Genomic DNA, 55471 nt, shown 5'->3' with positions numbered 1-55471 from the left:
CTCCTCAAGCTTCGGCGCGGTGCCGCGAGGACGGCGGGCGACGGCGTTGTGGGACTTCGTCAACCACCGCCGGTTCGCCTTGCGGTTATCCAGCGTCTGGCCATTGATGTGGTCGACGACGTGCGCGCACAGAAACGTCTCGGACAGTCTCGGCTCGTCCTTGATCGAAAGTTCGCGATGCATACGCAACGTGGCGCGCGATGGCCCGACATTGCGCTTGGCGTAGAGCATCCAGCTGTCGTGCCGATTCCTACCGGCATGCCAGACGTTCCACTGCCATTGCATCAACCAGGGCATGTCTTCGACGTCGACCAGCGTCCAGATCGGCTCGCGCGACGACAGCCAGATCCGCGCCCATGGCGTGCCGGCCAGATCTGGCAAGCCCGAGACGTCGAAAGCGACCTCGCGCGCATCGGTGATAGCGACCGGGACCTGCATCATCACAGCATGCCCAGCGCTTGCATGTAGGTTTCGAGGATGGTCTCGAACGCCTGACGCTCTATCGGGTCCTGCTGACGCATCTTGATGATCGCCTTGAGGGCCCGGGCGTCGTAGCCGTTGCCTTTGGCTTCGGCATAGACGTCGCGGACATCATCGGAGATGGCTTTCTTCTCCTCGAGCAGCCGCTCGATGCGCTCGATGATCGACTTGAGCTGATCCTTCGCGATCTGCTCGGCGCGCTTCGCGGCGATGTCGGTGACCTTGCTCACGAGGCGCCCCCGCTTCGCGATCCGCCGGCCGCCTCGAGCAGCCCCTCGTCGGCGCGATACGGGCGCTCCTGCCCGTAAGCGAGCACGGCGTCAGCGTCCCAGCCGAGCGGCACCGGCATCGGCAGAAACGGATCGCCGTCGTAAAGGATGACCTTCGGCGGATCGTCGGCAATGACGACGCGGACGGCGCAGACGATCATGCGCCGGTCGAGCCCAAACAGGATGGCGCGAGCGGCCTTCATTGACGTTTCACCCAACGAAAGCCGAAGCCGCGGTCGACACGGTGCAGGAAAGGCTGCGCGCCGGCCGCGACGGCCAAGCCAGCGCCGACCACCAGGATGGCGGCGAACATCACCAGGAAGTGCAGGTCGTCGGGATCTGCGACGCGAGCAGCAAGGTCGGTCACGGCTCGATCCCCCTTTCGGCATCGGCAAGACGACGCTGCGCCGCCTCGACCTCGGCGCGCGCGGCGGCCAGGTTTTCGATACGGCGATGGCGCTTGACCCAGGTCTGCCCGGACCCGCTGGTCAGCGCGCGAATGACAAGATCGCCATGGGCTGACGCGATCATGCGGGCGAGCGCCGCACCGCTCGGCGCCCGGCTCCCGTCGAGCCACAGCTCGGCGGGGCGGACGTCGCGGAGACCCGCAATGTCAGCCAAAACCTCGGCGGTCTTCTTCGGGAAGTTCTGTCGGAATGTCAGCGCGATAGGCAGAAACCAACGATCAGGTGATCGGTCTTTGCCGATCGGTTGATCGGGGCGCTGCTTTGACTGTTGCCGGCGGATGGGGCTCATGAGACCACCCGCTCGGGACGCGCGACGCCCTCCGGCCAAACCGCGCCCTCGGGCCAGTTCTCGGAGAACCAGCCCATGACCTGGTCGTACTTCCGCGCCGTGAAGGTCTTCGAGCCATCCAGCAGATGATCGAAGAATCGCCAGTCTCCGGCAGCCAGCCGCCCCAATGTGCGCAGGGTCAACGGCCGGCCGGCTCTGAACGCCCCTGCGACCACAATCAAATTGCGACTCAGCTCCTGCTCCATGCGTCGAGCGTTAGTCGGAAATTTCCGATTCGTCGACAATCAATCGTCGGAAACATCCCATTCGCCTTTGGACAAGGCGCGTCGGATATTTCCGCAATGGAAAAGAATGAACTTCGTCAACGGATTAAGGCGCGCCTTGCTGAGTTGGGCGTTAGTCCCATCGAGGCAGCAAAGGCTATTCCCGGCCTTGAGCGGAATTACATTCGGGACTTTCTGGAGGGAAAAAAGCAGTCCTTCAGTGCAGGAAAGCAGCCTTTGGTCGCCGCCGCCCTGCAGTGGACTATTCCCGACCTCATAGGCCCCCCACCCCGACGCAGCAGTCACGGTGCTCCGAAGCTTGCGATGGTGCCCTTGCTGGATCGCATCACGGCAGGACGCCTGCGGAGTCCCGCGAGCCAAATACCTTTAGACGACGTCCCTCTGCTAGCTTTTGCAGATCTTGGCCGCGGCGAGTTCTTTGCGCTGACTGTTGAAGGCGACTCCATGGATCGATACTCGCCCGAGGGGTCGATTATCGTAGTCAATAAGGCCGAGCGATCCCTGGTCAACGGGCGCTGTTATGTCTTTTCAATCAAGGGAGAGACGACTTACAAGATGTGGCAAGGGGGCTCTAACCCCCATCTGGCGCCATTCTCAACGAACCCTCTCAACAAGCCGGTGTTTTTCCGGACGCGGGACCTGGAAGTCATAGGCAGGGTCAAGCGGACAATTTTGGACCTCTAAAGCAATAAAGTCGGAAAAATCCAATCTTACGCATTGACCGTCGGAAATTTCCGACGCTATTGTTTCCCGTGAAACACTCTACGGGAGACACGCTGTGTCGCGTTGCATTTCGCCCGCTACTGACCTGACCGCCTCCGAGTTCGCCGCTCAGCTGCGGCTGCACGGCTTCTTTCGACTGCCAGCCGAGGGGCAATTTGCCGACGTGCGCTCGAAGGGGTGCCCCCGTACGGCGCCCGTGATGCTTGGGAAGCGGATCAACCGCCAGGCCACCCTGAATGCCCTGCTCGCGGCCCGTAAGGCCCGCCAGGACGCCGCCGCGGCTCAGGAGGCCGCCCAGGCCGAGCGCGAGCGTGTGGCCGGCCTAATCGCCCCCCAGGCTATGCCCGGAGCCAGGGCCGGACTTCAGGGACCGGCAGCGATAGCCCAGCTCGCCGACGACTTCATCACGATCACCACCCGCAACGAAGGCGCGGCTTTGCCAGACCTGATACGGATGGGATGGCGCAAGTCGCAGATCTTCGAGCATGCGGACGCGGCGCGCACGCTGGCCTATTCCCGGCAAAACGGAGTGGCTGCGTGAGCGAATTGGGGCGGCCGCTTCCGGCACATCTGTACAGGCACATAAGCCTGCTCAAACTCAGCCCCTTTGAGCAGGCGACGCGCGGCGGCTGGCGGTTCGGAACGCGGCGGATCGGCGATGGCGTCGTCGCCCGCCTAATCGCCAGCGGCCGCGCGGAGATTGTAGGCGGGCGGCTGCAGCTGAAGCAGAGGCCGACCTCATGACAGAAAAGCGGTGCCTCACGAAGCAGGAAGCGGCCGACTACTGCTGCTGTAAAACCCTCGCCGCATTCGATCGATGGCGAGCGAAGGGCATCGTCCCGGGCCCGATCCCAGGCACCACCCGGTGGGACCGGAAAGCGCTTGATCGTGCGCTGGACTGTTCTTCCGGTCTTGTGACAGAGTCGGAGGCCGAGCTTACCCCCTATCAGCGCTGGAAGGCGCAGCATGCGCGGAAGACCGAGGCTGCCTAATAAGCCCCTTAAGTTGAAGGGCATCCATCGCGTCAAGAAGCGTCAGGCGGACGGATCTATCAAGGTCTATCTCTACCATCGCGCGACCGGCCTTCCGCTCGATGAAGCAAGGCTTGCTGAGACCTATGCAGATGCCGAAAGGAAGATGCGCACGAGGGGCGAAGGCACCTTCCTGCAGCTCATTCGGCACTTCGATCGGTCCGCTTATTTCGACGGGCTCAGCGAGGAAAGCCGGAAGCAGTATATCTGGAAGCTAAAGCGGCTCGAGGTGCGCTGGGGCACCTGCCCTGTTGCGGCATTCAATGATGCCGACGACGCGCTCGAGTTTCGCAAGGACGCGCTCGCCTGGCATAACGAGCTCGGGAAGGCGTCGCCGCGTTCGGCGGACAACCTGGTCGCGGCGCTTGCTCGTGTGCTTTCATTTGCGAAAGAGAAAGCCGTCATCAAGTTCAATCCGCTCGATACGTTCGCGCGGCTCTACAAGAGCCACAGGTCGGAGCTGACGTGGCCGGAAGAGCTGCAGCAGCAATTCATGCGCACCGCGCGGGCGGCGATGGTGACCGCCATGGTGTTAGTTCGAAACACTGCGATGCGTGCCAGCGATGTTCGCAAGTTTTCTTGGACGCGCTATGATGGAAGCCGCGTACAGATCCGGTCGACCAAAACGGGGAAGCTGCTCTGGATTCCGGCGACGCGCGAGCTGAAGGCGCATCTGGACGCGCTGAAGGAAACAAAGGTCGGCGCGCTCGTGATGCTGACGGCAACGGGAAAGGCCTATAGCAAGCGGTATTTCAACGAGCAGTGGCGCGAAGATTGTGACAAGCTCGATGCGATCAACGCAGCCAAGAGTAACGATTTCGTCCGGACCGCTGACCTCAATTTCCACGACAACCGCGGCACTGCAGCGACACTGCTAGCCGAAGCCGGCGCGACGGCACCGGAGATTGCCGAGGCGCTCTGCTGGAGCGTCGACAGAGCGCAGAAAATGATCGACGTCTATCTTGCACGACGTGGCATACTCGCCGCGAACGCGATTGCAAAGCTCGAGCTGTTTCGAGATCGCAGAGACGGGACACAAGAGCAACGATAAGAAGACAGCTTTGCTTATGCCAATATTGATGAATTCGACTTGATGAGCGGTATCAGCAATGGTCGACGACGCAGCACTGAAGCAGCTCGCGTACTACTGGTTTCGCGCGCGTCTAATGCACGACTTGCTGCACAGCATAAAAGATTACCATCAGGGCAACACACAAGCCATCTGGGATGCGGAAGAAGGTTGGGAGTTCGACACCTTCCTCTGCCACTGGCTTTCAGCTCTCTTCGCAGTCGTAGAGGGCTTTCACAAGCTCAAGCTCAAAGACAAGCGAGTTCAGAGGCTATTCAACGAACACATGGCGTACCTAAAGGCGATGCGCCACGCCACGTACCATTTCATGGTGAAGGAGGGGCCTGAGATTTCGAAGATGATCAAGTCGTTGAATTGGGCAGAGGATCTCCACGATGCAATCGGCGAATTCATTAAAGAGCTTGTAGACGAACGAGCGGCCACTGAGTTGGCCGAGAAGAAGCCTAAGAGGCGAAGAAGGATTAGCTCCCGGACACCCTAATCGGGCCGCGGCGGCTGCGCGCCTCCGGAAACAACCCAAATCCCACCCGCGTCCAGCTCTTCCGTTTCCGTGATGACTTTTGCCTCTATTTTACCAGGCCGAAGCACGAGCTGCTGGATTAACAAAGGGCCCCTTAGGATCATACTCGGACGATTTGGATTTTGTGCTGCCTGTAAGGATGCGAGAGGCACTTCGACTTGAGACGGTACAGAGCCCGGAGGAGAAACTCTGAGAGTAACGCTCTTGAACGGTTTGGCCTTGGGCGTCTCCACGGTGAAGTAAAACACAAGCTGCTGAACCATCAGAAGTTCACCAGGGATCATTATGTCGGTGGTGTAGACGCCGTTTAGGAAGGCCTTTCCAGTCAGCCCAAACAGTGCGTCATCGCAAACAATGACCGAGGCAGTTCTTGAGTCCATGATTACGCAGCCGACGCAAAGGGGCCAGGAACGTTGTAAACGCCAGCGTTAGAACTGCTGGCTGAAGCCGTCGATATAACCGGAGTATTAGGACCGCTGCCGTGGAGATCGGGATGGTTTGCTCCTGCAACGTGAATTGCGTCCTCAATTGAGAAGCGCGGTTGTCGCCCCAGCGCCCAAGCGAGCTCGCCCACTCTGCCGAGCGTGATGTCCTTGAACCCCTTTAGCTCCCGGTTGATGACTGACCGATTGACCTTCAAGAGACGGGCGATTTCCGCTTGGGAAAGGCCGCGCTTTCGCTGTTCTTCCTCCAGCGCCTTTTGCAATGCTCTCCGGACTTGCTGCACAAATCTCGCAGCCGCCCTTCTATTGGGCTCAACGGCAATTCGAAACGACGGCATGGGGGTCTTCTCCAGAAACAAACTTAGGCTCGTTAAGGTCTAAGGCGTCACGAAAGCGCACGACTTCCCCCACCAAACCCAAATAAAGGTCGTGAAACTTCACTCGGTAGGCATCATGCGCGACGACGCCCACAAAATGATCTTTCTTCGGAAACCATCCGAATATCCTCACGTCACCGGTCTTTAACTCCCACACACCGCGGTCGATGGGTCGCAGTGCATGAAACTGCGTGCCAGCGTCGAGCTCTTCACCCGCACAGAACATTTCAACCAACTCAGCCACCTGCTCCTGGCAACTCAGCTCGGTCGCCCAGGTCGCTTGAAGCGCGGGCAGATCATTCTCCATCCAAGACTTGAGCTTCTGAGACAGATAGATGCATCGAAACGCCTGCTGATTGGCGTCCAACGCATCCAGTCGGTAGAGAGGTCCAGCATCATTGGATAACTCTAGTAGCGTTGCCATTTAAGTCAACAAACCATGACGAACAATTAATGATGAGGCGAAAATTTGATTTCATCTACTTTACCGCGAGAATCGGCCTGCGCCAGCGCTCGATTGAGAACGCTGCAGGAACACAAATTGTAAACTGCATGTAAACGGGCGGCCTGTTGTAAACCGACCGCCCTGACACAGCTTTGAAAATGTTTAAGATTTTGGTCGGAGCGAGAGGATTTGAACCTCCGACCCCTAGTCTCCCAGACTAGTGCGCTAACCGGGCTGCGCCACGCTCCGAACGTCGTTCCATTAGCTAGGATCGCTGCTTTGCGCAAGGCGAGGCCGCAGCATTTTGGCGTCCCGGCCTCAAGTCCCCGGAACTGCCCGCAGGGCCCCCGAAAAGGCCCTACCCGTCCTTCAGCGCCTGATCCAGCATCTCGCGGCAGGCGACGAGGTCGGCGAGGACACGCCCTAGCCGTTCCCGGTCGATGGCGCTGGGGCCGGCGGGCGCGGCAGTCGTGCCGCCCTTGCGGAAGGTGGTGAGGATTTCCTCGTCGTCGACCTCGGTGAAGCGGAAGTCGATGCCTTCCTCTTCGTCACCCTGGTAGTCGTCATCGTCGGTGTCGGCGACGCCCTTGATCGGCGCCTCCTCGTCGTCGGGCTCCATCAGGCTGGCGCCGATGGCGTCCTCGATGGCGCCGAACGAGACCGCGGCGGCACTGTCGGCGAGACCCTGCACCGATTTGACGCCGTGCTCCTTCAGGATCCGCTGCACCCCGCGGATGGTGTAGCCCTCCCCGTAGAGCAGACGGCGGATGCCCTTGAGCAGGTCGACGTCGTCGGGGCGGTAATAGCGGCGGCCGCCGCTGCGCTTCATCGGCTTGATCTGGGAGAAGCGGGTCTCCCAGAACCGCAGCACGTGCTGCGGAATGTCGAGTTCCTGCGCTACTTCGCTGATGGTTCGGAACGCATCCGGCGCCTTGTCCAAATGCCAAATCCTTTGCGAGAGGCGTTACGCCTCTTGTGGAGCCTTGCTGGCGTCACCGTTGGCGCGGTGCTGGCCGTTGATCCGCTGCTTGAGGATCGCCGACGGCTTGAACACCATGACCCGGCGCGGCGAGATCGGCACCTCGGTGCCGGTCTTCGGATTGCGGCCGATGCGCTGACCCTTTTTGCGGACCATGAAGGACCCGAACGAGGACAGCTTCACCGTCTCGCCCTTCTCCAGGCAGTCGGTGATCTCCTTCAGCACGAGTTCCACGAAGGCGGACGATTCCGTGCGCGACAGGCCCACCTTCTGGTAGACGGCTTCGCAGAGATCGACACGCGTTACGGTTTTACTTTGATCGGTCATCGCCCTGCCCCACATCACGGCGAACAATTGTTGTCTGAAATTATGAGGTTACGATACGGCGGTCAACAGCGCTCATCAATGCAGACGCATCGATCTTGCGGCCAAATCCGGCAAAATTTTATCGACTGTTGCTCTACCAGCGCACGAGCGCGGAGCCCCAGGTGAAGCCGCCGCCCATGGCCTCCAGCAGGACCATGTCGCCCTTCTTGATGCGGCCGTCCTTGCGGGCCACCGACAGCGCCAGCGGAATCGAGGCGGCTGAGGTGTTGCCGTGACGGTCCACGGTCAGCACCACCTTCTCCGGCGCGATGTGGAGCTTGTGGGCGGAGGCGTCGATGATTCGCTTGTTGGCCTGGTGCGGCACGAACCAGTCGATGGTCTCGGCATTGAGCCCGGTCGCCTGGAAGGCATCGACGATGACGTCGGTGATCATGCCGACCGCATGCTTGAAGACCTCGCGGCCCTCCATGCGCAGATGGCCGACGGTCTGGGTCGAGGACGGTCCGCCGTCGACGAACAGCTTTGCCTTGTGGCGGCCGTCGGAGCGCAGATGCGTGGTGACGATGCCGCGGTCGGTCGCCGCCTTGCCCGGCTGCTCCTGCGCCTCCAGCACCACCGCGCCGGCGCCGTCGCCGAACAGCACGCAGGTGCCGCGGTCGTTCCAGTCGAGGATGCGCGAGAAGGTCTCCGCGCCGATCACCAGCGCGCGCTTGAAGGCGCCGGTGCGGAGGAAATTGTCGGCGGTGGCGAGCGCGAACACGAAGCCGGAGCATACCGCCTGGAGGTCGAAGGCCGCGCCGTGGGTGATACCGAGCCCGTGCTGCACGGCGACCGCCGTCGCCGGGAAGGTGTTGTCCGGCGTCGAGGTCGCGAGCACGATCAGGTCGATCGACTGCGCGTCCATGCCGGCGTCGGTCAGCGCAGCCTGCGCCGCCCTGATCGCCAGATGCGAGGTGAACTCGCCCTCGGCCGCGATGTGCCGCTCGCGAATGCCGGTGCGCTGCACGATCCACTCATCGGACGTATCAATGCGCGCCGCCAGCTGGGCGTTGGTCACCACCCGCTCCGGCAAATAAGAGCCGCAGCCCAGCACGACCGAACGAATCTGAGTCACGAAACAGCCTCCTGCGCGGCCTGCACGGAATTGAGTGCACCACCTTCGCGGTTGAGCATCTGATTGATCTTGTTCAGGAGATCGAATTTGACCATCTCATAGCCAACATCGATCGCTGAGGCAAAGCCTTCGGCGCTGATTCCGCCGTGGCTCTTGACCACTAATCCGTTCAAACCCAGGAACACGCCGCCATTGGACTTGTTCGGGTCCATCTTGTTGCGCAGCGCCTGGAAGGCGTCGCGGGCGAAGAGGTAGCCGAGCCTGGACATCCAGCTCCGCTGCATCCCTTCGCGCAACAATTCCGCCATCTGCCGCGCGGTTCCCTCGGCAGCCTTGAGCGCGATATTGCCGCTGTAACCTTCGGTCACGATGACGTCGGCGTGCCCCTTGCCGATGCCGTCGCCCTCGACGAAACCGATATAGTCGAGTTCCGGCAGGTTCCTCGCGCGCAGGATTTCCCCGGCTTCGCGGATCTCCTCGTGCCCCTTGATCTCCTCGACCCCGATATTGAGCAGCCCGACCGTGGGGCGCTTCTTGTCGAACAGCACGCTTGCCATCGCCGCGCCCATCACCGCGAGCGACACCAGATGGTGCGCGTCGCCGCCGATGGTTGCGCCGAGGTCGAGCACGATGGAATCGCCGCGCTTGGTCGGCCAAACGCCCGTGATCGCCGGGCGGTCGATCCCCGGCAACGTGCGCAGATGGAAGCGCGACATCGCCATCAGCGCGCCGGTATTGCCGGCGGAAACCGCGACATCCGCCTCGCCCTTCTTCACGGCATCGATGGCAAGCCACATCGAGGAGGTCTTGCGGCCGCGCCGCAGCGCCTGGCTCGGCTTGTCCGAGCCGCTGACGGCCACGTCGGTGTGGATGATTTTCGAAGCGGCCTTGAGAGCCGGATGCTTCTCAAGCTCGGGCTCGATTCTGGCGCGGTCCCCGACCAGCAGGAACTCGGTCCCGCGATGCCTCTGAAGCGAGATGGCGGCGCCGGGAATGACCACGGCGGCGCCGGCGTCGCCCCCCATGGCGTCCAGCGCGATGCGAACCTTGCTTGGCATAAAAGTCCTGGAAACCTGGTCTGGTGCGGTCTTGGATCAGCGGGACCGCAAAATGAGTTCGCCACGGACATGGCGGCTGGCCAAGCGCCACGCCGCACCCGGGCCGGGGCGCGACAATAGCGTTTTGTTACCCCGAAACAACCTCTTGCCCCCAGCCTTTTGCTTCCAGGGCGATCCGGCGGCCAAACCGCAAATTCACAGGAAGCACATCGAAATCAAGTAGATAAATCAGCCTTTCAAACCATCCACGCAAGCACCTCGCGTCCCGTAGCAAAGCGGTGTTCCCGGGAATGCTCAGCTATTTGCCCTTCTTCTTGTCTTGCAGCGCCTTCAGGGCTGCGAATGGATGGTCCTCCGGATCGGGGGCGGTGACCTCCGCCTCGAACACGACCCCCTCCTTGCGCGGATAGGGATCGACCGCCAGGAACAGGGCGTCGGTGGCGAGCCGGCCGAGGTCGATGATGCCGCCCACGATCGGCTCCGGCGGGTCGGCGACCTCCGGCGGCTCCTTGTCGTCCTGCCCCTCTGCGATCAGGTCGGCGAGACGCCGCGCCTCAGCCTCGGGGGCGAACACCAGGTCCACCTCCTCCTCGATCTCGCTTTCGATCGGATCGAGCGTGACCACGCAGGTCTGGCCGATTCGGGCCCGGACGCTGCCGGTCACCTGGACCCGGCCGCCGCTCCGGGGCACCACGTCGAAGTCGGCCTCGGCCGACAGGACTTCGCGGAGGCCCGCAAGCTCGGCCATCGCCTGCCGCTCGGCGGCCGAGGCCTCGAGCTTGCGATGCAGGCCGGTGTCGGGGATTTGCGCGACGATGACGGGGGCCCGCCAGGGATCGGGCTCGGATCCGGTATTGGGTCGGCTCATGGCGTGTCGCCCTCGGGAAGCGCTGGAGGAAACCTGAAGGAGGCGCGCAGCAGCGCAGCCTCGTCGGCCCGGCCGAGATCGGCCTCGGTGGCCCGCGCATAGGCCGCCAGCCGCTTCGCCTGGTCCAGGTCGGTCCCGTTCAAGATATTCTTGCGGATCGCCTCTGCCAGGGCCTCGCCGCCGGCCTCGATGGCCTGGTCATAGGCCTGCACGCGGCCGTAAAACGCCTCGCCGAAGGCTCGCATCCGCTTCGGCACGGTCTGGTCGCCGACCCCCATCTCGCGCAGATTGTCGTCCATGTCCTCGCAGAACCGGTCGAACAGCGCCTGCGACAGCTCCGAGGCTCCTGCGGTGGCGCCCTGGACCGCGCGCAGGCGCCGCAGCAGCAGCCACAGATGCAGCAGCAACAGGTCGAAACGCCCGTTAACCGTATCGGGCACGCCCAAGTCGCGGTAAAATATGGGTTCTCGCGCCTGCGTCACGATCATGCCATAGATGGCTTCAATGGTGCCCGACGGGGTTAGCCGGGGTTTCCTGAAGTGATTGAACGGCCAAAGCATTGTGGTTTCCGCAAGGGGGCGCGCGCGAGTTGCATTCAGACGCCCAGCCCGGTACTTCAGCGCCTCGCGCGACGCAAGGGGACGGAATCAGTTCCGCTATGACGACAACGAACCAGATCAGCCTGCGCGCGGACAAGCGGCGCGGCCTTCATGCACGCTGGCGCGGCTTGCGCATGCTCGCCGCCGTCGCCCTGGTCGGCGCCGCGCTCACGGGCTGCACCGGCGAGCAATTCCAGAAGGGTTACATCCTGCCGCCCGGCGCGCTGGAGCAGATTCCGATCGGCGCGAGCCAGGACCAGGTGCTGATCGTGATGGGCACGCCCTCCACGGTCGCGACCCTCGACGGCGAAGTGTTCTACTACATCTCGCAGCGCTCGGAGCGCATGGTCGCCTTCATGAACCAGAAGGTGGTCGACCAGCGCGTCATCGCGATCTATTTCGACAAGAACCGGCGCGTGCGGCGCCTCGCGAATTACGGCCTGCAGGACGGCAAGATCTTCGACTTCATCAGTCGCACCACGCCGACGTCGGGCCAGGAGATGAACTACCTCACGCCGCTGTTCAAGCTGCTCAGCTTTAACTGAGTCCCCGGAGCGTTTTCGGGCGAAGCCGGTGACCGGCTCGCATCAGGAAAATGCTTCAAGACAAGCATCCAAAACGCCTTCCAATTCCGCCGGAAGGTATATGGCCCTCGCCTGCGGCGTCGTGCCGCCCTCCGCGCGGCACTGACCGCCGCGCGCGACTTGCCGTCGCATCTGCGGTTTCCTACCCTCCCTGCAAAGAAAGAAGCAGGGAGTGGATTCGTGCCTAAGACTTTGTCCCGACGTCGCGTGCTCACCGGAATGGCCGGCCTTTCGGCCGCAGCGATCCTGCCGCGATCGAGCCTTGCCGACTGGAAGCCGACCGAAAACGTCCGCCTCGTCGTGCCGGCTGCGGCCGGCGGCTCGACCGACGTGTTGGGCCGGCTCCTGGCTGCGCATCTGCAAACCGCCTGGGGCCAGTCGGCTGTCGTGGAAAACCGCTCGGGCGGCGGCGGCACCATCGGCACCGCCGAGGTGGTTCGTGCCAAGCCCGATGGCCACACCATCCTGGTCGGCAATCCCGGTCCGAACGCGATCGCCTACAGCATCTTCAAGAATCTGACCTACAAGCCGGACCAGCTCCAGCCGGTCTCCAACATGATCCGGATCCCGAACATCGTGTCGGCGCATCCGAAGACCGGCATCAAATCGGTCGCCGAGCTGATCGCCTATCTCAAGGCCAATCCGGACAAGCTCAGCTACGCCTCCTCCGGCGTCGGCCAGAGCCCTCACCTCACCGGCGCCTGGTTCCTCCAGCTCACCGGCCTCAAGATGACGCACATCCCGTTCCGCGGCGCGGGCCCCGCGCTCCAGGCCGCGCTGGCCGGCGACATCCAGATCCTGTTCGACAATCTCTATCCGAGCCTGCCGCAGGTGCAGAACGGCACGCTCAACGGTCTGTGCGTCACCACCACCGAGCGCAGCGACCTCGCGAAAGACCTGCCGACCATGCGCGAGAGCGCACCGGAGCTGGCGAATTTCGACGTCTCGTCGTGGTTCTCGGTCTTCCTGCCGAAGGGCGTCTCGCCCGAGGTGTTGAGCGCGCTCAATCTCCAGGTCAAGGCGATGCTGGAGCGCGACGACATCAAGAAGCAGATCGCCGCCATGGGCGCCCGCGCCGACTACGGCACGCCGGAGCAGTTCGCCGCCTTCGTGGATTCCGAGACGAAGAAGTTCGCCGGCATCATCCAGAAGGAAGGGCTGCAGATGGACGTGCAGTAGGACTCGTGTCCCGGACGCGGTGCAGCGTGTAACGCTGCTCCGCTGAGCCGGGACCCAGCCGCGCGAACGTGGACCCCGGATCTGCAGCGCACCACTTCGTGCTGCGCGGCGTCCGGGGAACGCGGATAGAGCGAAGCCTCATAAACAAAAACCCCGCGGCTCGCACCGCGGGGTTTTGTCTTGTCTCGTCTTCGCCGCTCAGTGCGCCAGGATCGCCAGCAGCAGCAAGGCCACGATGTTGGTGATCTTGATCATCGGGTTCACTGCGGGACCCGCCGTGTCCTTGTAGGGATCGCCGACGGTATCGCCGGTCACCGCCGACTTGTGGGCGTCAGAGCCCTTGCCGCCGAAATGACCGTCCTCGATGTACTTCTTGGCGTTGTCCCAGGCGCCGCCGCCCGAGGTCATGGAGATCGCGACGAACAGGCCCGTCACGATGACGCCGAGCAGCATAGCACCGACGGCGGAGAACGCCGCCGACTTGCCGGCCACGCCGCCGCCCGCGATCGCGTAGATCAGGAAGTAGACGACGATCGGCGACAGCACCGGGAGCAGCGAGGGGATGATCATCTCCTTGATCGCCGCCCGGGTCAGCAGGTCGACCGCCTTGCCGTAATCAGGCTTGTCGGTGCCCTGCATGATGCCCGGCTTCTCGCGGAACTGACGCCGGACCTCCTCGACGATCGCACCGGCGGCACGGCCCACCGCGGTCATGCCCATCGCGCCGAACAGGTACGGCAGCAGGCCGCCGAACAGCAGGCCCACCACCACATACGGGTTGTTGAGCGAGAAGTCCGGATTGACGCCGGCGAAGTAGGGATGGCGCGCGGAGTCTGCAACGAAGAACTTGAGGTCCTGGTTGTAGGCCGCAAACAGCACGAGGGCACCGAGACCGGCCGAGCCGATCGCGTAGCCCTTGGTGACCGCCTTGGTGGTGTTGCCGACCGCGTCGAGCGCATCGGTCGACTTGCGCACCTCCTTCGGCAGGCCCGCCATCTCGGCGATGCCGCCCGCGTTGTCCGTCACCGGGCCGAACGCGTCGAGCGCGACGACCATGCCGGCCAGCGCCAGCATGGTGGCGGTCGCGATCGCGATGCCGAACAGGCCGGCGAGGCTATAGGTGACCAGGATGCCGGCGATGATCACGATCGCGGGGAGCGCGGTCGCTTCCATCGAGACGGCAAGGCCCTGGATCACGTTGGTGCCGTGGCCGGTCACCGAGGCCTGGGCGATCGACTTCACCGGCCGATAGTCGGTGCCGGTGTAGTATTCGGTGATCCAGATGATCAGCGCGGTGACGATGAGGCCGACCACGCCGCATTGGAACAGCGCCATGCCGGTATAGTCGACGCCATCAAGCTTGCCGAAGCCGATCAGGCTGTAGATCACGCCGGCGATGCCGATCAGCGACAGGATGCCGGTCGCAATCAGGCCCTTGTAGAGCGCGCCCATGATCGACTGGCTCGGCCCGAGCTTCACGAAGAAGGTGCCGATGATCGAGGTGATGATGCAGATGCCGCCGATCGCGAGCGGCAGCGTCATCATGTTGGCGAGGATCGGCGTCTTGGCGAAGAAGATCGCGGCGAGCACCATGGTGGCGACCGCGGTCACCGCATAGGTCTCGAACAAGTCCGCGGCCATGCCGGCGCAGTCGCCGACATTGTCGCCGACGTTGTCGGCAATGGTGGCCGGATTGCGCGGATCGTCCTCGGGAATGCCGGCCTCGACCTTGCCGACGAGGTCGCCGCCGACGTCCGCACCCTTGGTGAAGATGCCGCCGCCGAGACGGGCGAAGATCGAGATCAGCGAGGCGCCGAAGCCGAGTGCCACCATGGCGTCGATGACGGTACGGCTGTCCGGCGCAAGCTTCAGCGAATGCACCAGGAAGCCGAAATAGAGCGTCACTCCGAGCAATGCGAGACCTGCCACCAGCATGCCGGTGATCGCGCCTGCCTTGAAGGCGAGCTCGAGGCCGCCGGCGAGCGAGGTGGTCGCCGCCTGGGCGGTCCGCACATTGGCGCGGACCGAGACATTCATGCCGATGAAGCCGGCCGCCCCCGACAGGACGGCGCCGATCAGGAAGCCGATGGCGACGTAGATTCCGAGGAAATAGACAAGCAAGAGGAAGATGACCACGCCGACGATGCCGATCGTCGTGTACTGGCGCCGCAGATACGCCTGTGCACCCTCAGCGACCGCTCCCGCGATCTCCTGCATGCGCGGCGACCCCGCATCCGCGCTTAACACCGAAGACGTCGCCCAAATCGCGTAGACGACGGAAAGCACTCCGCAGAGCACTATCAACCATAATGCTGTCATGTGATTTTTGCCTCAGATCCTTGATGTACCCCCGGCGCCTTTTGTTGTCCGTCGAGCGGTGCGGCGCCTTGATTTCGAACAAAGCCGCCCCTTGCCCAAAAGGGGCGGCCTTAGTCGGTAGCAAGCTTGCCAAAATCAAATTGAGGGTGCAACGCCGGATAAGGCCGAAAACGCCGATCTCGGCAGGTATTTAGGCCAAGTGCAGCGAACTAAGATGCCGGTTTGGAGCAATTCCTAGAAGTGGCTGTAGGACAGCCGCCTCAAGACCAATTCCTGGCCCTGCCCGTCCAGGAAACGCGGCCCCTGCTTGCCCGCGACGATCGTGCCGATCGCGGTGACGGCAAGGCCGGCCGCCCGCCCCGCGGCCATCAGCGCATCGACCTGCGCCGGCGGGACGGTGCACAGCACCTCGTAATCGTCGCCCCCCGCAAGCAGCGTCTCGACGCAAGTGACATTGCGAGCGACCAGGCTTGCTGCCGCGGCCGAGAACGGCACGCTGGTTACGTCGACCGTGGCGGAGACCCCGGATGCTGCGCAGAGTTTGGTCAAATCGCCGGCGAGCCCGTCGGAGACGTCCATTGCCGCGGTCGCGTGATCGCGCACGGCCCGTGCCAGCGGGTTGCGCGGCTGCGGCACGCGATAGCGGGAGACCAGGGCTTCCCTTGCAGCGGGATCGGTCGCGAGCGCTGCGGCAGCGGCACCGCCCGTGAGCACGTCGAGGCCGAGCGCGGCGTCGCCGATCGTGCCGGTCACCAGGATGCGATCGCCTGGCCTCGCGCCGGTACGGCCGACCATCCGCCCCTGCGGCACGTGGCCGAAGGCGGTGATCGAGATCATCTGCGGGCCCGGCGTCGAGACCGTGTCGCCGCCGAGCAGCGGACAAGCGAATTCCTTTGCGTCTTCGCCCAGCGCGTCCGCAAAGGGCCGGAGCCAGGCATCCTCCTTGCTCCGAAGCGCCAGTGTCAGCACGAATCCCGCCGGCGTCGCGCCCTTGGCGGCGAGATCGGACAGATTCACCCGCAGCGCCTTGCGCGCGATGGTGTCAGGGGGATCGGTGGCAAGATAGTGCACGCCTTCGACGACGGCGTCGGTGGTAACGACGATTTCGTCGCCGGACGACGACAGCACCGCAGCGTCATCGACCAGACCGAACGCACCGGGATCGGTCGCCAGCGGCTTGAAATAGCGCGCGATGAGGGAGTCTTCGGGGGAGGGCTGTGTTCGGTCCTGTGTCACGATAGCAGACCCGTCATCCCTGCGCGATGGCGAAGCCATCGTCGCTGGAGGTGCAAGCCCTTGCGAGCCTCGAAGGATGTACGGCCGAGGTGCACCTTCAGTGCCACGCCGTCGTCCTTCGAGGCCTCCGCTTCGCTACGGCACCTCAGGATGATGGCTACTGCAGGGGCCATCGACTGTTCCTACCCCCGCCCGAACTCATCGCCGCGAAACTGGCGGCCGATCTGGTCGAGCACGGCGTTGACCATGCCGGTCTCCTCGCGGTCGACGAAGGCGTTGGCGACATCGACATATTCGGAGACGACGACGCGGCCCGGCACGTCCTTGCGGTGCTCCAGCTCATAGGCCCCTGCCCGCAGCACCGCGCGCAGGATCGCTTCGATCCGCTTCAAGGGCCAGCCCTTCGACAGCGCCTCGTCGATCAGGGGATCTAGCTTCTTCTGGTCGCGCACGACGCCCGAGACGACGTCGCGGAAGAAGGCGGCTTCGGCCGGCAGGTAAGTGTCGCCCTCGACCTCGTTGCCGAGCCAATGGCTCTCGAACTCGGCAAAGATGTCGTTGATGCCGGCGCCGGCGATATCCATCTGGTACAGTGCCTGCACCGCCGCGAGCCGCGCCGCGCCGCGCCGGTTCGCCTTCTTCTCGTTAAGTCCTGCCGGCTTCTTGGTGGGATCAGCCATGGCTTCAGGCCCGTGCCATGCGGCGTTTGATGCGCAGCATCGCAAGCGCCGCACGTGCGGCATCGCCGCCCTTGTTGAGCTCGCTGGCCCGCGCCCGCGCCCAGGCCTGCGCCTCGGTGTTGACGGTGAGGATGCCGTTGCCGAGCGGCAGCTTTCGCGCCACGGCAAGATCCATCAGCGCGCGCGAGGATTCCTGCGACACGATCTCGAAATGGATGGTGTCGCCGCGGATTACGCAGCCGAGCGCGATCACCGCGTCATAGGGCTTGTCGTTCGCCGCCGCCGCGTCGATCGCGATGGCGACCGCCGCGGGGATCTCCAGCGCGCCGGGAACCGTGATGACGTCATGCGTCAGGCCGGCCGCCTTCAGCTCGGCGATGGCGCCGTCCAGAAGCGCGTCCTGGAGATCGTCATAGAACCGCGCCTCGACAATCAGCGCCCGTGCGCCGGAAATGTCGGTCTGGTCCTTCAGGGGTGCGCGCCGCGCGTCAGCCATCGTTTAAGATCCGTTCTAGAGGTTGGCGCGTTATGTAGTCGCCGCAGGCACGTAAGCCAAGTTCAAAGACTGTCATTCCGGGGCGCGAAGCGAACCGGGAATCTCGAGATTCCGGGTCTGGTCCTGCGGACCATTCCGGAATGACGGCTCTGCCGTCACTTCATTTCCGTCAGCCGCGCCGCGTAGCGGGCCATCAGGTCGACCTCGATATTGACCTCGTCCCCCGCCTTCCAGCCACCGATCGTCGTGACCGAGAGCGTGTGCGGGATGATCAGCACCGAAAAGGTCACGTCCCTGACCGTATTGACCGTGAGCGAGACGCCGTCGAGCGTGATCGAGCCCTTGGTGGCGATGAAGCGCGCCAGCTCCCGCGTGGTCGAGAGCTCGAACCGCGCCATGTCGGGCAGATCCTCGCGGCTGACGAGGGTCGCAATACCGTCGGCATGGCCGGCGACGATGTGGCCGCCGAGCTCGTCGCCGATCTTGAGCGCGCGCTCGAGGTTGAGCCTGGTGCCGACCTTCCAGTGCTTGGCCGTCGTGAGTGCCAGCGTCTCCGCCGCAGCATCGACGTCATACCAGGTCCTTTGCTTGGAGTCCTTGCCACCTGAGACGCCGGAAGCAACCACAGTCAGGCACACGCCGTTGCTGGCGATCGAGGCACCGTCGGCGATGGTGGTCTGATCGTAGCGGCAGGCGATGCGCAGCCGGTGCAGCTGGCCCTGCGCCACGGGCGTGAAGCTGACGATCTCGCCGATATCGGTGACAATGCCGGTGAACATTACGCGCGCCCGTAGATGGTGAGAGTATCCTTGTCGAATGTTTCGCTAGCATGAACCTTGTAGGCCTGCGACTGCGTGATTTTCGACAGGGGCAATGCATCGAGCGCATCGACGCCGCCACTGCCTACCGCTTCCGCGCCGCGGAACAGCCAGACCTCATCGGCGAGGTCGGCCGCGACGAACGAAGCCGCAACGCGGCTGCCGCCCTCGACCATCAGGCGGGTGATGCCCTTCCCAGCCAGCGCATGCAGCGCGGCCGGCAAATCGAGCCCGGAGGCGCTTGCCGGCGGGATGCGGATCACTTGCGCGCCGGTCGCGCCGAGGCGTGTTGCTGCCGCGGCTTCCGCAAGGTCGGAGCCCATCACCCAGAGCGGCGTCTCGCGCGCGGAGCCTATGAGCTTGCTCCCCCCGGGAATGCGCAGGCTCTGATCGAGCACCACGCGCACTGGCGAGCGCGCCGCCATACCCGGCAGGCGGCAGGTGAGAAGCGGGTCGTCCGCCAGCACCGTTCCGATGCCGACCAGGATGGCATCGCTCTGCGCGCGCAGGAGATGCACGCGATTGCGCGCCGCCTCCCCCGTGATCGCGACCGGCTTGCCGCCGGCGGCGCCGATCTTGCCGTCGGGCGAGACCGCCAGCTTCAGGATCACATGCGGGCGCTTGTCCCGGATGCGACGGAAATGCCCGGCATGGTCGAATGCGGCTTCAGCCGCGCACAGGCCCACATCCACATTGATGCCGGCGGCGCGCAGGCGCGCATGGCCCTGGCCGGCCACTTCCGGATTGGGATCCTCGATCGCCGCCACCACCCGCTTGATGCCAGCGGCGATCACCGCGTCGGCGCAAGGCGGCGACTTGCCGAAATGCGAGCAGGGTTCGAGCGTGACGTAGAGCGTGGCGCCGCGTGCGGCTTCGCCTGCCCGCCGCAGGGCTTCGGGCTCGGCATGCGGGCGTCCGCCTGCCTGGGTCCAGCCGCGGCCGACGATGACACCGTCCTTGACGACGACGGCGCCCACGGCCGGGTTCGGCCAGGTGCGTCCCTGCCCGCGGCGTCCGAGCGCCAGCGCAAGCTGCATGAAACGAAGATCGGCGTCCTTGGCCTCGCGGGCCTTCTGCGCGAACTGATCCTCCAGGATACGGAAGATCATTTGCGGATCGCGGCGAGCCGCGCTTCCTCCTCACCGGAGAGCTCGCCGAGCACGTCGGCAAAATCCTTGGCCTCGCGAAAATTGCGGTAGACTGAGGCGAAGCGCACGTAGGCGACGTCGTCGAGCGTGCGCAGATGCTCCATCACGGTCTCGCCGATCACCTCGGAGGAGATCTCGGCCTCGCCCCCGGTCTCGAGCTCGCGCACGATGGTGGAGACCATCTTCTCCACCCGCTCCGGCTCGACCTGCCGCTTGCGCAAAGAAATCTGCACCGAGCGCATCAGCTTGTCACGGTCGAACGGCACGCGGCGGCCGTTGCGCTTGATCACCGTGAGCTCGCGCAACTGCACGCGCTCGAAGGTGGTGAAGCGGAAATTGCAGGCGACGCACACGCGCCGCCTGCGGATCACGGAAGAGTCCTCGGTCGGACGCGAGTCCTTTACCTGCGTATCGAGACTGTTGCAGTTCGGACAGCGCATCCGCGTGACCCAGCCTTACTGATAGATCGGGAACCGATCGGTGAGCGCCTTGACCCGTTCCTTGATCGCGGCCTCGACCAGCGGCGCCTTGCCGTCGTCCGACTGCGCGATCGCGTTGAGGACCTCGGCAATCATGCCGCCGACCTGCTGGAATTCGGCGACGCCAAAGCCGCGGGTGGTCGCCGCCGGCGTACCCAGACGAATACCGGAGGTGACGAACGGCGACTCGGGGTCGAACGGAATGCCGTTCTTGTTGCAGGTGATGGCGGCACGAACCAGCGCTTTCTCCGAGGCGTTGCCCTTCAGGCCCTTCGGCCTGAGATCGACCAGCATCAGATGGTTGTCGGTACCGCCGGAGACAATGTCGAAGCCGTGGCTCTTCATCGCCTCGGCCAGCGCCTTGGCGTTCTCGACGACGTTCTTGGCGTAGACCTTGAAGTCCGGACGCAGCGCCTCGCCGAAGGCAACCGCCTTGGCCGCGATCACGTGCATCAGGGGGCCGCCCTGCAGCCCCGGGAAGATCGCCGAGTTGAACTTCTTGGTCAGCGTCTCGTCATTCCACAGCATCAGGCCGCCGCGCGGACCGCGCAGCGATTTGTGCGTCGTCGTCGTGGTGATGTGGGCATGCGGCACGGGCGAGGCATGCACGCCGCCGGCGACGAGGCCCGCGAAGTGTGCCATGTCGACCAGGAGGTACGCGCCGACGCTGTCCGCGATCTCGCGGAAGCGCTTGAAGTCCCAGGCGCGCGAATAGGCCGAGCCGCCGGCGACGATCAGCTTCGGCTTGACCTGTTCGGCCTGCTTGGCGACCGCATCCATGTCGATGATCTGGTCCTCGCGGCGCACGGTGTAGTGCGCGGCCTTGAACCACTTGCCGCTCATGTTGACGGGCGAGCCGTGGGTGAGATGGCCGCCGGCCGCGAGGTCGAGACCCATGAAGGTATCGCCGGGCTGCAGCAGCGCCAGGAACACCGCCTGGTTCATCTGGCTGCCGGAGTTCGGCTGCACGTTGGCGAATTTGGCGCCGAACAGCTTCTTGGCGCGGTCGATCGCGAGGTTCTCGGCGACGTCGACCCACTCACAACCGCCATAGTAGCGCGCGCCCGGATAGCCTTCCGCGTATTTGTTGGTCATCACCGAACCCTGCGCTTCCAGCACGGCCCGGCTGACGATGTTCTCGGAGGCGATCAGCTCCACCTCATGGCGCTGCCGGCCGAGCTCGCCCTTGATGGCGGCGGCGATTTCCGGGTCGGCCTGCTCGAGCGGAGCGGCGAAAAACGAATCGGGCGCGGAGGCGGTTTTGGGTGCGGTCATCTTGCGAATATCTCCACCGCCGCAGCCTTTTGGCGGGCTACGGGCGGTCTGGTGTGGCGATCGGAAGCGGCGAGCGCGATCTACCACATCGCCCGCAACAGGCCAAGCATTTGCGGGTCGGGGATCTGAATTGTGCCAGATATGGTGGGAATCGGGGAAATTCGGAGGCGCTGGACCCTAGCCTTGATCCCTGACCGCTGCGAAAGCCGACCCGCAACTATCTAAAATTGCAACTAGAATCAAGCGCACGCAGAAAGAGACAGACTTCCGGCGGGCCAGCGGGCTATAGGATTACCAGCGCGGCTTGGGCCGTTAGGGGACCGTGGAGCACAATGTCAGGCAAGATCGAGCACTGCGTGAAGGTGCACGTCCCTTTGTCGAACCCCGGTCGTGGAACAGCCGAGGAACGCGCTTCCATTCACAGTGTCTCCGACAGGCTCCAAGACGCAATCGTTTTGCAGGAAGTCGGCGAATTTGATGGCGACGAGTTCGGGGGCGGCGAATGCCAGCTGTTTATGTACGGCCCAGATGCAAATGCACTTTTCGAGGCAATCCTCCCGATCTTGAGCAGTTGGCCAGCTCTCAAAGGAGGATACGCCGTGAAAAGGTTTGGTCCTCCCAGATCACGGACCGAAAAGGTCAAGTTCGACTAGAGCTGCGGCCGATCTGGGTGCCGTAGTCCCGCCTCCCCCTCCTACAACCCGGTGTACCCCGCCTTCACAGGGTCCACGCTGCCGTCGAGCTGGCGCAGATAGGTCAGGCCGCAAACCGTCAACCGGTGGGTGTCCTTCTCGCCGGCTTCCATCAGGATGTTGAGATAGTTCGTGACCTTCTCCCTCGCCTCCTCGCTGGCCGCGGCGGTGCGGTTGGCGAGCAGGTCATAGGTCTGCATGATGCGGTCGATGGCGGCTTCCATGGCACCCTCTGGTTCGTGCGATATTCTGGGTTCGTCGGTATTTTGGGACTGTTGATCAGGCAACCCCGCGGGCCTCGGCCTGCGCCTGGAACCGGGCGATCGCCGTGTTGGCGAGCCGGATCTTGTTGAACTCCCCGTTCTGGAGCAGCTTGATGATGATCCCGAGCAGGCGTTCGTCGGTGACGAGCGTATCGGGAATTGCGCCGGAACGGCGAAGGTAGTTCGCGGCGATGGCGTAGGCCTCGCTCACGAGTTCCACGTTCATCGCCTGCAGCCCGCGCTCGACCAGCATCGACATTTCTCCGATCCGAAGGAGATAAGCGCCAAGCCCGGAACAGGTTCCTCGGGTCGCAAAATTTTCTTCGCAGGTGCAAAATGCAAAACGCACCGGTCCGGGGGCAACTCCGGGCCGGCGCGCTGGGGAAGTTGAGGCACGTTCGGGCGGCTTGCCGGTCTTGTTGAGGGCCGGCTTGGCCTTATCCCTTGGAAACTCAGAGCCGATAGAGGATCTGGTCGGTCCAGAACCGCTCGAGGCGGTGCAGCGACTTGTTGAGGGTCGAGAATTCCTCGCCCGAGATGCCGCCGACCTGCTCCACCGTCTTGACGTGCTTCTGGTAGAGCGCATCGACGATGCGGCGGACTTCCTGGCCCTGCGGGGTCAGGCGAATGCGAACCGAGCGGCGATCGACGCGCGAGCGCTGATGATCGAGGAAGCCGAGCTCGACGAGCTTCTTCAAATTGTAGGAGACGTTGGAGCCGAGATAGTAACCGCGCGTGCGCAGCTCGCCCGCGGTCAGCTCCTTGTCGCCGATGTTGTAGAGCAGGAGAGCCTGCACCGAGTTGATGTCCGCGCGGCCGCGGCGATCGAATTCGTCCTTGATCACGTCGAGGAGCCGGCGATGCAGCCGCTCCACCAGAGTCAAAGCTTCCAGATAGAGCGACTGCACCGAACCCTGCTGGCCGGAGACGCGCTCTGCGGTATCTGCCGCAGTTGCGACGGCTTTCATCATGACACTTCCCCTGTTGTCGTTTTTATCGACACTTATTCGACGAAACTTGTGTCCCGTCTGATAGGTGCAACTTAAGGGGCTCGTTTGAAGATCGGCTTAAATAAGAGAATAAAGAGATCATGAATTTAAGACAGTGAATTGCGGATTAAGCCTGTGCCACAAGCACTTTTCGCAACGCTCTGTTGACCTTCGCAAGGTCCTGTTCACCCTCCGTCCGCCGCAACTGTCGCATTCCAGAACAGGCCCGCTCCGTTTCGAAACGGGCGCGTAACGGCTGTGGCGGAACCGGCTGGTCAACGAAAACTTACCGCAAATTTTAGGCAACCATCGGTCAACCAAACCGGTACAACTCCGCGCCTCCGCTCTCGTGTCCCAGGGCTGAACAGATCGTAGGATGGGTAGGGCGAAGCGAAACCCATCGATGCAGGCGCAAGTCAGTGATGGGTTTCGCTTCGCTCTACCCATCCTACAAGAGATCGCTACGGCGGCCGTTCGCGCGCGGCCATCCAGGCGAGCGCGAGATAGGCGGCGAGCATGAAGGCTTCGACGCCGACGACGATCAGGCTGCCGCCGTAGATTCCCGGGAACATCAGCTCGATCACCGCCATCGACACCACGGTGGTGAGCCACACCACCGCGCCCCAGGGCGTTGCCAGCCACAGGCCGACCGCGGCGACGAGCTCGATCACGGCGAAGTAGACGGTCGCCGCCTGCCAGGCCATCGACTGGTTCTCGAACGCCTCGTCCTCGCCGCCGACGAAGCCCGTCACCTGCGCCCAGTGATAGAGACCCTTCAGGATCGAGAGCAGCGCCATCACCCGCAGGAACAGCACGAGGCGGCGCGTCCAGACATTGTCGTCGGACTCCGAGCGCTCCGACGAGATCGCAGCCACCGACATCGCGCTGTCTCTGGCACTGTCTCTGACGGCGTCCCTGGGACTGCCGTCACGGGCCGCATCGCGGGTGGAGATCTCGGACATGGCCCCCTTCTGGCTGCTTCGGCCCGCAAAATCAATCGGCGGCCCAAGCTCGACTGCCAGGTCAGCTCAATTCTGCCTTGCGGCAGGTCAAGCCGCGGTGACGGGAACCATGCGAGCTGGTATAAGAATAATTCCAGCCGGAGGAAGAGTGATGGCAATTAAATACGGACGTCCGATCGAACTGCGCGAGGTTTCGCGCCGCGAGGGAGCGGCGGTGCCCCACGCCCTCGATCTGACCGTCCGCCCGCGCCGCAACCGCAAGGCCGAATGGGCCCGGCGGATGGTGCGCGAGAACGTCCTCACCACCGACGATCTGATCTGGCCGCTGTTCCTGATCGACGGCCACAACAAGCGCGAGCAGGTCGCCTCGATGCCCGGCGTCGAGCGCCTCAGCGTCGACCAGGCCGTGCGCGAGGCCGAGCGCGCCATGAAGCTCACCATCCCCTGCCTCGCGCTGTTTCCCTACACCGAGCCGTCCTTGCGCGACGAGGAAGGCTCCGAAGCGACCAATCCGAACAATCTGGTCTGCCAGGCGGTGCGCGCAATCAAGAAGGAGTTTCCGGAGATAGGCATCCTCTGCGACGTCGCGCTCGACCCCTTCACCAGCCACGGCCATGACGGCCTGATCTCGGACGGCAGGATCTTGAATGACGAGACGGTCGCCGTGCTGGTGCGTCAGGCGCTGGTGCAGGCCGAAGCCGGCTGCGACATCATCGCGCCATCCGACATGATGGACGGCCGCGTCGCCGCGATCCGCGAGGGGCTGGACCGCACCGGCCTGCTCGACGTGCAGATCATGGCCTACGCCGCCAAATACGCTTCCGCCTTCTACGGCCCGTTCCGCGACGCCATCGGTTCGGCCAAGACGCTGACCGGCGACAAGCGCACCTATCAGATGGACAGCGCCAACACCGACGAAGCGCTGCGCGAGGTCGAGCTCGACATCACCGAGGGCGCCGACATGGTGATGGTGAAGCCCGGCATGCCCTATCTCGACGTCGTCCGCCGCGTGAAGGATACGTTCGCCATGCCGACTTTCGCCTATCAGGTCTCGGGCGAATACGCGATGATCGCAGCCGCCGCCAACAACGGCTGGCTCGACGGCGAGCGCGCCATGATGGAAAGCCTGCTGGCCTTCAAACGCGCCGGCGCCGATGGCGTGCTGAGCTACTTTGCGCCGAAGGCGGCGGAGAAGCTGCGCGCGCAGGGGTAAGGTGCCGTAGGGTGGGCAAAGCGAAGCGTGCCCACCATCGCGCAAGATAGCGGGCAATGGTGGGCACGGCGCTACGCGCCTTTGCCCACCCTACGGCACCGGTTTCCTGCGCGTCAGCGCCGCGCCCCACCGCCCCCGAATCGCCGGAATATTTCGGCTTGTTAACGTCCCTGCGCCCTTGGCACGGGGATGGCCTGTTCCCATGTCCTGCTTGAGGGTTTTCCCTCTGTTTCCCTCTGGGAGGACGGATCATGTCGTACGACTCGGGCAATTCGGGCGCCTGGCGCAATGACGGCGGGGCGCAGCCGCACGCCTACGACCCCTATCTGCACCCGGAGCTATTCCGCGGCGTTGCAACGCGGCGCGTGTTCGCCTTCCTGATCGACATGGTCGTCATCTCGGTGCCTGTGATCCTCGGTTACATCTTCATCGCATTGTTCGGCGTGGTCACGCTCGGCATCGGCTGGGCGCTGTTCTGGCTGGCCTGGCCGGCCTCCGTGATCTGGGCCATCGTCTATTACGGCGCCTGCATTGGTGGCCCCTCCTCCGCGACGATCGGCATGCGGGTGATGGATCTGGAGCTGCGCACTTGGTACGGCGCGCCGGGCTATTTCGTGCTCGGCGCCACCCATGCCGTGCTGTTCTGGGTGTCGGTCTCGTTCCTGACGCCCTTCGTGGTGCTGCTCGGCCTGTTCAACGGCCGCCGGCGCCTGCTGCAGGATTTCGTGCTGGGAACGGTCGTGATCAACAATTCCGTCCGCGCGCCGGTGCCGCAGGCCGCAAGAACCTGGTGATCAAGAACCTATCAACCTGGATCCTCTAAGCTGACTGATCTGACCTGCCGAGCAGACCAATTGACCGGGGGCTTCCGTAGCGCGATGCTGATACTCACTTCGGAGGCCCACGACGTCCCTTGACCCAGCACTCGCGCGATACCCCCCAATTTTACCTTACGGCGCCGTCCCCCTGCCCGTATCTGCCGGGTCGGCATGAGCGCAAGGTGTTCACGCACCTCGTGGGAGAGCGCGCCGGTGACCTCAACGACCTCCTGACCCATGGCGGCTTCCGCCGCAGCCAGTCGATCGCCTACCGGCCGGCCTGCGACCAGTGCCGCGCCTGCGTCTCGGTCCGGGTCGTCGCCAACGAGTTCCGCCCCTCCCGCAACTTCCGCAAGGTGATGGCGCGCAACGCCGACATCATCGGCGAGCAGCGCAGCGCGGTGCCGACCTCCGAGCAATATTCGGTGTTCCGGGCCTATCTCGACGCCCGCCACCGCCATGGCGGCATGGCCGACATGACCGTGCTCGACTACGCCATGATGGTCGAGGACAGCCACGTCGAGACCCGCATCATCGAATACCGCAAGCGCGGTCCCGACAGCGGCATCACCGGCCGCGGCGAGGAGCTGATCGCGGTCGCGCTGACCGACGTGCTCAGCGATGGCTTGTCGATGGTCTATTCGTTCTTCGAGCCGGGCCAGGTCAGCCGCTCGATGGGCACCTTCATGATCCTCGACCACATCGCCCGCGCCCGTCGGCAAGGGTTGCCCTACGTCTATCTCGGCTACTGGATCGAGGGCTCGAAGAAGATGGACTACAAGGCCCGCTTCCTGCCGCAGCAGCGCCTCGCGCCCTCAGGCTGGCTGCGCATCGACGCGCAGGGCGATGCGGCGTCCGAGCCGCAGGATTGACCCTCACGATTGCCCTTTCCGGCCCCGCGCAGGCTTTCAGCGCGCCAAGGCTGCGACGGCCTCTGAGTCGACCGCTTTCGAACTTCCCTCGCGGCCGAGGATGAATTTGAGCGCAGAGATGCCGGGAAGGAAGAAGTAGCCTCCCCCCAGCGTCTGCGTAAACGCGGCCAGGGACACTTCCTCGCCGCTTGCCAATCCCGGCATGGAGAAGCTCCTGGTGGCGGCCGGCTTGCCGACGAGAGGATCGTCCGCGTCGAGCAGACAGACGAACCGGGGATTTCGCAACCAGCGCTGGTAGATGAACTCGAACTGCCGCTCGAGATCCGCGTTGCACGCGATGAAGAAGATGCCCTTGCGCGGCTTTTCGTTCGCAACCTCCTCGCGATAGGGCCGACCTCGGCGCAGCAGCCGGTGCAGCTTGACCGACTTGATGCTCGATTGCAGGTCGATGCCGAGCGTATCCCTCGGATTGACCCGGCGGATATGGGCTCCCTTCGGACAGCCAAAGCCGTTCGCGTCGTCGACACGAAAGCGAAATGCATCGGCTTCCGAATCCGAAATCGAAACGTCGGGATCGCCCTGCCACGACAATGGCTTTCCATTCCTTCGACGGCCCATCACCTTCTCGCAGACGGCCTGGCCGTATACCGCTTCAAATTTCGCGAACGCATCGACATCCTGCTCGATCTGGCGAACCGCGAGATAGGTCCCGTTCAGCGCGAAGCGGCCGCTCGTATACGCGGCGTCGCCCGGCCATCGCTTGACGTTGGGGCAATAGGTCAGCTCGTCATATTCGTTGCGATAGCCCAGGATGAATTCGCCCGGAGCGACGACGCGATCCTCATACAGGATGCCGGCATCCAGCCTGACCTGCCTGCGCTCGGCGCCGCGCTCTTCCCTGAGCTCGCTGATCACGGGCTGCGCGAGGCCATCGCGAAAGCCGAAGGACTCGTACAATCTTTCTTCCTCGTCGCCCGCCTTTTGCTGGAAGGCGCAGGGATCGTTGTCGATCTTGATGACATCGAACACGCTGGGATCAGGATCCAGTTCTGCTGACTTCTCCGGCGCGCTCGCCATCTCGGCAGCACTGCGTCGCTTTCTCCATTCGGCAACCAGGACATGCACGGGACCGCCGGCACCGCTTTCAACATCGGACCAGCGCCATTCTCGCGGGCTGTCCCTCAACAGCAACGCGCGCAGGTCGCAGCCCATGCCGCTGCTGAACGGGGACGGGAACGGATGCGCGGCAGTCTCATCGCATCCGAGCTTTGCCAGTCCCAAATAGCTGAAAGCGATCGCGACGGCATCGTCGACGGGGTGCTTCCTCGATTCCCTAACATCGGCGGCACTGACGACCAGCTTCTTGTCGACGAGCCCTGCGAGCCACGCTCGGGCATCGTCCTCGCGGCCCGCCTTGATCGTCAGCAGCCAGAAGCGGCTGGTCTTCAACCAGCCAAAGCCGCTTCCGAGCATTCCCTGAATGTCCTTGAGCTGTTCGGAGAGATGCGAAGCCTTCATGTTTCGATCGCCCTCATGATGAAGTCGTCGTTCCTGTCGTTACGCTCGCCGAACAGGGCGTCGCGCAGCCCGGTCGCGAGGTCGATCTCCTCGATCGTCGCGTTGCACGCGTCGAAGCGATACATGTGCGGAAGCATGCTGTCGCGGGCGTAGGACTTGAATTTCAACTCGCACTTCACGCCGCGAAAAAGCACGAAACGCGTCGGCGGAAAATCGCGCGGCGTCTTGATGTCCGGTTGCCCGACCGCCGCCGATCCCCTCGGCCTCAGCGTCGTCCATCGCCAGGCCAACGTGGTCCCGATCGTCGCGCCGTTGATGAAATCGTCGAGGTAACCGCCGAAATTGCCGTCGTAGTTCGAGCAGAATAGAAAGCGCCGACCGTCCTCGATAACGTGCCAATGGCCGAAATGGATACCCGGTGCATCACCGAGCCGCCCCTCGGTGAAGAACACCCGCCCAAAGAACGTCACGACGCGCAGGGACACGCGGATCCACCAGGCGCTCCAGCCGTTCGGGCTGCGGATATCGGTCAGGCTGATCATGTGCGCGGTCCCGCTGGCCAACAGCGCTTCGCACTGGTCGATTGACGGATGGACTTGCTGGGCCCGGGTGACATCCTCTTCGTAGGGATGAAAGAACCACTTGCTCAAGGCCTCAAACCGGCGATTGATCCAGGAGAAGAAGGTCCCGATGCAGAGCAGCGCGGCGATCGCGAGCACGCCGAAGAGCGCGAGCTCCCATCCCGGAACCCGCGCGGTCAAAGCCGTGATCCCTTCCATGATCGGCTTGGGATAGAAGACGAAGACCACCGCACACACCAAAATGGCGAGGAGCAACGGCACGCCCACGATCCAGCCGACAACACGGGTGGAGAATGACGACCACGTCTCGGTCGGCCGTTCGAGTTCGCGGCGGACGCTGTCTACCCAGCGCCGCCAGGGCGCGAACAGGGCCGGCAGCGCGACCAGGAGCAGCCATCCCAGGAACAGCAGCGCGACAAAGGCAAGCAGTGCCCTGACGCTCGCCCACACGATCCACATGCTCACACGGCTGATGACGTCCACCACGGACTGCACATCGGGCCAGGATGCGCCGACGAACCAGGTGATCGCGCCGAACAATCCCTTCGGCAGCGCACCCACGAGCCAGACCAAGGCCAGCCACAAGCCGAAAACCACGAGCCCATAGCCGACCTTTGCCGAGATGCTTGCACCCTTCCCGCGCCAATAGGACCGCGGCGCAGGCTGCATCGCCCAGTCGAAGCGCGGGTCCTGGAAGGCCCGCTGCGCCAGCGCAAGCGCGAATGATGCACGGTCATCGCCGTACATGGCCTTCAACCTGCGCCCCTCGTCCCGGGTCCAAATCAGGAGATCGCGCTCCTTCCTGATCTGCCGGGCCGTTCGGTCGCGAGGACCGACGAAGCCGCCATCGGCGAGACTGAGCCACCCGATCAGCTTGTCGAACAATTGCCCGTTGCGCGCGCTCACCAGCGGAGGTCCGCCGCCGGGCCAATAGGAGCTGAAGAGCGACCACATTGCGCCGCTGGGATGATGGACCAGCCTGTACAGCATGTCCTTGGGATCGATGCCTTCCTCGACGGCAAGCTCGAGCATCAGCAGCGGCGCCTGCTCCTCTGCGTCCGTGCGCGCCGGCAACAGTGCGATGGACGCGAACTGAATGACTGCAACATCCTCAAACAGTGCGTTCAGCGCGGACTGCATGTCTCCCGAGTCCGAAAAATCCACCGCGCCGCGCCAGCCTGGCGCAATGATGCAGATCATCTGCTGCCGGACCATTTCGAGCATGGACTGTCCTTCCCCAATCCGTCAGACGAAGTTCACGCGCATGCGGGACATCAGTGCGCCATCGTAGGCGATGGCCTTGCCCTCGCCCCGCGTTAGTCGCAGCTCGGGCAGGATCAGCAGACCAATCAGCGCGCTGGTCAGGATCTCGACCGCGAAATCCTTGGCGGGACATTGGCGGGTGCCGTATCCGAACATCAGCCAGCGCAAATCCTGGTGCGGCCCCCAATCGCGGGCGGGACAGAACTGACCGCTCTTCTTGACCACCCTGGAATCGAACAGGGCGGCGATCGACCAGATCGCCATCTTGCCGCCAGCGGAGCACGGCGCATTGTGCCGCGCGCCGGTCTCGAATTCCGTATCGCGCGGCACGTCGCGCGCGAGCAGCGGAAAGATGGGCCGAAAACGCATGAGCTCGAGCACGTGCTCGCGCACCAGATCGCGGAACTTGGCGTTTTGCCAAACGCCGGCCGGCCCGAGCCGCTGGGCTTCCGCCCGCAGGGCCCGGTGAACCTTGGAGCGCCTGAGCAACTCCTGCACGGCCAGCGCCCCCGACTGCACCGTGACCGGATGCGAAATCCAGGCAAGACCGGCGGCATTCCGCGTGATGGTGCTGGCAGTACTCGGGACACCCCAAGCCTGTTGGATGTCGCGGCTCACGGCGGCGATACGTGCACGCAACGCATCCGAGCAGAGTTCTGCCCGTCGCTGGACCCTCAGCGTCGCAGTGCTTCCTGCAAGGAGCTGGCCTGCGACATACCTGATTTCCAGGAGATATTGCCGTTGCAGCCCCGGGTCGGTGGCGTTGCCATGCGCGCCCGCCACCACCTTGCCCGTTGCCGCCCCGAACAGCGGATCCATCGATCGAAACACGATCCACATCAGGTAGTCGTCAATGAGGTCGAACGACTTGTTCGTCCCGAGCTGCCCAAGCTGCTGGACGCGCAGCTGAACCTCCCGATCGGCCGCGGCCGGCAAGCTCGCAGCCAGCAAAGCCAACCGGGCATCAAGCAGACGCCTGTCGTCGTGGTAGGTGGGCCCCGGATCCATGCCAATCAGGTAATCGCCAGCGGCCAGATTGGCCGCATGGGCAGAGTTCGAGAAACTCTGCGGCCTGGTCAGGACACCCTTGACCGCACTGGCGCGTGCCGCCATGCCGAACCAGCCGCCGGCGAATGGCCAAAGCCGAAACAGGGCACCGACGGCTCGCAATGCCCTCGGACGGCGATTGGCCCAACAGAAGATCCCATAGGAGAGGCTGCGGAGCCCCGGCGGCATTGCATCAGGAGTGCCAGCTGAGATTTTCATGCTGCGTACCCGTCCTTCCGCCAATCTGCGAGCGCCGCGGCGGCTCGCATCCGGTAGTGAGGCATGCCCAGACGCTCCGCCGCCTCGGCGGTTCGCTTGAAATGCGCTTCGGCCCCGGCCTGATCGCCGGCTTGCCGCAGCGTTTCGGCGAGCTCGTACAGGGCTTCGGTCTGGTGTCCGTATTCCTCGGCGGCCTGCTCGACCGCCTTGCGTCCGACGGCGATCGCATCGTCCAGTCGTCCGAGCTTGCGATAGGCGACACCCAGGCTGACGCGCATGAACGTCCTGCCATAGGGGCCGGCCGCCTCGTAGATGCGATCGGCGAACCCCTTCTCCAGCATGGGCACCGCTTCGGCGGCCTTGCCATTGCGCGCCAGCGCGCTGCCGAGAACGCCGGTGCACACGGACAGCATCGTCGGCACGTTGTGCGTCATGCATTGCTGCACACCCGTGCGCATCAAGGACTCGGCACGGTCGAGCTCCTCGCGTTCGACCCAGATCTGCGATTGGACAGTGTCGATCAACAGACGGGAATATGGGTGATCGATGTTCGACAGAATCTCATAGCTCTTGGCGAAGAAATCGTCCGCGGCGCCGCCATCCCCGAGGCGCCACAGCGTGCTGGCATGAAATGCGTACAGGTTGATGATCGGAATCGCGGCCCAGCCGGGCTGGACATAATGCGCCGACAATTCCGGTTCGTAGTCCGACAGCAGGATCCGGCCCTCGGCCGCCGCGTCCGCGTACCGCCCGAGCGCATGCAGATGCATGAGGCGGGTCTGATGCGCCGCCATCATCATGTGACGGCGCTGTGCGAGGCGCGCCGCTTCCAGTCCCTGCGAAGCGTAGCCCAGACCTTGCTCGAAATGTCCGCGCATCCACAGAAACACGGCCGTCTCGGTCGAAACCGCCGCCCGTGCACGCTGATCGTTCAGTTGCACGGCGATGGCTTCAGCCCGCTCCATGTTGTCGAAGATCTCGTCGATCTGCCCGAGAGCCAGCATTGCGCCAATGGCCTCCAGCCGAAGCGCGAGCTCCAGGGTCTGGGCGGTCGTCGCACCCTCGACGCGCCGTGCCGCCTGGATGCCCTTCTCCAGCAATTGGACAGCCTCCCGATTGGCCGAGCGCGAGATCGCACGAGCCATCGACTTGACGGCGAATCTTGCCGCCTGTTCCCATTCCTCGCCCCCGAAGGCATGATGCGCCAGTGCCGGCGCGGCATCGACATCGGCGGCCCCGGGCTGGGCGTGCAGCGCCAGGAAGGCCTGGCGATGCAGCGCCTTGAGCCTGGCGCGCGTGAGCACTCCGAGCACGACGTCACGGACCAGCGCATGGCGGAATGCGAAGGCATGCGACTCGTGCGAGCCCCTCGCCTGATCCGGACTCGTCAGCAATCCGGACGCGACACAAAGACCCAGCAGTTCTTCGGCACGCTCGAGGTCCACGGCCTGCATCGCGGCAACCAGGTCGCGCGTGATCGGATCACCAAGGATGGCCGCAGCTTCGAGCGCCGACTTTGCGGCTTCGGGCAGCCTGTCGACCCGCGCCCCGATCACCGCCGCAATGGAGCCCGGCACGCGCAGCTCTCCGAAAGGCCTCTGCAAACGGTAGGCGCCAGGGGTCCCTTCCAGCGACCCGTCATCGATCAGCGTGAAGACCAGTTGCTCCAGGAAGAAGGGATTGCCGTCGGCACGCGCGACCAGTTCGGTCATGACGCCGAGCACGGACGGATCATCGCCGAGAAAGGCGCGCGCGAGCTGGAGCATTTCTCCGTCGCCCAGCGGCTCGATCACGCGCTCGGAAAACCAGGATGCTCGACGCCACTGATGGTCGAAATCCGGGCGATAGGTGACGCAAATCAAGACCGGCAGCGCCTGAAGTTTGGGAAGCAGGCCCTCGAACAGCCGCCGGCTCTCGCGGTCGGCCAGGAAAACGTCCTCGAGTACGAGCAGGAAGGCGCCGGACCGCACGCGTCTGCGCACGAGCCAGAGCAACGCCTCGCCGATCCGGCGCCGTCGTTGCGCCGGGTTCAGCGCCAGCCAGGCCTCATCCGGCGCCGCAAGTCCCAAGAGATCATTGACCGCCGCCAGATGCTCGGCGCCGTCATCGGGCCATTTCGCAATCAACGCCTGCTTGGCGGAATGCCGAATGTCTGCCGCACTCGTTTGCGGAAGCCCGACCAAACTTGCGGTCAGATCGGTGGCGGTGCTGTAGGCCCGCGTGCTCGCATATCCTCTCGCCTGGGAAAAGCAGACTTCCACCCCCTCCCGCGCGAGGCTGTCCATCCAGTCGACGATCAGGCGCGACTTGCCGATCCCGGCATCGCCGCACAACCCGATCGTTCGCATTCCGGACTTTTGAACAGTCTCCAGGGTCCCTTCCAGGATCCTCAACGTGTCTTCGCGTCCGATCAGAGGCGCCCAGCGCGGCTTCCGCGTCAACGGCGCTGCCGCCGAACTTTCGGTCTCCACCACGACTTCATGCACTTCGACCGGAACATCCAGCCCGCGCACGGTCCGCACGCCGGCCGTACGCGTGTCGATCTGCTGCGCGACCAGCCGCTGCGTCGCGGCGCTGATCAGGATGCCGCCGGGCGGCGCCATCTTCTCAAGTCGCGAAGCGAGATGGATGGTCTTTCCGTCCGCGCCGTAATGGGACCACCGGTACTGTCCGACGACACCGACCAGCACCTCGCCCGAATTGATACCGATGCGTAGCGTCGGGCTGACAACGCCTCCGACGTCATGGGCTGGAATGGATGCTCTCTGCATCTTGAGGGCGGCAAGGCACGCCCGCAGGGCGTGGTCTTCCTGCGCCACGGGCGCGCCGAACAAGGCGACGAGGCCATCGCCGAGCAACTGGCTCACCGTGCCGCCATAGGTCTCGACTGCTTCAGCCAGCCGGTCCAGTGCCCTGCCGAGATAGGCGCGGGCTTCCTCGGGGTCGACATGCTGCAATAGGGAGGTCGAATTGCAGACGTCGACGAACAGCACGCTGACCTGCTTGTTTTCAGTCAGCATCTGCGAGCGAACGGGAAGATGATGGTGCAGCTGGACGACGTGCGCATCGCGGTCCGGGGCACCCGGCTCCTCCGCGTTACGATTGAGACTCGCGCCACATTGAGAGCAGAAGCGATGCTCGCGGGAAATACGGGCTGAACAAGCGGGGCACCTGGTCACGGCAGCACACACTCATCAATGACTTGAACGAAATTACCAACGCGTTCTGGCTTGAACATCGCCCCTTCGGGGCGCGAACCCGCTCAGCAGAAAAACAAGCTGTCGATCAATCCAAACGATCAAACCAAAAAATTCGTGCGCCAACTAAAGTCGCGCACAACCGATAGATGAGTCCGGAGAATTGCAGTGGCCGCTGTTGGTCCGGCGCAGGACCCGCCGATCATCCCGCCGGAAGCAAAATCAATGCTGAAACAGGGGTTATTATTGTACGCCTGGTCAGCAATTGCAACTAGTATACGCGCGCCGCACAAATTGAAAAGTGACAGTTTGCCAAATCGAGTTCCGACGCCAGGATTTGCAACCCATGCGCGCGAAATCGGGAGCACGTCGCCAGCCAACACATCTAACTGGGGCAGATGCTCGCTTTCGGGAAGGTCATGCTGGCTGCCTGATCGGAGGCGCTATCCGAGCAAGGCCCACTTGAACGGGCCGGACAGATAGCCGCCGCCCTCACCCGAACAGCGTATCTACCAGCAGCTTCACGTTCAAAATCACGATGACGCCCGCGACGATCCACGCTATCGCCGCGACATATCCCGGAATCGCGAACTGCCCCATCTTGCGACGGTCGGAGACGAAGCGGACCAGCGGGATCACCGCGAAGGGCAGCTGCATCGACAGCACGACCTGGCTGAACACCAGCAGATCAGCGGTGCCGCGCTCGCCATAGATCGCCGTCACCACGATCACCGGAACGATGGCGATGCCGCGCGTGAGCAGGCGGCGCGCCCAGCTCGGCAGGCGCAGGTCGAGAAAGCCTTCCATCACGATCTGGCCGGCGAGAGTCGCCGTCACCGTCGAGTTGAGGCCGGAGGCGAGCAGCGCCACCGCGAACAGCGTCGAGGCGATGCCGAGGCCGAGCAGCGGCGACAGCAGCTCGAAGGCCTGGCCGATCTCGGCAACCTCGGAATGGCCGCTCTTGTGGAAGGTTGCGGCTGCGACCACCAGGATCGCGGCATTGATGAACAGCGCCAGCATCAGGGCGATGGTCGAGTCCGTCGTCGCCCACTTGATCGCCTCGCGCCGGCCAGTGTCGTTGCGCTCATAGGCGCGCGTCTGCACGATCGAGGAATGCAAATAGAGATTATGCGGCATCACCGTCGCGCCGATGATCCCGATCGCGATGTAGAGCATCTCGGGGTTGGTGAAGATCTCGCTCTTCGGCATGAAGCCGTGCAGGACCTCCGCCACCGGCGGCGCCGCAGCCACGATCTGGACCGCGAAGCAGACCGCGATCACCGCCAGCAGCGCGATGACGAAGGCTTCGAGGAAGCGGAAGCCACGGTTCATCAGGAGCAGCAACAGGAAGGCATCGAGGGCCGTGAGCAGCGCCCCGCCGATCAGGGGAATGCCGAACAGCAGCTTCAGCGCGATCGCGGTGCCGATGACCTCGGCGAGATCGCAGGCAATGATCGCCGCCTCGCAGGCGAGCCAGAGCAGGAAATTCACCGCCGGCGAATAGGTGGCGCGGCAGGCCTGCGCGAGGTCGCGGTCGGTGACGATGCCGAGCCGTGCCGCCAGCGACTGCAGCAGGATCGCCATCAAATTCGAAAGCAGGATAACGGACAGCAGCGTGTAGCCGAACTTGGAGCCGCCGGCGAGGTCGGTCGCCCAATTGCCGGGGTCCATGTAGCCGACCGAGACCAGATAGCCTGGGCCGACAAAGGCGAGCAGCCGGCGCCACCAGCGGCCCGCGGCCGGAACGGCGACCGTGGCGTTGACCTCGGCGAGGCTTTTGGTGACGGGCGCATCAGCGCGCCAGCCGGCGGCGTCGGGTGTCAAATCAGGCGAGCGGGCATCCATGGGGCGAGAATACCGAAATCGAGTCTTATTGCAACTCATTTGCAACTGCATCTAGCAGCACGGGTTCCCGTTCCTGCCGTTATTCGCCGCCGTGTCGGGAAGCGGGTGGGTTTGGCGGCCCTTGGCGCCGGATACTGGCGCCAACCCGACTTTGCAGGAAATGAGCCATGTCAAACCCGCCTCGCCTCCCCGACACCTTTAGCCGCCTCGCGTGGTCCAATCTCGCGGCGCAGTCGGCCGAGCAGATCGCGTTGGCCGCAGCTCCCATCGTCGCCGTGCTCACGCTCGGGGTCGCGGAAGGCCAGACCGGCCTGTTGCAGACCGCGCTGACCCTGCCCTTCGTGCTGTTTGCAATTCCGGCCGGCCTGCTCGCCGACCGCATCTCACGCCGCTCGCTGATGGCCGGGGCCGAGGCGCTGCGGGCGGCGGCGCTCGGGACAATCGTGCTGCTGCTCGCGCTCGGCGCCCTCAATCTTCCGCTGCTGGCGCTGCTCGGCTTCGCGGCCGTGTGCGGCACCGTCGTCTACAGCGTGGCCGCGCCGGCGCTGGTGCCGTCGTTGGTGAGCTCCGACCTCCTGCCGGCGGCGAATGCCCGCATCGAGCTGGCGCGCACCGTCGCCTTTGCCGGTGGACCCGCCCTCGGCGGCGCACTGGTCGGCTGGTGGGGGGGGAGCCCGGCCTTCGGCTTTGCCGCGGCGCTCTCGGCGATTGCGGTGGTGCTGCTCTCGGGCATCTTCGAACCCGCGCGCGCGCCCGCCCCGCGGCGCCATCCGTTCCAGGACATCCGCGAAGGCGCGGCCTTCGTATTCCATCATCCGCTGCTGCGGCCGGTGTTCATCACCCAGTTCATCTTCAACACCGGCTGGTTCCTGCAGATCGCGGTGTTCGTGCCCTATGCCGTGCGCCATCTCGGCCTGACCGCCGCCGGCGTCGGCACGGTGCTGACCATGTACGGCGTTGGCATGGTGATCGGCGCGCTGTTCGCAACGCGCGTGATGCAGCGCGTGGCTTTTGGCACCGTCGTCGGTCTCGGCCCGGTGACGGGCTTCGTTGCAGCTGTGGTGATGGCGCTGACGGTGCTGGTCCCCTCGCCCTGGCTTGCGGCGTTGAGCTTCTTCCTGCTCGGCGTCGGGCCGATCCTGTGGGTGATCTCGACCACGACGCTGCGCCAGTCGGTGACACCGCCGCGCCTCTTAGGCCGCGTCTCCGCCATCAACATCATGAGCTACGGTGCCCGCCCGCTCGGCTCGGCGCTGGGCGCGATCGTCGGCGGCCTCTGGAGCGCGGAAGCCTGCCTTTATCTCGCGGCCGCCGTGTTCGGCGTGCAGGCGCTGGTGATCTGGCTGTCGCCGGCGGTGGCGCTGGATCGGCAGCCGGACATGGTGGGAGATGAGGTGGCGGTGGGGTGTTAATTCGCCAGGTACCGCTCGTAGCTCCCCGTCACCGGCTCGCTGGCGTCGACCTCGGGATCGAGCGTGTAGAGATCCTGCGCGCGGCCGATGCCGCGTAGCGCATAGCGGCCGGTGGACACGAGATAGCGCCGGCCGGCGGCATCCAGGCCCTTGTAGAATTCCGCCGATGCCAATAGCTCGCGGTCGACCGAGCGGCTCATCGAGGCGATGCGGCTGACCTCGTTGACGGTCGGCCCGACCACCGTGAAGTCGAGCCGGTCCTCGCTGCCGATATTGCCGTAGAAGACCTCGCCGACATGCAGGCCGATATAAGCCGACGTCGTCGGACGGCCGTCGGCCTCCCGCCGCTTGTTCAGCGCCGCGACGTTCTTGCGGAACAGATGCTCGGCGCGGAGCGCAGCGCGCCGCGCATCCGCCATGTCCTCACCCCAGAACATCGCGAGCACGCCGTCGCCGATCAGCTTGAGCACGTCGCCGCCGGCCTCGTGGATCGCGTCGATCACGGCCTGCGCATAATCGTTGAGGAACGGGATGATCTCGTCGGGGCCGATGCTCTCGCTGATTCCGGTCGAGCCGCGCAGATCGGAGTACCAGAGCACGGCGTTGATGCGCTCGGTGACGCCGCGCGAGATGCGCCCGCGCAGCACCTGCTCGGAGGCGTCGCGGCCGAGATAGACGCGCCCGAGCGTGCGCGCGATGTCGACCTGCTGCCCCGATTTGATCGCGAGCCCGAGCACCGGCACGAGATCGCGCAGGGCCTCGAGCTCGCCTTCGGAGAAGCCGCTGTCGCGCCGCGTGGTCCAGCAGGAATAGAGGCAGTCCATCAGGCCGAGCGCGCCGTTCTCGCCGAAGCGGTGCACAAAGGCGAGATAGTGCTTGTGGCCTTTTTCGGCGAGCTCGCCGATCTGCGAAAAATCCATCGACGGCGCGTCGGCCAGATCGATCACCATCTCGTCGTGGCCATGCTCCAGCATGTGGAAGAACACCGAGCGGCGCCAGCTTGCGGCGGCATCGCCCTCGGCGGTCGAGCCGTATTCGAACGCGTCGCTCTCGTTGCTGGGCCGGTCGCTCCAGCGGAAGCCGCGGCCCTCGTAGATCGGATGCAGCGTGTCGATCACGACGAGCCCGCGCGACAGCTCCAGCCCCTCGGCGCAGCAGCGCTCACAGAAGCCGCGGAGCAGTTCGTTTTCGGGAAGGCCCGTGAGCCCCTGGCCGGTCAGCCAGTTCATCAGCGCAAGGCGCGAGGTCAATTGCATGCGCCATTATGGCGTGCATTCGTGACGAGCGGAAGGCCAAGCGCGAACGTCATGCAACCAAGGGCCCGCCTGCAGCAGGTCGAATATGCCGCAACCGCTGTTGACGCACTGTCGTGCCGGCTGCAAATGGAACCGATGTCACTGCCGACCAGAAATACAAAAATATGAGCCAGCGCCAGCTTCCGATCATCCTGGCGCTCGGCACCACGCAGACCCTAGCCTGGGCGTCCAGCTATTATCTGCCGGCGCTGATCGCTGATCCCATGGCGCGCGATCTCGGCGTCTCCTCCAACTGGATCTTTGGCGCGTTCTCGGCCTCGCTGGTGATCTCGGCGATGCTCGGCCCGCGCATCGGACGGCAGATCGATCTCGTCGGCGGCCGGCAGGTGCTGTCGGCCTCGAACCTGACGATTGCCGCCGGCCTCGCGCTGCTTGGCTTCGCACACTCCGTTCCGGTGATGGTGTTCGCCTGGCTCGTGCTCGGCATCGGCATGGCGATGGGGCTCTACGACGCCGCCTTCGCCGCGCTGGGGCGCATCTATGGCACCGAGGCGCGCAGGCCCATCACGGGCATCACGCTGATGGCGGGCTTTGCCTCCACCGTCGGCTGGCCCCTCACGGCCTGGGGCCTGTCGCATATCGGCTGGCGCGAGACCTGCTTTGCCTGGGCGGCCGCCAACATCCTGATCGGCCTGCCGCTCAATTTCTTCGTGCTGCCGACGATCAAGGGCGCCAGGCAGGCGTCAGCCACGGCCGAGAAGCCGCATTTGCCGCTCGACCGCACCATGGTCCTGCTCGCCTTCATCTTCGCGGCGGTGTGGACCGTCACCGGCGCGATGGCCGCGCATTTCCCGCGCATCCTCGAGACGACAGGCGCAACGCCGGTCGAGGCGATCGCGGCGGGCGCGCTGATCGGCCCGGCGCAGGTCGGCGCGCGCATCCTGGAAGCCGGCTTTCTCAGCCGCTTCCATCCGCTGTGGTCGACCCGGCTCTCCTGTCTGACCCACCCGATCGGTGCGGTGATCGTGGCGATCTTCGGCGGCGCCGCGGCGAGCGCGTTCGCGCTGTTCCACGGCTCGGGCAACGGCATCTTGACGATCGCGCGCGGCACGCTGCCGCTATCGATCTTCGGCCCGAAGGATTTCGGCTACCGTCTCGGCATCATCGGCGCGCCGGCACGCATGGCGCAGGCGGTGGCGCCGCTGACCTTCGGCCTGCTGATCGACCTCATGGGCGCCAAGGTGCTGATCGTCTCGTCCGCGCTCAGCCTGTCGGCGCTGGCGGCGTTGTTCCTGATCCGCACCAAGCCGCGGCCGGATTGACCGTACAGCCGCTTTCGCGCACAAGCGGGCGATGAGCGAAGAGACCCGCCCGCCCCGCACGTTCAAAGGCCTCCTGCGCTGGGCCACCACCCCGCCGCAGGCCTGGGGCGTCTACCTCCTCGCCCTTCTCTTGATCTGGCTGGTCTCGTTCTATGCCGGCACGCTGAAGCCGAAGAAGACGCCGGACGCGAGCCCGGCCACAATGACGGCGCCAAAAAGCTAGGCCGGCTTTGCCTCGCTGGTTGCGATCCAGATGCCGGCGAAGACCGCGACCAGCCCCAGCAGAAGATTGGGCGTGATCGGCTCGCCGATCAGCAGCGCCGCCAGCAAGGTGGCCGCGATCGGATTGACCGTCATCGTATTGGCGACGCGGGTCGGCGTTGCCCGCGCCAGGGCCATGACCCAGAGGATGAAGGCGAGCGCACCGCCGCCAATACCCAGATAAATGCCGGCGATCCACTGCGCCGACGTGAAATGATCCAGCGCCGCAAAGCTGCCCTTCACCAGACCCACCAGCACCAGCACCACGGCGCCTGCGCCCATGCCGACCGTGAGGAAGCCGAGCGCGCTGGAGCGCTGCATCAGCGGCCGCGACAGCACGTTGTAGAACGCCATGCAGAACACCGCGCCGGTCATGATCAGCTCGCCGCGCCAGGCGCCAGGCGGACTGTGCGCGAGGCCCGCGGCCAACGCCGCCGCCACCCCGAGCACGGCGATGCCGACGCCGGTGATCTTGCGGGCGGTCAGACGCTCGACGCCGAGCAGCGCGCCGACCACCATGGTGTGGAGCGGCAGCGTCGCCAGCGCCAGGCTGGCGCGCGCGGCTGTCGTGTAGGACACCGCGATGTTGTAGAGGATGAAGAACAGGCCGAAGAAGCAGACGCCGAGCGCCGCCACGGCGGGCCAGTCGGGCCGTTGCGGCCAGCGCACGCCGAGCATCAGCGCACACGGCAAGAGGCAGAGAAAGCCGATCCCCCAACGCAGGATCGCCAGCAGGATGGGATCGGCGCCGCCGACGAGATAGCGAGTGATCGCCGCCGCCGTGCCGCCGAGGCTGCTCGACGCCAGCGCGATCGCAACTCCGAGCCACTCCCCCACAATCGTCTCCCGTCGCGGAGCTTTTGAGAGTGGCTAGCACAGCCCTGCTGCCATCGACGTGGCAACAGCGGCTGCGGAGAGCTAGTCGTAAAATTCCGGCGCCATTTTCTGGCTGTCGCGCTGGGCCTTGTCGTGGTTGATCCAGAGCTGCGCCTTCTCCTTGGCCAGCGTGTCGGCGATCTTTTGCATCGAGGCCGCGCTCTGGTCCTTGTTGACGTTCATGCTGGGGACGCGGCGGTTGTCCCAATTATCCCTAAAATGGACGGCGTCGCCCGACAGCACCACCGCGCCGGTCTTCGGCAGTTTCACCAGCAGCGACTGATGCCCGGGCGTGTGGCCGGGCGTGGACAGGATGGTCACGCTGCCGTCGCCGAAGACGTCCTTGTCGCCGTTAAGCAGCTCCACCGGGTGCGAGGGCTTGAAGCGCGGCTCGTTGTTGGCGCCGGGCCAATCATATTCGGCCTTCTGCACGTAGAGCGTCGCCTGCGGGAACAGCTCGACATTGCCGGTGTGGTCCGGGTGCGTGTGCGAGACCGCCATCGCCTTGACGTCGTCGGGCTTCATCCCAAGCTGTTCGAGCTGGGCGGCAAGCGTCTTCGGCCGGCGCCAGGTGACGGCCTTGGGATCGGCGGGCACGAGACCATTCGGCATGCTTGCGACGGAATCCGCGATGCCGGTGTCCCACAGGAACCAGCCCTTGGCGTGCTTGACGAGATAGCAGGTGTCGACGAAGTCCATCGTCTTGCCTTCGTTCAGGCCGGGCGTCCAGCGCGAGATATCGCCTGCGGTGCCCTCACCGCAGTTGAGTACATAGAGCTTCTCGACGCCGGCCTTTTCCGATTGCGCCAGCGCCGCGGGGCCGGACAGAGCGAGTGCAGCGATGGCGACAGCGAACGTGATCCTGGACATCATTGTTCCTCCGGTACAGCCATGCGGGCTGCGACCGAGGATCAACCCCGGCCGCGTCGCAGAATTCCGCTCGCGCGGTTCACGTCAATGCGGGCATGTCTCGACCTCCACCGTGACGTGGCTGAGGCCCTTCAATCCGGCGAGCCGCCGCTTGTAGACCGCCGGCTGCTTCGGCTTGTCGGACACCACCGAGAGCAGGACGGCGCAATGGCCGGGGCCGACCTGCCAGAGATGCAGGTCGGTGACGCGGTCGTCGCTGACCTCCATGCGCGCCCGGATCACCCGCTCCAGCTTCTCGTCGGCGCGCACGTCGAGCAGCACCGCGCCTGACGTCTTGATCAGGCCGAACGCCCAGCTGGCGATCACCACGCTGCCGATCAGGCCGACCGCCGGATCGGCCCAGACCCATCCCGAATACATGGCGACGGCAAGAGCTGCGATCGCCAACACCGAGGTCGCGGCATCGGCCATGACATGGACGTAGGCCGCGCGAAGATTGTTGTCGTGATGATGATGATGGCCGTGATGATCATGATCATGGTCGTGATCGCCGTGGGCATCATGTGCATGGCTGTGACCATGATCATGGCCGTGGTGGTGATGATCGTGGCTGTCGCGCAGCAGCCACGCGCTGGCGAGATTGACGCACAGCCCGAGGGCTGCCACCGCGATCGCCTCGCCATAGACGATCGGCACCGGATTGATCAGCCGCAGCACGCTCTCATAGGCGATCTCGACCGCGATCAGGCCGAGGATGACCGCGCTGGCGAAGGCGGCGAGATCGCCGAACTTGCCGGTGCCGAAGGTGAAATGCGCATTCCCCAGGTGCCGCCGCGCGAATCGATAGGCGAAAGCGGCGATCCCGAGCGCGGCGGCATGCGTGCCCATGTGCCAGCCGTCGGCCAGCAGCGCCATCGAGCCGAACAGCGAGCCCGCCACGATCTCACCGACCATCATGACCAGCGTCAGGACGACCACGAACCAGGTGCGCCGCTCGTTCTCGTCGTGCTTCTGGCCCAGAAAAGCGTGGTCGTGGGTCCATTGTTCGATGGAATGGGAATGCATCGAATTCTCCAGGAGATTCAGCTCTGTTGGCGGACAGTATAGTCGCCGTGCATCACTTTTCGAAGGTCCAATCATCCCGTGGATTGACAGTGCTTCTTAGTTTCGCTGTAATCCGCGCCATGGGGATTTGAGCGATCTCCCCACGAGGCGACATGCCCAAGTATCGCGTCCCCCGATTTATGCGAGGACGCATCATGTCAACGTTCACGACCATATCATCTGACAAATTGGCACGGCTGATCGGCACGGCGAACGGCCCTGCCCTGATCGATGTGCGCACCGACGAGGATTTTGCCGCCGACCGGCGGCTGATCCCCGGCTCCATCAAGCTCAGCCACGACAATGTGACGGACTGGGGCGGCGACTTCGCCGGCCGCCGGGCCGTCGTCTCGTGCTTCCGCGGTGAGAAGCTCGCGCAGGGCACGGCGGCCTGGCTCCGCCAGCTCGGCGTGGAGGCCGAGACGCTGGAGGGCGGCTTCGAGGGCTGGAAGGCGGCCAAGCTCCCGCTGGTCGACGCCCGCAAGCTGCCGCCGCGCGATGCCAAGGGGCGCACCGTCTGGGTCACGCGAGCGCGGCCGAAGGTCGACCGCATCGCCTGCCCCTGGCTGATCCGCCGCTTCGTCGATCCCAATGCGGTGTTCCTGTATGTGGCGCCATCCGAGGTGGTCGCCGTCGGCGAGCGATTCAATGCTGCCCCCTTCGACATCGAGAACGTGTTCTGGAGCCACCGCGGCGAGCTCTGTACCTTCGACGTGATGATCGAGGAGTTCGGCATTGCGACGCCGCCTTTGCTGCGGCTGGCCACGCTGGTGCGCGGCGCCGACACCGCGCGGCCCGACCTCGCGCCGGAGGCGCCCGGCCTGCTCGCCGCCTCGCTCGGGCTGTCGCGGATGTATGACGACGACCTCGCGCAGCTCGAGGCCGGCATGACGCTGTACGACGCCTTCTACCGCTGGTGCCGTGATGCCACCACCGAGACCCACAACTGGCCGACCAACAAGGTGAAGGCTTAATGGACACCCGTAACGTTCAAGCTGGAGCTGATGCCGGTCACGGCATCAGCTTCGGTGAAGCCTTTCGCGTCTGGCTCCGCGTCGCCTGCCTGAGCTTCGGCGGGCCCGCGGGCCAGATCGCGGTGATGCATCGCATCCTGGTCGAGGAGAAGAAATGGATCTCCGAAGGCCGTTTCCTGCATGCGCTGAACTACTGCATGCTGTTGCCGGGCCCGGAGGCCCAGCAGCTCGCGACCTATGTCGGCTGGCTGATGCATCGCACCGCCGGCGGATTGATGGCGGGCGGGCTGTTCATCCTGCCCGGCATCATCGCCATCATGGGCCTCAGCTACATCTACGCCATCTACGGCAATGTCAGCTTCGTCGAGGCGCTGTTCTTCGGGCTCAAGGCCGCCGTGCTCGCCATCGTCGTCGAGGCTGTGGTCCGCGTCGGCAAGCGCGCGCTGAAGAACCGCATCATGATCGCGCTGGCGGCAATCGCCTTCGTCGCGATATTCTTCTTCGCCGTCCCCTTCCCGATCATCATCATCGCCGCCGGCCTCATCGGCTATGCCGGCGCGCGGAGCGGCCGTCCTGAGTTCGCCCCCGCCGGTCACGGCCATGGCGACAGCACCGCATTGATCGACAGCATGCTCGGCGAAGCCGTGCCCGAGCATGTGCGCCCCAACACCGCGCGCACGATCCGCACCGGCGCGCTGTGGCTGGCGCTCTGGCTGGTGCCGGTGGTCGTGTTGCTGCTCGCGCTCGGGCAAGGCAACGTGTTCAGCCAGATCGCGCTGTTCTTCTCCAAAATGTCGCTGGTGACTTTCGGCGGCGCTTATGCCGTGCTGGCCTATGTCGCCCAGCAGGCGGTCGAGCATTATCACTGGCTGAAGCCGCACGAGATGCTCGACGGCCTCGGCATGGCCGAGACCACGCCGGGACCGCTGATCATGGTGCTCCAGTTCGTGGGCTTCATGGCCGCGTTCCGCGATCCGGGCGGCCTGTCGCCGTTGCTCGCGGCGACGTATGGCGGACTGCTCGCGACCTGGGTCACCTTCACGCCCTGCTTCCTCTGGATCTTCGTCGGCGCGCCCTATATCGAGCGCCTGCGCGGCAACACGGGATTGGCCGGCGCGCTCAGCGCGATCACCGCAGCCGTCGTCGGCGTGATCCTCAACCTCTCGATCTGGTTCGCGCTGCACACGCTGTTCCGCGAGACCGTGCCGGTGCACGCGTTTCCGCTGGATTTCGACAGGCCGGTGCTGACGAGCGTCGATCTCCCCGCGCTGGTGCTGTCAATCGCGGCAGCAACTGCGATCTTCCGGTTCAAGCTGGGGATGCTGACCGTGCTGGCGGGCTCATGCGCGGCCGGGGTGGCGCTGCGGATGGCGGGGGTGATTTGAGGCACGTACTCGTCGGTTCGCCGACGGGGCTGCATGTCGGCTTTAGGCGCAGGAAGAGATACGGCTCCAGCACATTGGCGCGGCCGGATAACCGGCGACGCCCGAGACATTCGCTTCAGCTCAGATGGCAGCTCCGGCCAGCAAGAAAGTGCCGCCAAGTGCGACCATCACAAGTCCAGGCCAGTTCGATTTGATGCCGAAGCCGCCACCTGGCCTTTCAGGCTCCAGCGTGTCACGCCCGGAGCGAAGCCACCTTCCACCGCTGAATCGGCCTCGCCAGATGGGCTGAAACGCCATCTGGAGTATGCCGCCGAAAACAAGCAGCACACCAAGCCATATGAGGGTCATGCTCACCTCCTCTACCCGTGAACGCCGATAGAGCTGCGCCGAAACTTTGGTCCATTCAGCGTCTATCCGCGGCTCTCGGAATCAGACCGACCTTGAAAGCCGCCGGACGCACCAGCGCGCCGCACGCAGGCTGGGGATCGCACTCACCGAAGCTCAGGCAACCTCCAAGCATCCCGCTTAGTCTTCGTCCGGCTCGCGCACGACCGGCGATTCGTCGGATTGGTTCTCCTCCTCGTCTTCGTCCTCATCCTCTTCGTCGTCATCTTCTTCGTCGTCATCAGGATCTCGAGGCGGCATCGTGCTCATAACCGCGAAGAGACGCCAGTCGATCCTGGCGGGAACCAGCTCGGGGAGTAGGGTCATGTTGTTGCTCCTCGGATGTGAGCCCTGGGGCACTTTACCCCTTTTTCGGCGAGGCAGGCGACCGAGATGGTTCGCGTGCGAGCCAGAGCTTCCTTCCAGAGTTTCTTGGGGCATCTTTCTCGCGCTCGGCACGAGCCATAGCCGTTTTGTTTGAGCGTGAGCTTCCGCGCCAACCGGATCGTGCTGCCTTCCGATCCGGGAGAGACTGAAAAGAGACAGCCAACCGGACGCTTTTCCGTCGATCCGCCATGAGCGGACACGATGGCGCAGGTCCGGCAGTTCATTCGGAGCCAAGAGCCGCCCTTCCGCCAGATGCAGTTTGTCCCAACTCGGCTCCGGGGGCATCCCCGAAACGGTATCAGCGTCGAGATCCTGATGCTAGATTTCCTGGGTCATACCGAACAGGAGGACGACATGCCTGATAGCGTCTACAAGGTCATAGAACTGGTCGGTACCAGCAGCGACTCGTGGGAGAAGGCGGCCGCCAATGCGGTCGAGCAAGCTGCGAAATCTCTCCGGGATCTTCGCGTTGCAGAGGTGATCAAGCTCGATATGCAACTGGATGAGAACGGAAAAGTTGAGGCCTATCGCGCCAAGCTCAGCGTGTCGTTCAAGTTCGAGGGCTCCTGAGCCTCGGCACCTCGGCCCCCGCTTGCGGGGCGAGGATGGCTCATCGGACAAGGCGCGTTGCGCGGTCCGCCCAACCGGGCGGTGTGACCCATCCCGGAGAAGGCCCTAGTCCGACTAGGGCCGATGTGCTTTGATGCGTGGGGGCGTGTGGCGCGTGGTGGCCCCATGTACATGGTCATTCGCAAGTACGCCAAGGTTCGTTCGGTAGCGGACGCTGCTCGCCGCGCCAAGAGCGGCGTCGGCGAGATCCTACGGCAATCGCACGGATTCAAATCTTACTATGTGCTGGATGCGGGCGACGGTGCTGGTATCGCTGTGATGATATTTGACGACCGCGAAAGCGCCAATGCAGCAAATGCCAAGATACTGGCGTTTGTTCAAGCAAGTCTACCTGACCTCGATCTTGGAGTTCCCGAAATCACAACCGGCGAGGTTTTGGTGCACATAGAGCCTGATGGGTCCTCGGGCATAAAGTAGCCGAACACGCCGCCAGTTGCGTGGGAGCGCCGCCCTCTTGCTGATGTCGTCGAATTTCGGACTCGCGCCTTGTAGCGAACGGAATGCGTCTCATTCATCCGCCCATGGTCATCGCACAGAGTGATCCCATGGGCGGTCCAATCGCGCCCCGGAGAAGCCGATCATGACTGACGATCAGGTCAATCTCGTCGTTCAGCACCTTTGCGAGCAATTGCACCTTGCGCTCCGATTGAAGAACAGCGAGGCACATCCGCCAAATGCCAAGGATATTGGATTTGATGCTGCCTCTGTCAGAACTGTATTGCTGACCGGGTTGCGTTCGGCGGATGTCACGATCCGCCACGAGACAGCAGGGAGGAGCGAAGAGCCGCCATGGTCCTGAACGCAAAACGAGGGACAGAAGCCCAGCGCCAATGTCTCAGTTGCGGTCAAAATGCGAAGAACTCGGGGTGAGCAGATCCAGTCCGCTATCCCTCACGGAGCGGACGTCAATCCGAGAGGGCGTCACTTCGCTGATGGGCCATCTGCAGACTCAATGCACCGCCGCAATTGTGGTCGCTATTCGATCACCTCGTCGGCGCGGACGAGCAACGAGGGGGACACAGTGAGACCGAGTGCTTTGGCGGTCTTCATGTTGATGACCAACTCGAATTTGGTTGGCCTCTCTACCGGCAACTCAGAAGGCTTGGTGCCTTTGAGTATCTTGTCCACGTAGCCGCCCGCACGGCGCATCAGATCGCCCGCTTCGGCTCCGTATACCGACAATCCGCCATTGGCGTAATGTCGGAACAAGTACATTGCCGGCAGATGATATTTCGCCGCCAGCGCGATGATTCGCGGAGCCTCGACATAGGTGAGAGGATCACCAAGATCGATTATCGCATCGGCGTGTTGAGCGGCGGCCGAGGCAAAGGCGGCGTCGAGTTCTTCGGCCCTGGTCGCCTCAACTATCAGCAGAACTATACCAAGCCTACGAGCCATGCTGGGTATCTCTTCCGCCAAGTAATGCCTTTGCATTGGGTTGTCGGGATTGACCAAAAGCGCGATCTTCGAGGCGCCGGGTACGAGTTCCCGAAGGATTTCGAGACGTTTAGCGAGGAAGTCATCTGGTACCATGGTCGAAAGACCCGTTATGTTGCCACCGGGGCGTGACAGGCCTTGGACGAGGCCGAGCTGCACGGGATCTGCTACCCCCACGAATACAATCGGAATGGTGGCAGTCGCCGATTTCAGGGCCATGGCTGCTTGTGGTCCCGGAGCAACGAGGACATCCGGATTGAGTGCAACCAGGTCGGCGACGGAGGCTGGTAGTCGATCCGGGGGTTGGGAAAAGCGATACTCGATCACCAGATTCTTCCCCTCCACCCAGCCGAGACTTCGCAGCGTATCAACGAACACACGCTCGGCTTGGTTTAGGGCCCGCCCGCTCCCATCACCTATGGCAAGAAAGCCAAGTCGACGGCGAGTTCCCTGCGCCCACGAGCGCCTTCGCGAAACGAGCAGTGCCGCAGTAGCCGCTATGAACTCCCGCCGCTTCATCGGATCCTCATCGCAGCTTGAGGACAATGGGAGACGGGAGATGTCGTATCATGTTCGATGGCCGCGCGGACTGCGATGCTGCGTCGCAAGTACGGCGTGTGGCGCCAAGGCTTTGGGCAAGCCGCCGCCTCCAGCCGAACCAAGCGATGTCCGCTCTACCTCTGTGAGGCGACATTCCGATGAACAGAGAGACCTTCGGCAAGGGGCCAAGAGGCGACATCGACCACGGATGGCGGCTCGGTCAGCTGGGATCGTACACTGAAAGAGAGCACTCCGCGGCCGATGCGGCTCACAGTACCTCAATACTCGAAGGCAACGCCGGCAACTCTCAGCGGAGCCTCAGAGATCGATGCCGACCGCGATGTTACGGCCAGTCAATTCGGCAAAGGTAGCTGTGTGCGCGTACAGCTTTGCGAATGCCTCGTCCTTTGCCAATGCTTCCTGTACTTTTCCGTACACTTCCCAACTGGAATAGCGCGTAGCGATAAGAAACTCCCCGGCCCACGTACCAGTGTGAAATCGAGAAAGCCGAAGAAATTCTGCGCCATGTTTTTCGAAGATTGCCTTCGCCTGCTTGGCAGTCTTGATCATCTCCTCAGGCTTATCGCTCTTGAAGCGTGTAAATTGTACAATGGCCATGACCTAATCCCTCCGTTGAACCCCCCACAGATTAGGTCCAGGAGTGGCCGTAGAGGTTCACAGGACGGCCCTATGATGCAGGGTCCGAGTTGGGTCAAAGGCTGCCTTAGCCAGCTTGCATAGCGCTGTTCGGCTCACCCTCAGGAAGCAGACTTCGCGACGCTCTGAGCTAAGGTCAGCCATGGGCCACAAGCGGCCGTCCGTAGCGACTTCGCGAGCAGAGAACGCCGCCGGCGCTGTCCTTCGCGCGCCGGCGGAGTTTATTTTAGCTCAGTTGACCTTGACGACGTGCGGCACTTTCCAGCTTCCATCAATGATGGAAGGGGTAGTCTCTTTTGGCCAGTACATCCGCAGCATTAGGACAAAATCGCCTTTCGGTGCGGGCAGCCAGTTAGATTCTTTCTCTGCGCCCGGCGACTCGTTTTGGAAGTATAGCGTCAGCGACCCGTCGGCATTGAACTTCGGATTGTCTCGCATGCTCACGGTAAACCTGTTGAGTGGATTTGGGACGAACCACCAGCCTTGGTCGATCATATACATGGTGAACGACCAGAAGCCGTTGACGGGGGGCGTTGCATCTTTTGGGAAGATCAACGTGTACTTGTTCGCACCGCTCAGCTTCTGTCCAGCCGAGTCCTTCTCGGTGTTCGGATAGACAGCGTCACGCTCTTGATTGGCAGGCCAGCCAAATGCCGCCACCACCGCTCGCTTCATGTAATCGGCAGGGCCGTAGGTACCTAACCCTTTGGTAATCGACCAGCCGTTGACTATCCCACCAAGATTTTCCTTGTTTGCCTCGATCTTCTTCAGTGCTGTCTGTGGAATGTCCTTCAATGCCTGCTGAACAACTGGGTCAAGCTTGCTCATCTCGAACGGCTTCCCAGGCTCGATACCGATCTTCGCCATGCTCGCGAGTATCGGTGCATCCGTCGCAGGCGCCGGAGCCGCGGATGCCATCAGTTTAGCCAATAAATTGAAGTATCCCTCCGTTCCCATGGCAAGAATGACCGACTGCGGTTTATCGGTCATGCTGAAACCCGGACTCGGATTTACCGGCGGTGTCACAGGGGTATACGGCTTTCCCCAAGCGGAAAGGGGCGTAATCTTATATTGTGCCTGCAACGTGTTGACGGCCTTGTAGTCGGCCTCGCTGCCATCGGCATATGTGCGGCCGAGAATGACCATGTAGCGCGTAGCCATTGGAAAATGTTTCATATCCGCCGGCACCTCACCTTTCCAGCCCGGCGCGGTGAACAAGTAGTTGGCCGCCTTTCCGCTTGCAGTCCGCTTGCTCGGCGATGACTCTGAATCCGACATCCACAAATCGGTAAGCTCAAAGAGATAGAAACGGTCGCCCATGTCTGGGTGACTGAATACCTGCGGCTCCGCAAGATCGAGCCAAGCAACCGAGTAAAGCGTGTCAGCGTTGGGCGCGGAGACGCCGCGATAGTCCGCAGGCGGATAGCGCGGAACATTGACGAACTGACCAGTCGGGCTTGTGAACCCCTCGACCTTTGGCACGTTGCTCATCTGAACGCGGGTCACTTCAGTCGTGATCAGCGAATAGCCATAGACATAGGCATCGGTGGCGATCTGCTGCGCTTCCGCGGGCGATATGGATTGTGCGCGCGATGGTACGGCGGCTGCCAAGCACGTCGATACGGCAACGCCAAGAACAAGCAAAACACGTCGATCGATCGCGATCATGGAGGCACCCTTTGTTGTGTTAGACAACCGTTTTGAGGAATGGGGTCAGGTCGGCACGCCAAAGTAGAAGTTCCAAAAGAAGCATCCACGCAAGACCGCGCTATTGATTCAGATCAACAGGTGCCCATCCGGGGGCATTTGGCGTTGTCAGCCAAGCCGAAGATCGGCTTTGGGTCAGACGCTGCCATCGCGCACCTTGCCGCGATTGGTCGGCTAAGGGTCACAAGCCGTCGAGGCGACCAAGCGGAACGACTTCCGCTTTGCCGTTGAAGCTGCCATTCGCGAACACCCGTCCTCAAAAAACGCTCGTCGCAGCGTGCCCGTCGGGCAAAACAGCCGACCAATTCCGCTACGTCGCCTGTCAAGCCCCGTCCCGCGAAATATTCCACTTTACCGAAATTCGGATTTATCGTACACACCGATCACCCTGGCCCGAGACGAGGGGCGGATCGCGATCGTCACGAACCGCGGGCTGGGCAGCGATGGACGCGACGGCGTCGGGCGTAACAGGCATTGCAGGGCGGGACACCGTGAGCGATGGCTGTCGCGCGAACGACACGACGCTGACAGCGTCTTCGCATGGCTTCGGGGGCGAGCACACGCCACCCCCCGGATTCCCAGCGAGGACGTGCGCGGACGGAGAAGTCGTGTGGTCCCGACGCCCGGGGTCTGTGCGTCAAGTCTTGCGGTGATGTGGCGGCCCGACCGGGCGCGCGCATCGATTATCCGCAAGGCGACGGGGGCAATAGTGCAACGCTCCCCGAGGAGAGCACGAAGGACACCGTTAAAACCATTCGCGCAGGGAAGGCCGGGCGACCGGCAACACCTGTGGTCCACCCGTGTGCATTTCTGCCGCGCACGGATCTCGGGTGCCGCCGGCGCCCGGCCTTCCCTGCGCCCTCGTCATTTTCGAGGGCGGCACCTGGAGCAAAACTCGGGCGATATGCGCCGCGGGAAGGCGATCGTGTGTCTGCTGTTTGAAATGTGAATTGGAGCGCGATGGGTCCGCCATTTGCTCCGTCATTGCGAGGAGTTCGCGACAAAATTGTGAAGCAATTTTGCGCTGATGCGACGAAGCAATCCAGAATCCCTCCGCAGAAATATTCTGGATTGCTTCGCTGCGCTCGCAATGACGCTGGAGAAACAGCTCTATCGCTGTCACCCTGAGGTGGCCGCTTCTTCAGCGGCCCTCGAAGGGCGACGGCCCCGCTGTCGCCGCTAAGATATCGAAGCATGTCGGCCGTCCATCCTTCGAGGCTCCCGGCGCGATGCTTTTGCATCGCGCCACTCGCGCCTCAGGATGACGGAATAAGTGGAATCTGGCGCAGCAGAAACTACCGCATCATCATCCGCGCAATCGCTTCCCCAATCACCACCGTGGTGAAATGCGTGTTGGCGCGGCAGTCGGACGGCATGATCGAGGCGTCGGCGACGCGCAAGTCCGCAATGCCCTTCACCCCGCCGTCAGGATTGACCACGCCGTCGGCATCCCCAACGCTGGTCATGCGGCAGCTGCCGGCGGCATGCTGGATGTCGCCGGTCTCACGACGCAGCACTGCGTCGAGCTCGTGATCCGGCAGCGCTGCTGCCTGTGGCAAGGTCAAATCGGTGTCGGCGAGCCGGATCCAGTCCGCGATGCCTGCCAGCGCCGGCTGGGACGTGATCACGGCGAGCCGTCTCACTGCGTCCATCATGCGCAGCATGTCGCGGGGATCGGCCAGCATGTTCTCCTCGACGAGGGGATCGATCGCAGGGTCGGTCGAGGCGAGTTTGAGCGTGCCTCGGGAGTACGCGTTGAACAGGCCCGCACCGATCGCCCCGGGATTGCCGATGCCGCGATGATTGAAGGCGATCAGGATCATGTCGCGCTTACCGCCCTCGGCAAGCCTCGAGGAATAGGTCACGCAGCAATTGGTGTGACGGGTGTCCGGATCGATCGGCCGCAGATTCTCGTGGAGCTGGATCGTGGCGCGAAACAGCGGATGGTCGAAGTAGTGGCGGCCGACCGGCAGATCGCGCGTGACCGCAATCCCCATCGCCTTCAACTCGTCGGCCGGGCCGACGCCCGAGCGCAGCAGGATCGCCGGACTGTGGATCGCGCCGGCGCACAGCACGATCTGCCGCGCGCTGATCTCGTGGGTGCCCTGCCCTTCGATGAGAACGCGGACGCCGGTGGCGCGGCCATCGCTGATCAGGACGCGATCGACCAGCGCATGGCCGCGAATTTCCAGATTGGCGCGGCCGCGCGCCGGCTCGAGATACCCCTCATTGGTGCTGATGCGGCGGCTGTCGCGGCTGTTGATGGGATAGCAGGCGACGCCCTCGCCATCGGGACCGTTGAGGTCGGCGCACCAGGGATAGCCGCTGGCGAGTGCCGCATCGCGCAAGCCCCGATCGATCGGTCCCCAAGTCTGCGTCGGCGCCCGATAGACCGGCAGCGGCCCGCCACGGCCGTGGCCCTCGGCATCGCCGAACTCCAGATCGTCCTCGATCACGGAGAATAGCGGCATCACCTCCCTGGCCGACCAGCCGGTGCAGCCATGGGCGGCCCATTCGTCGAACGCATCCGCAACGCCGCGGATCGCGATCTGGCCGTTCATCATCGAGGAGCCGCCAAGCCCCTTGCCGCGCCAGTAGAAGCGCGCCTCCTGCCCGGCAACGCGCCGCGATAGGAGATCAGGCCACTGCCATTTCTCCTGGTACTCGCGCTTGTGGATGATCGGGATCGGATTCGGCGTCCGTACCTCCCAGGGCGCCTCATCTGCGCGCCAGTCGCGGCCGGCTTCGAGCAGCAGGACGCGCCGCGCGGGATCCTCGGACAGCCGTGCCGCCACGGCGGCGCCAGCGGAGCCGCCGCCGACAACAATGACATCGTACATCGCGTTATTTCTCAACGTTCGAGAAGACAGGGATGGCCCGATGATATCAGCAGGACGTCAATTGGACAGTGGCGCTTTCGCCGCGCGCAATGACGATGTGGAGGCAGCTGCTCGCCACACCCTCGCTGTCATCGCCCGGCTCGACCGGGCGATCCAGTATTCCAGAGACAGGCGACGTATACTGAGAAGCCGCGGCGTACTGGATGCCCCGGTCAAGCCCTAGCATGTTCACACATCTGGGGCCGCCGGCGGGTTGCCAAGTCATCTGAAGTCTGAATCCATCGGGAGGGGTGTGCCGATGGAGCGAGCGATGGAAGGTGGATTGGGACGGTTTGGCGACCGGCGCCTGGAAAAAGGGGGGCTCGTTTGCTGG

59 protein-coding genes and 1 tRNA gene (1 of these 60 cut by a window edge) are annotated in these 55471 nt (G+C 63.9%); 18 read left to right on the top strand and 42 right to left on the bottom strand.

Annotated elements, in window-relative coordinates:
- The 6 genes in view from CV770_RS18430 to CV770_RS42155 are tightly spaced (at most 2 nt apart) and all read right to left on the bottom strand, a layout consistent with a single transcriptional unit that may run on beyond the window.
- Window positions 1-438: the 5' portion of an HNH endonuclease gene (locus CV770_RS18430; protein ID WP_245453781.1), read on the bottom strand. It extends 66 nt beyond the left edge of the window; only the first 438 of its 504 coding nucleotides appear in the window; its start codon is at window positions 436-438; its stop codon lies off the left edge, out of view.
- A gap of 2 nt (window positions 439-440) precedes the next feature.
- Complete coding sequence (locus CV770_RS18425) at window positions 441-710, bottom strand: DUF2312 domain-containing protein (RefSeq protein WP_104463298.1); 270 nt, start codon at window positions 708-710, stop codon at window positions 441-443.
- Window positions 707-952 carry a hypothetical protein gene (locus CV770_RS18420; RefSeq protein ID WP_104463297.1) on the bottom strand — a complete coding sequence of 82 codons (246 nt, stop codon included), beginning with the start codon at window positions 950-952 and terminating at the stop codon, window positions 707-709. The genes CV770_RS18425 and CV770_RS18420 overlap by 4 nt, the downstream gene beginning before the upstream one ends.
- On the bottom strand, window positions 949-1116 hold the full coding sequence (locus CV770_RS42650) for a hypothetical protein (protein WP_201759913.1): 168 nt from the start codon (window positions 1114-1116) through the stop codon (window positions 949-951). Before CV770_RS42650 ends, CV770_RS18420 begins: the two co-directional genes overlap by 4 nt.
- Complete coding sequence (locus tag CV770_RS18415; protein WP_146101304.1) at window positions 1113-1505, bottom strand: hypothetical protein; 393 nt, start codon at window positions 1503-1505, stop codon at window positions 1113-1115. The genes CV770_RS42650 and CV770_RS18415 overlap by 4 nt, the downstream gene beginning before the upstream one ends.
- Window positions 1502-1750 carry a hypothetical protein gene (locus CV770_RS42155; RefSeq protein WP_104463295.1) on the bottom strand — a complete coding sequence of 83 codons (249 nt, stop codon included), beginning with the start codon at window positions 1748-1750 and terminating at the stop codon, window positions 1502-1504. The genes CV770_RS18415 and CV770_RS42155 overlap by 4 nt, the downstream gene beginning before the upstream one ends.
- A 96-nt stretch (window positions 1751-1846) precedes the next feature.
- Between CV770_RS42155 and CV770_RS18405 the strand changes: the two genes are divergently transcribed.
- The 4 genes from CV770_RS18405 to CV770_RS18380 all read left to right on the top strand — a co-directional run bounded on the left by CV770_RS18405 (window position 1847) and on the right by CV770_RS18380 (window position 5114).
- On the top strand, window positions 1847-2473 hold the full coding sequence (locus CV770_RS18405; RefSeq protein WP_104463294.1) for a S24 family peptidase: 627 nt from the start codon (window positions 1847-1849) through the stop codon (window positions 2471-2473).
- 94 nt (window positions 2474-2567) lie between these two features.
- Window positions 2568-3053 carry a phospholipase gene (locus CV770_RS18400; RefSeq protein ID WP_245453780.1) on the top strand — a complete coding sequence of 162 codons (486 nt, stop codon included), beginning with the start codon at window positions 2568-2570 and terminating at the stop codon, window positions 3051-3053.
- 719 nt (window positions 3054-3772) lie between these two features.
- Window positions 3773-4594: a tyrosine-type recombinase/integrase gene (locus CV770_RS18385; protein WP_245453779.1), complete on the top strand. Its 822-nt coding sequence runs from the start codon at window positions 3773-3775 to the stop codon at window positions 4592-4594.
- A gap of 58 nt (window positions 4595-4652) precedes the next feature.
- Window positions 4653-5114, top strand: a complete 462-nt coding sequence (locus CV770_RS18380; protein ID WP_104463290.1) for a hypothetical protein — start codon at window positions 4653-4655, stop codon at window positions 5112-5114.
- Here CV770_RS18380 and CV770_RS18375 read toward each other — a convergent pair.
- From CV770_RS18375 to CV770_RS18330, 9 genes are all read right to left on the bottom strand, one after another.
- Window positions 5111-5533, bottom strand: coding sequence for a hypothetical protein (locus CV770_RS18375; protein WP_104463289.1), 423 nt, complete (start codon window positions 5531-5533; stop codon window positions 5111-5113). The two genes, CV770_RS18380 and CV770_RS18375, sit on opposite strands and share 4 nt — an antisense overlap.
- A 375-nt stretch (window positions 5534-5908) precedes the next feature.
- Window positions 5909-6397 (bottom strand): hypothetical protein, encoded by a 489-nt coding sequence (locus CV770_RS18365; protein WP_104463287.1) that lies wholly within the window; start codon window positions 6395-6397, stop codon window positions 5909-5911.
- Window positions 6398-6589: 192 nt separating this feature from the next.
- Window positions 6590-6667 (bottom strand) — tRNA-Pro (locus CV770_RS18360).
- A gap of 109 nt (window positions 6668-6776) precedes the next feature.
- Entirely contained in the window at window positions 6777-7358 is a 582-nt protein-coding gene (locus tag CV770_RS18355) for a MerR family transcriptional regulator (RefSeq protein ID WP_104463286.1), read from the bottom strand.
- 24 nt (window positions 7359-7382) lie between these two features.
- On the bottom strand, window positions 7383-7724 hold the full coding sequence (locus tag CV770_RS18350; protein ID WP_026202294.1) for an integration host factor subunit alpha: 342 nt from the start codon (window positions 7722-7724) through the stop codon (window positions 7383-7385).
- Window positions 7725-7857: 133 nt separating this feature from the next.
- On the bottom strand, window positions 7858-8838 hold the full coding sequence (locus tag CV770_RS18345) for a beta-ketoacyl-ACP synthase III (protein ID WP_104463285.1): 981 nt from the start codon (window positions 8836-8838) through the stop codon (window positions 7858-7860).
- A complete protein-coding gene (plsX, locus tag CV770_RS18340; RefSeq protein WP_091965198.1) occupies window positions 8835-9896 on the bottom strand; it encodes a phosphate acyltransferase PlsX in 1062 nt (353 codons plus the stop codon). The genes CV770_RS18345 and plsX overlap by 4 nt, the downstream gene beginning before the upstream one ends.
- Window positions 9897-10194: 298 nt before the next feature.
- Window positions 10195-10764, bottom strand: a complete 570-nt coding sequence (locus CV770_RS18335; RefSeq protein WP_091965196.1) for a YceD family protein — start codon at window positions 10762-10764, stop codon at window positions 10195-10197.
- Window positions 10761-11324 carry a ubiquinol-cytochrome C chaperone family protein gene (locus tag CV770_RS18330; RefSeq protein WP_091965194.1) on the bottom strand — a complete coding sequence of 188 codons (564 nt, stop codon included), beginning with the start codon at window positions 11322-11324 and terminating at the stop codon, window positions 10761-10763. The genes CV770_RS18335 and CV770_RS18330 overlap by 4 nt, the downstream gene beginning before the upstream one ends.
- 98 nt (window positions 11325-11422) lie before the next feature.
- Between CV770_RS18330 and CV770_RS18325 the strand changes: the two genes are divergently transcribed.
- Together CV770_RS18325 and CV770_RS18320 are read left to right on the top strand one after the other, a co-directional pair.
- Window positions 11423-11908, top strand: coding sequence for an outer membrane protein assembly factor BamE (locus tag CV770_RS18325; protein WP_201759912.1), 486 nt, complete (start codon window positions 11423-11425; stop codon window positions 11906-11908).
- Between the two features lie 219 nt (window positions 11909-12127).
- The gene (locus CV770_RS18320) at window positions 12128-13126 is read left to right on the top strand and encodes a Bug family tripartite tricarboxylate transporter substrate binding protein (RefSeq protein WP_104463284.1); all 999 of its coding nucleotides are present in this window, start codon (window positions 12128-12130) and stop codon (window positions 13124-13126) included.
- Between the two features lie 198 nt (window positions 13127-13324).
- Here the strand turns inward: CV770_RS18320 and CV770_RS18315 are convergent, their stop codons facing one another.
- The 8 genes from CV770_RS18315 to glyA form a co-directional block, all read right to left on the bottom strand.
- Entirely contained in the window at window positions 13325-15445 is a 2121-nt protein-coding gene (locus tag CV770_RS18315) for a sodium-translocating pyrophosphatase (protein WP_104463283.1), read from the bottom strand.
- A 234-nt stretch (window positions 15446-15679) separates the two neighbouring features.
- A complete protein-coding gene (gene thiL / locus CV770_RS18310; protein ID WP_201759911.1) occupies window positions 15680-16720 on the bottom strand; it encodes a thiamine-phosphate kinase in 1041 nt (346 codons plus the stop codon).
- A gap of 143 nt (window positions 16721-16863) precedes the next feature.
- Window positions 16864-17361 carry a transcription antitermination factor NusB gene (nusB, locus tag CV770_RS18305; protein WP_018320048.1) on the bottom strand — a complete coding sequence of 166 codons (498 nt, stop codon included), beginning with the start codon at window positions 17359-17361 and terminating at the stop codon, window positions 16864-16866.
- Window positions 17362-17365: 4 nt separating this feature from the next.
- Window positions 17366-17857, bottom strand: a complete 492-nt coding sequence (ribH, locus tag CV770_RS18300; RefSeq protein WP_091965186.1) for a 6,7-dimethyl-8-ribityllumazine synthase — start codon at window positions 17855-17857, stop codon at window positions 17366-17368.
- Between the two features lie 155 nt (window positions 17858-18012).
- On the bottom strand, window positions 18013-18636 hold the full coding sequence (locus CV770_RS18295; protein ID WP_091965184.1) for a riboflavin synthase: 624 nt from the start codon (window positions 18634-18636) through the stop codon (window positions 18013-18015).
- Window positions 18636-19784, bottom strand: a complete 1149-nt coding sequence (gene ribD, locus CV770_RS18290) for a bifunctional diaminohydroxyphosphoribosylaminopyrimidine deaminase/5-amino-6-(5-phosphoribosylamino)uracil reductase RibD (protein WP_104463281.1) — start codon at window positions 19782-19784, stop codon at window positions 18636-18638. The genes CV770_RS18295 and ribD overlap by 1 nt, the downstream gene beginning before the upstream one ends.
- Complete coding sequence (nrdR, locus tag CV770_RS18285) at window positions 19781-20263, bottom strand: transcriptional regulator NrdR (protein ID WP_011087793.1); 483 nt, start codon at window positions 20261-20263, stop codon at window positions 19781-19783. Before nrdR ends, ribD begins: the two co-directional genes overlap by 4 nt.
- Window positions 20264-20278: 15 nt before the next feature.
- A complete protein-coding gene (gene glyA / locus CV770_RS18280; protein WP_091965180.1) occupies window positions 20279-21577 on the bottom strand; it encodes a serine hydroxymethyltransferase in 1299 nt (432 codons plus the stop codon).
- Window positions 21578-21909: 332 nt separating this feature from the next.
- Between glyA and CV770_RS18275 the strand changes: the two genes are divergently transcribed.
- Entirely contained in the window at window positions 21910-22230 is a 321-nt protein-coding gene (locus CV770_RS18275; protein ID WP_104463280.1) for a hypothetical protein, read from the top strand.
- Window positions 22231-22271: 41 nt separating this feature from the next.
- Here CV770_RS18275 and CV770_RS18270 read toward each other — a convergent pair whose 3' ends face one another.
- From CV770_RS18270 to CV770_RS18255, 4 genes are all read right to left on the bottom strand, one after another.
- Window positions 22272-22493, bottom strand: a complete 222-nt coding sequence (locus CV770_RS18270; RefSeq protein ID WP_018320042.1) for a hypothetical protein — start codon at window positions 22491-22493, stop codon at window positions 22272-22274.
- 55 nt (window positions 22494-22548) lie between these two features.
- Window positions 22549-22785, bottom strand: a complete 237-nt coding sequence (locus CV770_RS18265) for a hypothetical protein (RefSeq protein WP_104463328.1) — start codon at window positions 22783-22785, stop codon at window positions 22549-22551.
- A 199-nt stretch (window positions 22786-22984) separates the two neighbouring features.
- Entirely contained in the window at window positions 22985-23503 is a 519-nt protein-coding gene (gene ldtR, locus CV770_RS18260; protein ID WP_018320040.1) for a transcriptional regulator LdtR, read from the bottom strand.
- A gap of 479 nt (window positions 23504-23982) precedes the next feature.
- Window positions 23983-24483 (bottom strand): DUF6163 family protein, encoded by a 501-nt coding sequence (locus CV770_RS18255; protein WP_018320039.1) that lies wholly within the window; start codon window positions 24481-24483, stop codon window positions 23983-23985.
- A gap of 151 nt (window positions 24484-24634) precedes the next feature.
- Here CV770_RS18255 and hemB point away from each other — a divergent pair, with 151 nt between their 5' ends.
- The 3 genes from hemB (at window position 24635) to CV770_RS18240 (ending at window position 27386) form a co-directional block, all read left to right on the top strand.
- Window positions 24635-25696, top strand: coding sequence for a porphobilinogen synthase (hemB, locus tag CV770_RS18250; protein WP_091965176.1), 1062 nt, complete (start codon window positions 24635-24637; stop codon window positions 25694-25696).
- A gap of 251 nt (window positions 25697-25947) precedes the next feature.
- Window positions 25948-26490 (top strand): RDD family protein, encoded by a 543-nt coding sequence (locus CV770_RS18245; protein WP_038950910.1) that lies wholly within the window; start codon window positions 25948-25950, stop codon window positions 26488-26490.
- Window positions 26491-26609: 119 nt separating this feature from the next.
- Window positions 26610-27386, top strand: a complete 777-nt coding sequence (locus CV770_RS18240; protein ID WP_063194860.1) for an arginyltransferase — start codon at window positions 26610-26612, stop codon at window positions 27384-27386.
- Between the two features lie 36 nt (window positions 27387-27422).
- On the opposite strand, the gene CV770_RS18235 is transcribed toward CV770_RS18240, so the two are convergent.
- The 5 genes from CV770_RS18235 to CV770_RS18215 form a co-directional block, all read right to left on the bottom strand.
- On the bottom strand, window positions 27423-28904 hold the full coding sequence (locus CV770_RS18235) for a Dyp-type peroxidase (protein ID WP_104463279.1): 1482 nt from the start codon (window positions 28902-28904) through the stop codon (window positions 27423-27425).
- A complete protein-coding gene (locus CV770_RS18230) occupies window positions 28901-30709 on the bottom strand; it encodes a hypothetical protein (protein WP_104463278.1) in 1809 nt (602 codons plus the stop codon). Before CV770_RS18230 ends, CV770_RS18235 begins: the two co-directional genes overlap by 4 nt.
- A gap of 21 nt (window positions 30710-30730) precedes the next feature.
- Window positions 30731-32014, bottom strand: a complete 1284-nt coding sequence (locus CV770_RS18225; RefSeq protein ID WP_104463277.1) for a cytochrome P450 — start codon at window positions 32012-32014, stop codon at window positions 30731-30733.
- Complete coding sequence (locus CV770_RS18220; RefSeq protein WP_245453778.1) at window positions 32011-35034, bottom strand: ATP-binding protein; 3024 nt, start codon at window positions 35032-35034, stop codon at window positions 32011-32013. The genes CV770_RS18225 and CV770_RS18220 overlap by 4 nt, the downstream gene beginning before the upstream one ends.
- 669 nt (window positions 35035-35703) lie before the next feature.
- The gene (locus CV770_RS18215; protein WP_104463275.1) at window positions 35704-37056 is read right to left on the bottom strand and encodes an Nramp family divalent metal transporter; all 1353 of its coding nucleotides are present in this window, start codon (window positions 37054-37056) and stop codon (window positions 35704-35706) included.
- A gap of 167 nt (window positions 37057-37223) precedes the next feature.
- Here CV770_RS18215 and CV770_RS18210 point away from each other — a divergent pair, with 167 nt between their 5' ends.
- Window positions 37224-38468, top strand: coding sequence for an MFS transporter (locus CV770_RS18210; protein WP_104463274.1), 1245 nt, complete (start codon window positions 37224-37226; stop codon window positions 38466-38468).
- Here CV770_RS18210 and CV770_RS18205 read toward each other — a convergent pair.
- Window positions 38465-39724, bottom strand: a complete 1260-nt coding sequence (locus CV770_RS18205) for an adenylate/guanylate cyclase domain-containing protein (protein ID WP_104463273.1) — start codon at window positions 39722-39724, stop codon at window positions 38465-38467. The two genes, CV770_RS18210 and CV770_RS18205, sit on opposite strands and share 4 nt — an antisense overlap.
- 164 nt (window positions 39725-39888) lie before the next feature.
- Here CV770_RS18205 and CV770_RS18200 point away from each other — a divergent pair, with 164 nt between their 5' ends.
- Together CV770_RS18200 and CV770_RS18195 are read left to right on the top strand one after the other, a co-directional pair.
- Window positions 39889-41046 carry an MFS transporter gene (locus CV770_RS18200; RefSeq protein WP_104463272.1) on the top strand — a complete coding sequence of 386 codons (1158 nt, stop codon included), beginning with the start codon at window positions 39889-39891 and terminating at the stop codon, window positions 41044-41046.
- 31 nt (window positions 41047-41077) lie between these two features.
- Window positions 41078-41269, top strand: a complete 192-nt coding sequence (locus CV770_RS18195; protein ID WP_104463271.1) for a hypothetical protein — start codon at window positions 41078-41080, stop codon at window positions 41267-41269.
- On the opposite strand, the gene CV770_RS18190 is transcribed toward CV770_RS18195, so the two are convergent.
- From CV770_RS18190 to dmeF, 3 genes are all read right to left on the bottom strand, one after another.
- The gene (locus tag CV770_RS18190; protein ID WP_104463270.1) at window positions 41266-42144 is read right to left on the bottom strand and encodes a DMT family transporter; all 879 of its coding nucleotides are present in this window, start codon (window positions 42142-42144) and stop codon (window positions 41266-41268) included. The two genes, CV770_RS18195 and CV770_RS18190, sit on opposite strands and share 4 nt — an antisense overlap.
- 81 nt (window positions 42145-42225) lie before the next feature.
- The gene (locus tag CV770_RS18185; RefSeq protein WP_104463269.1) at window positions 42226-43056 is read right to left on the bottom strand and encodes an N-acyl homoserine lactonase family protein; all 831 of its coding nucleotides are present in this window, start codon (window positions 43054-43056) and stop codon (window positions 42226-42228) included.
- A gap of 81 nt (window positions 43057-43137) precedes the next feature.
- Complete coding sequence (gene dmeF / locus CV770_RS18180) at window positions 43138-44118, bottom strand: CDF family Co(II)/Ni(II) efflux transporter DmeF (protein ID WP_104463268.1); 981 nt, start codon at window positions 44116-44118, stop codon at window positions 43138-43140.
- 194 nt (window positions 44119-44312) lie between these two features.
- On the opposite strand from dmeF, the gene CV770_RS18175 reads away from it, so the two are divergent.
- Complete coding sequence (locus CV770_RS18175; protein ID WP_028144262.1) at window positions 44313-45131, top strand: chromate resistance protein ChrB domain-containing protein; 819 nt, start codon at window positions 44313-44315, stop codon at window positions 45129-45131.
- A complete protein-coding gene (chrA, locus tag CV770_RS18170) occupies window positions 45131-46516 on the top strand; it encodes a chromate efflux transporter (protein ID WP_104463267.1) in 1386 nt (461 codons plus the stop codon). The genes CV770_RS18175 and chrA overlap by 1 nt, the downstream gene beginning before the upstream one ends.
- Window positions 46517-46636: 120 nt before the next feature.
- Here the strand turns inward: chrA and CV770_RS18165 are convergent, their stop codons facing one another.
- Both CV770_RS18165 and CV770_RS18160 read right to left on the bottom strand, forming a co-directional pair.
- Window positions 46637-46864 (bottom strand): hypothetical protein, encoded by a 228-nt coding sequence (locus CV770_RS18165; protein ID WP_026202141.1) that lies wholly within the window; start codon window positions 46862-46864, stop codon window positions 46637-46639.
- A 177-nt stretch (window positions 46865-47041) separates the two neighbouring features.
- On the bottom strand, window positions 47042-47227 hold the full coding sequence (locus tag CV770_RS18160; protein WP_091965146.1) for a hypothetical protein: 186 nt from the start codon (window positions 47225-47227) through the stop codon (window positions 47042-47044).
- A 261-nt stretch (window positions 47228-47488) separates the two neighbouring features.
- On the opposite strand from CV770_RS18160, the gene CV770_RS43880 reads away from it, so the two are divergent.
- From CV770_RS43880 to CV770_RS41655, 3 genes are all read left to right on the top strand, one after another.
- A complete protein-coding gene (locus CV770_RS43880; RefSeq protein ID WP_283808012.1) occupies window positions 47489-47857 on the top strand; it encodes a dodecin family protein in 369 nt (122 codons plus the stop codon).
- Between the two features lie 165 nt (window positions 47858-48022).
- Window positions 48023-48334: a hypothetical protein gene (locus tag CV770_RS18150; protein WP_091965144.1), complete on the top strand. Its 312-nt coding sequence runs from the start codon at window positions 48023-48025 to the stop codon at window positions 48332-48334.
- Window positions 48335-48497: 163 nt separating this feature from the next.
- Window positions 48498-48716, top strand: coding sequence for a hypothetical protein (locus CV770_RS41655; RefSeq protein WP_146101302.1), 219 nt, complete (start codon window positions 48498-48500; stop codon window positions 48714-48716).
- Window positions 48717-48892: 176 nt separating this feature from the next.
- Here the strand turns inward: CV770_RS41655 and CV770_RS18145 are convergent, their stop codons facing one another.
- From CV770_RS18145 to CV770_RS18125, 4 genes are all read right to left on the bottom strand, one after another.
- Window positions 48893-49873: an ABC transporter substrate-binding protein gene (locus CV770_RS18145; RefSeq protein ID WP_104463266.1), complete on the bottom strand. Its 981-nt coding sequence runs from the start codon at window positions 49871-49873 to the stop codon at window positions 48893-48895.
- 339 nt (window positions 49874-50212) lie between these two features.
- A complete protein-coding gene (locus tag CV770_RS18140; RefSeq protein WP_091967377.1) occupies window positions 50213-50512 on the bottom strand; it encodes a hypothetical protein in 300 nt (99 codons plus the stop codon).
- 270 nt (window positions 50513-50782) lie between these two features.
- Entirely contained in the window at window positions 50783-52219 is a 1437-nt protein-coding gene (locus tag CV770_RS18135; protein ID WP_104463265.1) for a DUF1254 domain-containing protein, read from the bottom strand.
- 1334 nt (window positions 52220-53553) lie between these two features.
- A complete protein-coding gene (locus tag CV770_RS18125; protein WP_104463264.1) occupies window positions 53554-55098 on the bottom strand; it encodes a GMC family oxidoreductase in 1545 nt (514 codons plus the stop codon).
- Between the last annotated feature and the right edge of the window lie 373 nt (window positions 55099-55471).

The sequence above is a fragment of the Bradyrhizobium sp. AC87j1 genome, from assembly GCF_002936975.1.
GTDB lineage: Bacteria > Pseudomonadota > Alphaproteobacteria > Rhizobiales > Xanthobacteraceae > Bradyrhizobium > Bradyrhizobium shewense.
Note: the sequence above shows the minus strand (reverse complement) of the source record. Positions and strands in the feature narration are given on the sequence as shown.

Bases quoted from the DNA above. Each gene is read 5' to 3' on its own strand.
- CV770_RS18325 (WP_201759912.1), top strand. From the start codon at position 11,423: ATGACGACAACGAACCAGATCAGCCTGCGCGCGGACAAGCGGCGCGGC.
- CV770_RS18210 (WP_104463274.1), top strand. From the start codon at position 37,224: ATGTCAAACCCGCCTCGCCTCCCCGACACCTTTAGCCGCCTCGCGTGG.
- CV770_RS18245 (WP_038950910.1), top strand. From the start codon at position 25,948: ATGTCGTACGACTCGGGCAATTCGGGCGCCTGGCGCAATGACGGCGGG.
- CV770_RS41655 (WP_146101302.1), top strand. From the start codon at position 48,498: ATGACTGACGATCAGGTCAATCTCGTCGTTCAGCACCTTTGCGAGCAA.
- CV770_RS18350 (WP_026202294.1), bottom strand. From the start codon at position 7,724: ATGACCGATCAAAGTAAAACCGTAACGCGTGTCGATCTCTGCGAAGCC.
- hemB (WP_091965176.1), top strand. From the start codon at position 24,635: ATGGCAATTAAATACGGACGTCCGATCGAACTGCGCGAGGTTTCGCGC.
- CV770_RS18205 (WP_104463273.1), bottom strand. From the start codon at position 39,724: ATGCAATTGACCTCGCGCCTTGCGCTGATGAACTGGCTGACCGGCCAG.
- nusB (WP_018320048.1), bottom strand. From the start codon at position 17,361: ATGGCTGATCCCACCAAGAAGCCGGCAGGACTTAACGAGAAGAAGGCG.
- CV770_RS18235 (WP_104463279.1), bottom strand. From the start codon at position 28,904: ATGAAGGCTTCGCATCTCTCCGAACAGCTCAAGGACATTCAGGGAATG.
- plsX (WP_091965198.1), bottom strand. From the start codon at position 9,896: ATGCCAAGCAAGGTTCGCATCGCGCTGGACGCCATGGGGGGCGACGCC.
- CV770_RS18265 (WP_104463328.1), bottom strand. From the start codon at position 22,785: ATGCTGGTCGAGCGCGGGCTGCAGGCGATGAACGTGGAACTCGTGAGC.
- CV770_RS18335 (WP_091965196.1), bottom strand. From the start codon at position 10,764: ATGAGCCGACCCAATACCGGATCCGAGCCCGATCCCTGGCGGGCCCCC.
- CV770_RS18145 (WP_104463266.1), bottom strand. From the start codon at position 49,873: ATGAAGCGGCGGGAGTTCATAGCGGCTACTGCGGCACTGCTCGTTTCG.
- CV770_RS42155 (WP_104463295.1), bottom strand. From the start codon at position 1,750: ATGGAGCAGGAGCTGAGTCGCAATTTGATTGTGGTCGCAGGGGCGTTC.
- CV770_RS18215 (WP_104463275.1), bottom strand. From the start codon at position 37,056: ATGGATGCCCGCTCGCCTGATTTGACACCCGACGCCGCCGGCTGGCGC.
- thiL (WP_201759911.1), bottom strand. From the start codon at position 16,720: ATGGCTTCGCCATCGCGCAGGGATGACGGGTCTGCTATCGTGACACAG.
- CV770_RS18365 (WP_104463287.1), bottom strand. From the start codon at position 6,397: ATGGCAACGCTACTAGAGTTATCCAATGATGCTGGACCTCTCTACCGA.
- CV770_RS18160 (WP_091965146.1), bottom strand. From the start codon at position 47,227: ATGACCCTACTCCCCGAGCTGGTTCCCGCCAGGATCGACTGGCGTCTC.
- glyA (WP_091965180.1), bottom strand. From the start codon at position 21,577: ATGACCGCACCCAAAACCGCCTCCGCGCCCGATTCGTTTTTCGCCGCT.
- CV770_RS18230 (WP_104463278.1), bottom strand. From the start codon at position 30,709: ATGCTCGAAATGGTCCGGCAGCAGATGATCTGCATCATTGCGCCAGGC.
- CV770_RS18125 (WP_104463264.1), bottom strand. From the start codon at position 55,098: ATGTACGATGTCATTGTTGTCGGCGGCGGCTCCGCTGGCGCCGCCGTG.
- CV770_RS18315 (WP_104463283.1), bottom strand. From the start codon at position 15,445: ATGACAGCATTATGGTTGATAGTGCTCTGCGGAGTGCTTTCCGTCGTC.
- CV770_RS18185 (WP_104463269.1), bottom strand. From the start codon at position 43,056: ATGATGTCCAGGATCACGTTCGCTGTCGCCATCGCTGCACTCGCTCTG.
- CV770_RS18375 (WP_104463289.1), bottom strand. From the start codon at position 5,533: ATGGACTCAAGAACTGCCTCGGTCATTGTTTGCGATGACGCACTGTTT.
- CV770_RS18420 (WP_104463297.1), bottom strand. From the start codon at position 952: ATGAAGGCCGCTCGCGCCATCCTGTTTGGGCTCGACCGGCGCATGATC.
- CV770_RS18135 (WP_104463265.1), bottom strand. From the start codon at position 52,219: ATGATCGCGATCGATCGACGTGTTTTGCTTGTTCTTGGCGTTGCCGTA.
- CV770_RS18380 (WP_104463290.1), top strand. From the start codon at position 4,653: ATGGTCGACGACGCAGCACTGAAGCAGCTCGCGTACTACTGGTTTCGC.
- ldtR (WP_018320040.1), bottom strand. From the start codon at position 23,503: ATGATGAAAGCCGTCGCAACTGCGGCAGATACCGCAGAGCGCGTCTCC.
- CV770_RS18195 (WP_104463271.1), top strand. From the start codon at position 41,078: ATGAGCGAAGAGACCCGCCCGCCCCGCACGTTCAAAGGCCTCCTGCGC.
- CV770_RS18275 (WP_104463280.1), top strand. From the start codon at position 21,910: ATGTCAGGCAAGATCGAGCACTGCGTGAAGGTGCACGTCCCTTTGTCG.
- CV770_RS18330 (WP_091965194.1), bottom strand. From the start codon at position 11,324: ATGCTTTGGCCGTTCAATCACTTCAGGAAACCCCGGCTAACCCCGTCG.
- CV770_RS18405 (WP_104463294.1), top strand. From the start codon at position 1,847: ATGGAAAAGAATGAACTTCGTCAACGGATTAAGGCGCGCCTTGCTGAG.
- nrdR (WP_011087793.1), bottom strand. From the start codon at position 20,263: ATGCGCTGTCCGAACTGCAACAGTCTCGATACGCAGGTAAAGGACTCG.
- chrA (WP_104463267.1), top strand. From the start codon at position 45,131: ATGGACACCCGTAACGTTCAAGCTGGAGCTGATGCCGGTCACGGCATC.
- ribH (WP_091965186.1), bottom strand. From the start codon at position 17,857: ATGGCTGACGCGCGGCGCGCACCCCTGAAGGACCAGACCGACATTTCC.
- CV770_RS18225 (WP_104463277.1), bottom strand. From the start codon at position 32,014: ATGAAAATCTCAGCTGGCACTCCTGATGCAATGCCGCCGGGGCTCCGC.
- CV770_RS18415 (WP_146101304.1), bottom strand. From the start codon at position 1,505: ATGAGCCCCATCCGCCGGCAACAGTCAAAGCAGCGCCCCGATCAACCG.
- CV770_RS43880 (WP_283808012.1), top strand. From the start codon at position 47,489: ATGGCGCAGGTCCGGCAGTTCATTCGGAGCCAAGAGCCGCCCTTCCGC.
- CV770_RS18150 (WP_091965144.1), top strand. From the start codon at position 48,023: ATGTACATGGTCATTCGCAAGTACGCCAAGGTTCGTTCGGTAGCGGAC.
- CV770_RS18295 (WP_091965184.1), bottom strand. From the start codon at position 18,636: ATGTTCACCGGCATTGTCACCGATATCGGCGAGATCGTCAGCTTCACG.
- ribD (WP_104463281.1), bottom strand. From the start codon at position 19,784: ATGATCTTCCGTATCCTGGAGGATCAGTTCGCGCAGAAGGCCCGCGAG.
- CV770_RS18270 (WP_018320042.1), bottom strand. From the start codon at position 22,493: ATGGAAGCCGCCATCGACCGCATCATGCAGACCTATGACCTGCTCGCC.
- CV770_RS18175 (WP_028144262.1), top strand. From the start codon at position 44,313: ATGTCAACGTTCACGACCATATCATCTGACAAATTGGCACGGCTGATC.
- CV770_RS18200 (WP_104463272.1), top strand. From the start codon at position 39,889: ATGAGCCAGCGCCAGCTTCCGATCATCCTGGCGCTCGGCACCACGCAG.
- CV770_RS18220 (WP_245453778.1), bottom strand. From the start codon at position 35,034: ATGCTGACTGAAAACAAGCAGGTCAGCGTGCTGTTCGTCGACGTCTGC.
- CV770_RS18140 (WP_091967377.1), bottom strand. From the start codon at position 50,512: ATGGCCATTGTACAATTTACACGCTTCAAGAGCGATAAGCCTGAGGAG.
- dmeF (WP_104463268.1), bottom strand. From the start codon at position 44,118: ATGCATTCCCATTCCATCGAACAATGGACCCACGACCACGCTTTTCTG.
- CV770_RS18165 (WP_026202141.1), bottom strand. From the start codon at position 46,864: ATGACCCTCATATGGCTTGGTGTGCTGCTTGTTTTCGGCGGCATACTC.
- CV770_RS18255 (WP_018320039.1), bottom strand. From the start codon at position 24,483: ATGTCCGAGATCTCCACCCGCGATGCGGCCCGTGACGGCAGTCCCAGG.